At 70.6% G+C, this 56,234-nt stretch carries 51 protein-coding genes (2 of these 51 running past the window's edge); 20 read left to right on the forward strand and 31 right to left on the reverse strand.

Going from position 1 to position 56,234, the window contains the following annotated elements; genetic code table 11:
• Window positions 1-661, forward strand: partial view of a cation diffusion facilitator family transporter gene (locus tag ACTWQF_RS19845; RefSeq protein ID WP_443280905.1) — the 3' portion only. It extends 389 nt beyond the left edge of the window; the window shows 661 of its 1,050 coding nt (coding positions 390-1,050); its start codon lies beyond the left edge, outside the window; its stop codon occupies window positions 659-661.
• Window positions 662-813: 152 nt separating this feature from the next.
• Here the strand turns inward: ACTWQF_RS19845 and ACTWQF_RS19850 are convergent, their stop codons facing one another.
• Entirely contained in the window at window positions 814-1,872 is a 1,059-nt protein-coding gene (locus tag ACTWQF_RS19850; protein ID WP_443280906.1) for an aldo/keto reductase, read from the reverse strand.
• Window positions 1,873-2,076: 204 nt separating this feature from the next.
• Here ACTWQF_RS19850 and ACTWQF_RS19855 point away from each other — a divergent pair, with 204 nt between their 5' ends.
• From ACTWQF_RS19855 to ACTWQF_RS19880, 6 genes are all read left to right on the forward strand, one after another.
• Window positions 2,077-3,111: a YncE family protein gene (locus ACTWQF_RS19855; RefSeq protein ID WP_443280907.1), complete on the forward strand. Its 1,035-nt coding sequence runs from the start codon at window positions 2,077-2,079 to the stop codon at window positions 3,109-3,111.
• Between the two features lie 123 nt (window positions 3,112-3,234).
• Complete coding sequence (gene rpmF / locus ACTWQF_RS19860; protein WP_443246947.1) at window positions 3,235-3,405, forward strand: 50S ribosomal protein L32; 171 nt, start codon at window positions 3,235-3,237, stop codon at window positions 3,403-3,405.
• A 6-nt stretch (window positions 3,406-3,411) separates the two neighbouring features.
• Window positions 3,412-4,593, forward strand: a complete 1,182-nt coding sequence (locus ACTWQF_RS19865) for a GTP-binding protein (RefSeq protein ID WP_443280908.1) — start codon at window positions 3,412-3,414, stop codon at window positions 4,591-4,593.
• A 227-nt stretch (window positions 4,594-4,820) separates the two neighbouring features.
• Window positions 4,821-7,076: a HelD family protein gene (locus ACTWQF_RS19870; RefSeq protein ID WP_443280909.1), complete on the forward strand. Its 2,256-nt coding sequence runs from the start codon at window positions 4,821-4,823 to the stop codon at window positions 7,074-7,076.
• A 109-nt stretch (window positions 7,077-7,185) separates the two neighbouring features.
• On the forward strand, window positions 7,186-9,339 hold the full coding sequence (locus tag ACTWQF_RS19875; RefSeq protein ID WP_443280910.1) for an alpha-galactosidase: 2,154 nt from the start codon (window positions 7,186-7,188) through the stop codon (window positions 9,337-9,339).
• Between the two features lie 74 nt (window positions 9,340-9,413).
• The gene (locus ACTWQF_RS19880; protein WP_443280977.1) at window positions 9,414-10,532 is read left to right on the forward strand and encodes a glycoside hydrolase family 43 protein; all 1,119 of its coding nucleotides are present in this window, start codon (window positions 9,414-9,416) and stop codon (window positions 10,530-10,532) included.
• 18 nt (window positions 10,533-10,550) lie between these two features.
• Here ACTWQF_RS19880 and ACTWQF_RS19885 read toward each other — a convergent pair whose 3' ends face one another.
• From ACTWQF_RS19885 to ACTWQF_RS19910, 6 genes are all read right to left on the reverse strand, one after another.
• On the reverse strand, window positions 10,551-11,360 hold the full coding sequence (locus ACTWQF_RS19885; RefSeq protein WP_443280911.1) for an alpha/beta fold hydrolase: 810 nt from the start codon (window positions 11,358-11,360) through the stop codon (window positions 10,551-10,553).
• A 3-nt stretch (window positions 11,361-11,363) separates the two neighbouring features.
• Window positions 11,364-12,341 (reverse strand): hydroxyacid dehydrogenase, encoded by a 978-nt coding sequence (locus tag ACTWQF_RS19890; protein ID WP_443280912.1) that lies wholly within the window; start codon window positions 12,339-12,341, stop codon window positions 11,364-11,366.
• A gap of 140 nt (window positions 12,342-12,481) precedes the next feature.
• A complete protein-coding gene (locus tag ACTWQF_RS19895; protein ID WP_443280913.1) occupies window positions 12,482-14,101 on the reverse strand; it encodes a glycoside hydrolase family 43 protein in 1,620 nt (539 codons plus the stop codon).
• 17 nt (window positions 14,102-14,118) lie between these two features.
• Window positions 14,119-15,126: a carbohydrate ABC transporter permease gene (locus ACTWQF_RS19900; protein WP_443280914.1), complete on the reverse strand. Its 1,008-nt coding sequence runs from the start codon at window positions 15,124-15,126 to the stop codon at window positions 14,119-14,121.
• A complete protein-coding gene (locus ACTWQF_RS19905; RefSeq protein ID WP_443280915.1) occupies window positions 15,123-16,004 on the reverse strand; it encodes a carbohydrate ABC transporter permease in 882 nt (293 codons plus the stop codon). The genes ACTWQF_RS19900 and ACTWQF_RS19905 overlap by 4 nt, the downstream gene beginning before the upstream one ends.
• The gene (locus tag ACTWQF_RS19910; RefSeq protein WP_443280916.1) at window positions 16,001-17,314 is read right to left on the reverse strand and encodes an ABC transporter substrate-binding protein; all 1,314 of its coding nucleotides are present in this window, start codon (window positions 17,312-17,314) and stop codon (window positions 16,001-16,003) included. The genes ACTWQF_RS19905 and ACTWQF_RS19910 overlap by 4 nt, the downstream gene beginning before the upstream one ends.
• Before the next feature lie 354 nt (window positions 17,315-17,668).
• On the opposite strand from ACTWQF_RS19910, the gene ACTWQF_RS19915 reads away from it, so the two are divergent.
• The 3 genes from ACTWQF_RS19915 (at window position 17,669) to ACTWQF_RS19925 (ending at window position 21,518) form a co-directional block, all read left to right on the forward strand.
• A complete protein-coding gene (locus tag ACTWQF_RS19915) occupies window positions 17,669-18,934 on the forward strand; it encodes an alginate lyase family protein (protein ID WP_443280917.1) in 1,266 nt (421 codons plus the stop codon).
• 306 nt (window positions 18,935-19,240) lie between these two features.
• A complete protein-coding gene (locus ACTWQF_RS19920; protein WP_443280918.1) occupies window positions 19,241-20,287 on the forward strand; it encodes a LacI family DNA-binding transcriptional regulator in 1,047 nt (348 codons plus the stop codon).
• 109 nt (window positions 20,288-20,396) lie between these two features.
• The gene (locus tag ACTWQF_RS19925) at window positions 20,397-21,518 is read left to right on the forward strand and encodes a LacI family DNA-binding transcriptional regulator (RefSeq protein ID WP_443280919.1); all 1,122 of its coding nucleotides are present in this window, start codon (window positions 20,397-20,399) and stop codon (window positions 21,516-21,518) included.
• Between the two features lie 476 nt (window positions 21,519-21,994).
• On the opposite strand, the gene ACTWQF_RS19930 is transcribed toward ACTWQF_RS19925, so the two are convergent.
• From ACTWQF_RS19930 to ACTWQF_RS19990, 13 genes are all read right to left on the reverse strand, one after another.
• Window positions 21,995-22,690, reverse strand: a complete 696-nt coding sequence (locus ACTWQF_RS19930; protein WP_443280920.1) for a rhamnogalacturonan acetylesterase — start codon at window positions 22,688-22,690, stop codon at window positions 21,995-21,997.
• Between the two features lie 5 nt (window positions 22,691-22,695).
• Window positions 22,696-24,069, reverse strand: a complete 1,374-nt coding sequence (locus ACTWQF_RS19935; RefSeq protein ID WP_443280921.1) for an ABC transporter substrate-binding protein — start codon at window positions 24,067-24,069, stop codon at window positions 22,696-22,698.
• Window positions 24,053-25,636: a family 43 glycosylhydrolase gene (locus ACTWQF_RS19940; protein WP_443280922.1), complete on the reverse strand. Its 1,584-nt coding sequence runs from the start codon at window positions 25,634-25,636 to the stop codon at window positions 24,053-24,055. Before ACTWQF_RS19940 ends, ACTWQF_RS19935 begins: the two co-directional genes overlap by 17 nt.
• Window positions 25,633-26,814 (reverse strand): Gfo/Idh/MocA family protein, encoded by a 1,182-nt coding sequence (locus ACTWQF_RS19945; RefSeq protein WP_443280923.1) that lies wholly within the window; start codon window positions 26,812-26,814, stop codon window positions 25,633-25,635. The genes ACTWQF_RS19940 and ACTWQF_RS19945 overlap by 4 nt, the downstream gene beginning before the upstream one ends.
• Window positions 26,811-27,686, reverse strand: a complete 876-nt coding sequence (locus ACTWQF_RS19950; protein ID WP_443280978.1) for a carbohydrate ABC transporter permease — start codon at window positions 27,684-27,686, stop codon at window positions 26,811-26,813. The genes ACTWQF_RS19945 and ACTWQF_RS19950 overlap by 4 nt, the downstream gene beginning before the upstream one ends.
• Window positions 27,635-28,582 (reverse strand): carbohydrate ABC transporter permease, encoded by a 948-nt coding sequence (locus ACTWQF_RS19955; protein WP_443280924.1) that lies wholly within the window; start codon window positions 28,580-28,582, stop codon window positions 27,635-27,637. The genes ACTWQF_RS19950 and ACTWQF_RS19955 overlap by 52 nt, the downstream gene beginning before the upstream one ends.
• Window positions 28,583-28,693: 111 nt before the next feature.
• Window positions 28,694-30,433: an L-arabinonate dehydratase gene (gene araD, locus ACTWQF_RS19960; protein WP_443280925.1), complete on the reverse strand. Its 1,740-nt coding sequence runs from the start codon at window positions 30,431-30,433 to the stop codon at window positions 28,694-28,696.
• Window positions 30,430-31,338 carry a dihydrodipicolinate synthase family protein gene (locus tag ACTWQF_RS19965; RefSeq protein WP_443280926.1) on the reverse strand — a complete coding sequence of 303 codons (909 nt, stop codon included), beginning with the start codon at window positions 31,336-31,338 and terminating at the stop codon, window positions 30,430-30,432. Before ACTWQF_RS19965 ends, araD begins: the two co-directional genes overlap by 4 nt.
• A complete protein-coding gene (locus ACTWQF_RS19970; RefSeq protein ID WP_443280927.1) occupies window positions 31,322-32,008 on the reverse strand; it encodes a GntR family transcriptional regulator in 687 nt (228 codons plus the stop codon). Before ACTWQF_RS19970 ends, ACTWQF_RS19965 begins: the two co-directional genes overlap by 17 nt.
• 224 nt (window positions 32,009-32,232) lie before the next feature.
• On the reverse strand, window positions 32,233-33,165 hold the full coding sequence (gene bla / locus ACTWQF_RS19975; RefSeq protein WP_443280928.1) for a class A beta-lactamase: 933 nt from the start codon (window positions 33,163-33,165) through the stop codon (window positions 32,233-32,235).
• Window positions 33,166-33,330: 165 nt separating this feature from the next.
• On the reverse strand, window positions 33,331-34,098 hold the full coding sequence (locus tag ACTWQF_RS19980) for a hypothetical protein (protein WP_443280929.1): 768 nt from the start codon (window positions 34,096-34,098) through the stop codon (window positions 33,331-33,333).
• Entirely contained in the window at window positions 34,098-34,655 is a 558-nt protein-coding gene (locus tag ACTWQF_RS19985) for a SigE family RNA polymerase sigma factor (RefSeq protein WP_443280930.1), read from the reverse strand. Before ACTWQF_RS19985 ends, ACTWQF_RS19980 begins: the two co-directional genes overlap by 1 nt.
• A 128-nt stretch (window positions 34,656-34,783) precedes the next feature.
• A complete protein-coding gene (locus ACTWQF_RS19990) occupies window positions 34,784-35,068 on the reverse strand; it encodes an antibiotic biosynthesis monooxygenase (RefSeq protein ID WP_443280931.1) in 285 nt (94 codons plus the stop codon).
• Window positions 35,069-35,167: 99 nt separating this feature from the next.
• Between ACTWQF_RS19990 and ACTWQF_RS19995 the strand changes: the two genes are divergently transcribed.
• The 5 genes from ACTWQF_RS19995 (at window position 35,168) to ACTWQF_RS20015 (ending at window position 38,431) form a co-directional block, all read left to right on the forward strand.
• Window positions 35,168-35,755, forward strand: a complete 588-nt coding sequence (locus ACTWQF_RS19995) for a TetR/AcrR family transcriptional regulator (RefSeq protein ID WP_443280932.1) — start codon at window positions 35,168-35,170, stop codon at window positions 35,753-35,755.
• 168 nt (window positions 35,756-35,923) lie between these two features.
• Window positions 35,924-36,544: an L-threonylcarbamoyladenylate synthase gene (locus tag ACTWQF_RS20000; RefSeq protein WP_443246971.1), complete on the forward strand. Its 621-nt coding sequence runs from the start codon at window positions 35,924-35,926 to the stop codon at window positions 36,542-36,544.
• Window positions 36,545-36,576: 32 nt separating this feature from the next.
• Entirely contained in the window at window positions 36,577-37,008 is a 432-nt protein-coding gene (locus ACTWQF_RS20005; RefSeq protein WP_443280933.1) for a contact-dependent growth inhibition system immunity protein, read from the forward strand.
• 150 nt (window positions 37,009-37,158) lie between these two features.
• Window positions 37,159-37,983 (forward strand): LLM class F420-dependent oxidoreductase, encoded by an 825-nt coding sequence (locus ACTWQF_RS20010; protein ID WP_443280934.1) that lies wholly within the window; start codon window positions 37,159-37,161, stop codon window positions 37,981-37,983.
• A 16-nt stretch (window positions 37,984-37,999) separates the two neighbouring features.
• On the forward strand, window positions 38,000-38,431 hold the full coding sequence (locus ACTWQF_RS20015) for a TIGR03668 family PPOX class F420-dependent oxidoreductase (RefSeq protein ID WP_443280935.1): 432 nt from the start codon (window positions 38,000-38,002) through the stop codon (window positions 38,429-38,431).
• A gap of 31 nt (window positions 38,432-38,462) precedes the next feature.
• Here the strand turns inward: ACTWQF_RS20015 and ACTWQF_RS20020 are convergent, their stop codons facing one another.
• Together ACTWQF_RS20020 and ACTWQF_RS20025 are read right to left on the reverse strand one after the other, a co-directional pair.
• A complete protein-coding gene (locus tag ACTWQF_RS20020; RefSeq protein ID WP_443280936.1) occupies window positions 38,463-38,984 on the reverse strand; it encodes an RDD family protein in 522 nt (173 codons plus the stop codon).
• Between the two features lie 43 nt (window positions 38,985-39,027).
• Window positions 39,028-39,567 (reverse strand): CbrC family protein, encoded by a 540-nt coding sequence (locus ACTWQF_RS20025; RefSeq protein WP_443280937.1) that lies wholly within the window; start codon window positions 39,565-39,567, stop codon window positions 39,028-39,030.
• Between the two features lie 103 nt (window positions 39,568-39,670).
• On the opposite strand from ACTWQF_RS20025, the gene ACTWQF_RS20030 reads away from it, so the two are divergent.
• A complete protein-coding gene (locus ACTWQF_RS20030; protein ID WP_443280938.1) occupies window positions 39,671-41,254 on the forward strand; it encodes an amidase in 1,584 nt (527 codons plus the stop codon).
• A 373-nt stretch (window positions 41,255-41,627) separates the two neighbouring features.
• Here ACTWQF_RS20030 and ACTWQF_RS20035 read toward each other — a convergent pair whose 3' ends face one another.
• Both ACTWQF_RS20035 and ACTWQF_RS20040 read right to left on the reverse strand, forming a co-directional pair.
• The gene (locus ACTWQF_RS20035; protein WP_443280939.1) at window positions 41,628-42,404 is read right to left on the reverse strand and encodes an SDR family NAD(P)-dependent oxidoreductase; all 777 of its coding nucleotides are present in this window, start codon (window positions 42,402-42,404) and stop codon (window positions 41,628-41,630) included.
• Window positions 42,405-42,567: 163 nt separating this feature from the next.
• Window positions 42,568-43,263: a 2-oxoglutarate/malate transporter gene (locus tag ACTWQF_RS20040; RefSeq protein ID WP_443280940.1), complete on the reverse strand. Its 696-nt coding sequence runs from the start codon at window positions 43,261-43,263 to the stop codon at window positions 42,568-42,570.
• A 41-nt stretch (window positions 43,264-43,304) separates the two neighbouring features.
• On the opposite strand from ACTWQF_RS20040, the gene ACTWQF_RS20045 reads away from it, so the two are divergent.
• Window positions 43,305-43,931, forward strand: a complete 627-nt coding sequence (locus tag ACTWQF_RS20045) for a TetR/AcrR family transcriptional regulator (RefSeq protein WP_443280941.1) — start codon at window positions 43,305-43,307, stop codon at window positions 43,929-43,931.
• An 18-nt stretch (window positions 43,932-43,949) separates the two neighbouring features.
• Here the strand turns inward: ACTWQF_RS20045 and ACTWQF_RS20050 are convergent, their stop codons facing one another.
• Window positions 43,950-44,564 (reverse strand): mycothiol-dependent nitroreductase Rv2466c family protein, encoded by a 615-nt coding sequence (locus tag ACTWQF_RS20050; protein WP_443280942.1) that lies wholly within the window; start codon window positions 44,562-44,564, stop codon window positions 43,950-43,952.
• Between the two features lie 104 nt (window positions 44,565-44,668).
• Between ACTWQF_RS20050 and ACTWQF_RS20055 the strand changes: the two genes are divergently transcribed.
• The gene (locus ACTWQF_RS20055) at window positions 44,669-45,112 is read left to right on the forward strand and encodes a hypothetical protein (RefSeq protein WP_443280943.1); all 444 of its coding nucleotides are present in this window, start codon (window positions 44,669-44,671) and stop codon (window positions 45,110-45,112) included.
• Window positions 45,113-45,153: 41 nt separating this feature from the next.
• On the opposite strand, the gene ACTWQF_RS20060 is transcribed toward ACTWQF_RS20055, so the two are convergent.
• Window positions 45,154-46,143 (reverse strand): GlxA family transcriptional regulator, encoded by a 990-nt coding sequence (locus ACTWQF_RS20060; RefSeq protein WP_443280944.1) that lies wholly within the window; start codon window positions 46,141-46,143, stop codon window positions 45,154-45,156.
• 105 nt (window positions 46,144-46,248) lie between these two features.
• Between ACTWQF_RS20060 and ACTWQF_RS20065 the strand changes: the two genes are divergently transcribed.
• Window positions 46,249-47,025 (forward strand): DJ-1/PfpI family protein, encoded by a 777-nt coding sequence (locus ACTWQF_RS20065; protein ID WP_443280945.1) that lies wholly within the window; start codon window positions 46,249-46,251, stop codon window positions 47,023-47,025.
• Between the two features lie 72 nt (window positions 47,026-47,097).
• Here the strand turns inward: ACTWQF_RS20065 and ACTWQF_RS20070 are convergent, their stop codons facing one another.
• Together ACTWQF_RS20070 and ACTWQF_RS20075 are read right to left on the reverse strand one after the other, a co-directional pair.
• Window positions 47,098-47,796, reverse strand: coding sequence for a LysE family translocator (locus ACTWQF_RS20070; protein WP_443280946.1), 699 nt, complete (start codon window positions 47,794-47,796; stop codon window positions 47,098-47,100).
• 96 nt (window positions 47,797-47,892) lie between these two features.
• Window positions 47,893-48,843, reverse strand: coding sequence for a LysR family transcriptional regulator (locus ACTWQF_RS20075; RefSeq protein WP_443280947.1), 951 nt, complete (start codon window positions 48,841-48,843; stop codon window positions 47,893-47,895).
• A 153-nt stretch (window positions 48,844-48,996) separates the two neighbouring features.
• On the opposite strand from ACTWQF_RS20075, the gene dnaE reads away from it, so the two are divergent.
• Window positions 48,997-52,599 carry a DNA polymerase III subunit alpha gene (gene dnaE / locus ACTWQF_RS20080; RefSeq protein ID WP_443280948.1) on the forward strand — a complete coding sequence of 1,201 codons (3,603 nt, stop codon included), beginning with the start codon at window positions 48,997-48,999 and terminating at the stop codon, window positions 52,597-52,599.
• Window positions 52,600-52,781: 182 nt separating this feature from the next.
• Here the strand turns inward: dnaE and ACTWQF_RS20085 are convergent, their stop codons facing one another.
• The 3 genes in view from ACTWQF_RS20085 to ACTWQF_RS20095 are tightly spaced (each overlapping or abutting the next) and all read right to left on the reverse strand, a layout consistent with a single transcriptional unit that may run on beyond the window.
• The gene (locus ACTWQF_RS20085) at window positions 52,782-54,887 is read right to left on the reverse strand and encodes a xanthine dehydrogenase family protein molybdopterin-binding subunit (RefSeq protein WP_443280949.1); all 2,106 of its coding nucleotides are present in this window, start codon (window positions 54,885-54,887) and stop codon (window positions 52,782-52,784) included.
• Entirely contained in the window at window positions 54,884-55,876 is a 993-nt protein-coding gene (locus ACTWQF_RS20090) for an FAD binding domain-containing protein (RefSeq protein ID WP_443280950.1), read from the reverse strand. The genes ACTWQF_RS20085 and ACTWQF_RS20090 overlap by 4 nt, the downstream gene beginning before the upstream one ends.
• Window positions 55,873-56,234 carry the 3' portion of a (2Fe-2S)-binding protein gene (locus ACTWQF_RS20095; protein WP_443280951.1) on the reverse strand. Its footprint extends 211 nt past the window's final position, so only the last 362 of its 573 coding nucleotides appear in the window; the start codon falls outside the window, past its right edge; the stop codon is at window positions 55,873-55,875. Before ACTWQF_RS20095 ends, ACTWQF_RS20090 begins: the two co-directional genes overlap by 4 nt.

The raw sequence follows: 56,234 nt of genomic DNA on the forward strand, positions 1-56,234 counted from the left end.
CGCGTCGGCAGCGCTGGCCGCGTGGGCGGCGGTGGACCGGCTGCTCGACCCGCGGGAGATCACGCACCTGTGGGCGGTCGCCGGCGCGGCGCTGGTCGGATTCGTGGGCAACGAGTGGGTCGCCCGCTACCGTATCCGCACCGGCCGGCGGATCGGATCGGCCGCCCTGGTCGCCGACGGGCTGCACGCTCGCACCGACGGTTTCACCTCGCTGGCCGTCCTGTTGGGCGCGGGCGGCGCCGCGCTCGGCTGGCGGTTCGCGGACCCGGTCATCGGTCTGCTGATCACGGTCGCCATCCTGTTCGTCCTGCGGGACGCCGCCCGGGAGGTCTACCGGCGGCTGATGGACTCCGTCGACCCCGCACTGGTCGCCACCGCGGAGACGGCGCTGCGCGCGGTGCCCGGGGTCCGCGGCGTGGGACAGGTGCGGATGCGGTGGATCGGCCACACGCTGCGTGCGGAGGCCGACATCGTCGTCGACGCCCATCTGACGGTCGTCACAGCCCACGGCCTGGCCGTGGAGGCGGAGCACGCCCTGATCCACGCGGTGCCCCGGTTGACCGCCGCGACGGTGCACACCGACCACACCCCCCTCGGCAGCGACCCGCACGCTCCCCTCGCCCACCACACCGCCCGCGCCCACAGCCCTACGGCTCCGTAAAGTGAGCAGGCCGGGCGATCTGATGTCGTGGTAGGCACGGCCGTACGCTGACCTCGACCCCGGCGGCGCTGGAGAAGATGCTGCACGTCTTCGCCCAGCGCCCCTGATCAGGCTCCTGGGACGGGGCCGAACTCCCGGCGGATTCCAGGGCGTCAGGCTTCTCCGTCCCGGCTGTGGCGGTGCAGCGCGCGGTCCGGGGTTCCGAACCTGTCGGCGGCGAGCCGGGCCTGGTGCCAGTGCGGGTAGATCAGCTCGGGAGCGCTCACCTTGTCGAGCCGTTCGAGGTCCGCCGCGTCGAGGCGGACGTCCACGGCACCGAGGTTGTCCCGCAGCTGCTCGTCGTTGCGGGCGCCCATGACCAGGGTGGTCACCCCGGGCTGCGCGAGCAGATACGCGAGGGAGACCTGGGCGGGTGAGACGCCGTGCGCGGCGGCGATGTCGACGACGGTCCCGATGGTGTCGTACAGCTTCTCCTCGTCCCGTACCGGCGGTTCGTCCCAGTCGGTCAGATGCCTGCCGCCGTCGGCCTGTTGGCCGCGCCGGTACTTGCCGGACAGCAGCCCGCCGGCCAGCGGGCTCCACACCATGATCCCGAGTCCCTGGTCGAGCGAGAGCGGCACCAGTTCGTACTCGGCGTCGCGGGACTCCAGCGAGTAGTAGATCTGGTTGCTGACGAAGCGCTGGTAGCCGTGCGCGTCCGCGACGCCGAGCGCCTTCATCAGCTGCCACCCCGAGTAGTTCGACACCCCGAGATAGCGGACCTTCCCCGTCCGGACCAGGGAGTCCAGCGCCTCCATGGTCTCCTCCAGCGGGGTGAGACCGTCCCATTGATGGACGTGGTAGATGTCCAGGTGGTCCGTGCCCAGCCTGCGGAGGCTGCCCTCGACCTGGTCGATGATGTGATGCCGGGACAGCCCCTGGTCGTTGGGGCCGTCTCCCATGGGCATGCGCACCTTGGAGGACAGCAGGAGACGTTCCCGGCGGCCCTTGACCGCCTCGCCGAGGATCTCCTCGCTGAGCCCGGAGGAGTAGATGTTGGCCGTGTCGAAGACGTTGACGCCCGCGTCCAGGCACATGTCGACCTGACGCCGCGCCCCGGCGACGTCCGTGGAGCCGACGTTCCCGAACACGTCCCGGCCACCGAACGTCATCGTCCCCATCGTCAGGACCGAAACCCGCAGGCCGGAACGGCCCAACTGTCTGTACTCCATCCAAGCTCCCCTGCTCTGTGTGATGGGCCTCCGCCGAGCGGCGGCCGGCACTCGGCGTCTACCACGTGCGCGACCGGCCCATTCGAAGTTCAACCTTCAAGTTTTGCTTTGGTGAGCAGCGGCGCATGCAATTGCGCTTGACGCAATGACACCTTGCAGAGATTGCACTGGATTCAGCTGTCCAGGTGTCGCAGAGTGCTGGTCATGTCCAACAACGACTTCCTGGCCGTTGTGAGCCAGAGCGGGCCCAGCGTCACGTTCTTCTCCGTCGGCCCGTACCGCGAACTCAACAGGGTCGAGCTGCCCAGCGAACCGCACGAGCTCTGCTTCGACCCGGCGCGCCGGCTGCTGTACTGCTCGATCACCTACCGTTCCGGCTACTACCACAGCAACGCGGGACGAGCCCACGAGATCGCCGTGATCGACCCGGACGAACAGCGGATGGTCGATGTCATCGATCTCACCCCGGAGCACGCGCCGCACGGTCTCGTCCTGGACCGCGACCGCGATGTCCTCTACACCAGCGTCGAAGCGACGGACTCCGCTCCCGGCGCGCTGCTCGCCCTGGACCCCGGCTCCCGGAAGGTGCTGCGCCGCGTCCCGGTCGCGGCGCCGGGCCCGCACTGGTTCACGGTGACGCCGGACGGACGGCACGCGTACACGGCCAACAAGGAAGCGCCGTACGTCTCCGTCGTGGAACTGGAGACGGGGCAGCTGCTGGACCGCATCCCGGTGCCGGGCAGCGAAGGCATCGACATCTCGCCGGACGGCCGGTACGTGTTCGTGGCAACCCCGAAAGGCGACTTCTCCGCCACAGAGCCGACCGACGCCGGAATCGTGGTGATCGACACAGCTCAGCAGCGAATCGTCCGCACGCTCCCGACGCAGGGCGTCAACTTCCCCGTCCACACGACGAGTCAGGGCCTGGTGCTCACCGGCGAGCTGCGGATGGCTCCGCCGGGCGCCGGTGGGGGAGGGCTCGGCACCCAGATCAACGGCGTGCTCAACGTCTACTCCCGGCCGGACTCCGGCGCGGAGTTGCTGGGCCAGGTCGAGGTGGGCCGGTTCCCGTTGACCGTCACCTCGTCTCCAGACGGCTCGCTGGCCTACGTCGCCAACGTGCTGTCCTCCACGGTCACAGTGGTGGACCTGCTGGCCCTGCGCCCTCTCGCCACGCTGCCGGTATCCAGCGGCGGAGAGCCGGGCGCACACGGGCTGGCGTACATCCCGGCGGCCTGAGCGCCTCCTTTCGGCCGTCCGCCCCTCAGCCCTTCGGGGCGGGCGCACCCGAATTGCTGATGAAAGTCATTTCCATTAACCTGCCGAGGTCGTCATCGTCGTCACCACACCAGGAGGTTTCTCATGGCCGTGCCCAAGCGGAAGATGTCCCGCAGCAACACCCGGCACCGCCGGTCGCAGTGGAAGGCCGAGACGCCGCAGCTCGTGCCCGTCACGGTCGACGGGAAGGTTCACCGGGTGCCGCAGCGGCTGGTCAAGGCGTACGAGCGCGGTCTGCTGCGGCCGGAGGACTGAGTAACTGTGAGGCGCGACCGGCTGCCCGTCACCGTGCTTTCCGGCTTTCTCGGCGCGGGAAAGACCACCTTGCTCAACCACGTCCTGGGCAACCGGCAGGGCCTCCGGGTGGCGGTGATCGTCAACGACATGAGTGAGGTCAATATCGATGCCGCACTCGTCCGCGGCGGTGAGGCCGCCCTGTCCCGGACCGAGGAACGCCTGGTCGAGATGACCAACGGCTGCATCTGCTGCACCCTGCGCGACGACCTCCTGGAGGAGGTCGACCGGCTCGCGCGCGAGGGCCGTTTCGACTACCTGCTCATCGAGTCCAGCGGCATCTCGGAGCCCATGCCGGTGGCCGCCACCTTCGCCTTTCCGCGCGACGACGGGGCCACTCTCGGCGAGCTGGCCCGGCTCGACACCATGGTCACCGTCGTCGACGCGGCGAACTTCCTCCCCGAACTCGCCGGAGGCGACGGGCTGGTGGAGCGAGGGCTCGACCAGTACGACGGTGACGAGCGGACCGTCAGCGATCTCCTCACGGACCAGGTCGAGTTCGCCGACGTCATCGTGCTCAACAAGCTCGACCTCGTCGACGATGCAGCAGCCGAGCGCTTGCGGGCCGCACTCGCCCGGCTCAACCCCGCGGCCCGGATCGTCCCCTCCCGGCACGGGCAGGTGGACCTGCACGAAGTCCTCGGAACGGGCCTGTTCGACCTCGACCGTGCCTCGCAGGCACCAGGCTGGGTCCGCGAACTCAACGGCGACCATGTGCCGGAGACCGAGGAGTACGGAATCTCCAGCATGGTCTTCCGCTCCGCCCGGCCTTTCCATGCCGGGCGGTTGTGGGAGTTCGTCACCGAAGGACTCGACAGCGGCGCATTCGGCCAAGTGCTGCGGTCCAAGGGCTTCTTCTGGCTGGCCGACCGTCCGCACGTCAGCGGCCTGTGGTCGCAGGCGGGCTCGGTGGCCCGGTTCGAGCCGGCCGGCGTCCGGGACGAGGAGGACCGGGGACAGGAGCTGGTGTTCATCGGCTCCGGGCTGCGCCCCGAAGCGCTGCAAGCGGCGTTGAGCGCCTGCCTGCTCGCCGAGGGCGAGAGCGCTCCGGCCGATGACCCCTTCCCGGAATGGGACACGTACGGCATCGACGATGCCTGCGCCCATGAGGACCACGGTCACGACGACCGTGCGGAGGCGCTCGCCTGAGCCATGAGTCCTGCGGGCCGGGTTCTGGAGCCCGGTCTCGTACGGCCCGCGTCCTGTGAGCGCGGCCAAGGAAATCCCCGGTGCCGCGTTGCGGCCCGGGGATTTCCTTGGCTATGCTCGGAGTTTCTCTGTGTCGAAACACAGAAAAGGCCCTTCGGAAAGGGCCGTCGACTGAAAAGAAATGTACCGGGCAGGGAGCCGTTTTGTCAAACCGGGGAAGCGCTGAGTTGCAGCACGAGCAGGACTACATCGACCATCTCTATGCGCGGGTCGATGCGCTGCGTGCGCAGACCGCGTCGGCCGTCGAGGAGGCGCAGCAGCCGGACGGCAACACTCGGCAGGCACGAGTCGAGCGGGACGTACGCGTCGCGGAGCGCTCGGGGCTGCTGGCCGCGCTGAACGCGGTGGACGGCTCGCTGTGCTTCGGCCGTATCGACCTCACCGACGGCGCCTCGCACCACATCGGCCGTATCGGCATCCGCGAGGACGACGCCGAGCGCACGCCGATCCTCATCGACTGGCGGGCTCCGGTGGCCCGCCCCTTCTACCTCGCCACCGGGCACACTCCCATGGGCCTGCGCCGGCGGCGGCACATCACCACCCACGGCCGTACGGTCACCGAACTGCACGACGAGCTGCTCGACCTGGGTGACGCGGAACGCACCGGTCACGAGGACCCCAGTGGCGACACCGTCCTCCTCGCCTCTCTCGACGCGGCCCGCACCGGGCGGATGAGCGACATCGTGCGCACCATCCAGGCCGAGCAGGACCGCATCATCCGTGCCCCGCACTCCGGCGTCCTCGTCGTGGAGGGCGGCCCCGGAACCGGCAAGACCGCCGTAGCGCTGCACCGGGCCGCGTTCCTGCTCTACGAACACCGCGAGTTGCTCGCCAAGCGGGCGGTACTGATCGTCGGCCCGAACCCGGCGTTCCTCTCCTACATCGGTGAAGTGCTGCCCTCGCTCGGTGAGACCGGCGTGCTGCTGGCCACCCTCGGCGAGCTGTACCCGGGCCTCGAGGCACGCGGCACCGACAGTCCGCGCGCCGCCGTGGTCAAGGGCCGCGCCGAGATCGCGGAGGCCCTGCGGCTGGCCGTACGCGACCGGCAGCAGGTGCCCGAGCCGGGCGAGCCGATCGTCGTCCCGCACGACGACGGCGATCTCGTACTCGACTGGCATCTCGTCGACGAGGCGCGCGAGGCCGCCTGCGCCACCCGGCTCCAGCACAACCTCGCCCGCCCGCACTTCGCCTTCCGCATCATCGACGCGCTCACGGCGCAGCTCGTCGAACGTATCGGAACCGACCCCTACGGCGGCCCCAACCTGCTGGGCCCGGACGACGTCGCGCAGCTCGGCAAGGCCGTCGCCGCCAGCCCGGACGTGCACGCGGCGATCGCGCAGTTGTGGCCCGAGCTGACGCCCGAGGAGTTCGTCGCCGACTATCTGGCCGAACCCACCCATCTGCCCGAGGAGGACGCCGCCGCGATCCGCCGCCCGGTCACCTCACCCGCCGACTGGACCCCGGCGGACGTACCGCTGCTCGACGAGGCTGCCGAACTGCTCGGCGAGGACGACAGCGCACAGCAGGCGGCGGCCGAGGCCGAACGCCAGGAGCGGATCGCGTACGCGGAGGGAGTGCTGGAGGTCGGCCGCGGTTCGGAGTCGTTCGAGTTCGAGGACGGCGAGTCGGAGATCCTCGCCGCGCACGACATCATCGACGCAGAGCGCATGGCGGAGCGCCACGAGGAGGCCGACCACCGTACGGCGGCCGAACGGGCCGCCGCCGACCGCACCTGGGCCTTCGGGCACATCATCGTCGACGAGGCGCAGGAGCTGTCCCCCATGGCCTGGCGGCTGCTCATGCGGCGCTGCCCGACCCGGTCCATGACGCTGGTCGGCGATCCCGTGCAGACCGGCGAGGAGGCCGGGGTCGGCTCCTGGGAGGACATCCTCGCCCCTTACGTCGCTGACCGCTGGGAGCACACCCGGCTCGGCGTCAACTACCGCACCCCCGCCGAGATCATGGAGCTCGCCGCCACCGTCGTACGCGCCCGGCAGCCCGGCTTCGAGCCGCCTTCCTCGGTCCGCTCCACGGGCACCCACCCCTGGGCCGGGCAGGTGGCCGGCGAACTGCCGGACGCGGTCGCCGAGGCGGCGCGGGCGCAGACCCCCGACGAGGGCCGGTTGGCGGTCATCGCGCCCCGCCGCCTGCACGAGGCGCTGGCCGCCCGGCTGCCCGGCGTGGTCGCGGGCGCGGAGCCGGACCTCACCCAGCACCTCGTCCTGCTCGCCCCCCGCCAGGCCAAGGGCCTCGAGTTCGACCGTGTCCTGGTCGTCGAGCCCGCCGAGTTCGGTACGAGCGACCTCTACGTCGCCCTCACCCGCGCCACCCAGACCCTCGGCATCCTGCACGAGGCGCCGCTGCCGACCGCGCTGGCGCAAGCACTGGGTACGCACCGCGAGAGCGAGACACCGAGGCCGTGAGCGCGGTTCCGGCGGCGAAAGTTTCGCGTCGCCGGGCCGGGCTTCTCGGTGCGGTACGAACGGTGCGAGCGTGGGGCGGCGTATTCCGCGCACCTAGGAGGGCCGCCCCATGTCCGAAGCCGTCGTTCCGCCGGAGAGCTGGGGCGGGCCCGGAGGGATCACGCTGCACTTCGCCCGCGCCTCCGGCGGACAGGTGCTGCTCGGCGGGCTCGGCGCCCTCGGGGACGGGGCCGCCCGTGCTGCGCTTCCCCTCGTCGAGGTCGCGCTCGCGGGGGAGGGCAGTACCGGCACCTCCGGCAAGCGGCACGTCGACGGGGCGGCCGGCAGACGGCTGCGCTACGTCCGGCACGAGGTGGACCCGGGCGAACCGCACGACCCGGCGGAACCCCGCCATCTCGTCGTCCATCTGACCGACCCGGAGAGCCGGCTGCGGGTGGCCGCGCACTATCGCCTCGGCGGCCCCGGGGTGCCCACGCTCCGCACCTGGGCCGAACTGCGGGCGGGCGCACGCGCGGTGACCGTCGAGCGGGTGTCCTCGTTCGTGTGCGGCGGGGTGGCCGGACTGCTGGGCGCCGGGTCCGCATGGGAGCGGGAGCTGCGGGTGTGGACGGCGCGGAATCCGTGGAGCGGCGAGTACCGGTTCGCCGGGGCGCCGCTCGGCGACCTCGGGGTGCCGGACGTGGGGATGACGCGGTTCGGACAGACGGGCACGAAGAGCCGTGCCGCGTGGACCAGTTGCGGTGCCTGGCCGTCGTCGGAGTGGCTCCCGACGGGGTGGGTGGCCGGGCCCACGGGGGTGCTGGCCTGGCAGATCGAGCACAACGGCTCCTGGCACGCCGAGCTGGGTGACCGGTACGACGACGTCTATCTGCTGCTGTCGGGCCCGGCCTCCCGCGAGCACCAGTGGTCCGTACGGCTGGAGCCCGGCGAGTCCTTCCGCACGGTCCCCACCACCGTCGCGCTCGCCCCCGACCGGGAGGCCGCGCTCGGCGCGCTGACGCGGCACCGCAGGGCCACCCGTCGGCGCCCGCACCCCGATCACCGGCAACTCCCCGTCGTCTTCAACGACTTCATGAACTGCCTGATGGGCGACCCGACGACGGAGCGGTTGCTGCCGCTGATCGAAGCGGCGGCCGAGGCGGGCGCCGAGGTCTTCTGCGTCGACGCCGGGTGGTACGACGACGAGCGGCGCGGCGAAGGGCCCGGCGGGGTGCCCGGATGGTGGGACGGCGTGGGGGCCTGGAGCCCTGCCCGCTCCCGGTTCCCCGGTGGCCTCGCCGAGGTGACCGACGCGATCAAGGCCGCAGGGATGGTGCCGGGGCTGTGGCTGGAGCCGGAGGTCGTCGGGGTGCGCAGCCCGGTCGCCGACGCGCTTCCCGAGGCGGCGTTCTTCCGGCGCGGCGGGCGGCGTGCCGTCGAGTGGGGGCGCCACCAGCTCGACCTGCGGCACCCCGCCGCCGTCGCACACCTCGACTCCGTAGTCGACCGGCTGGTGGAGGAGTTCGGCTGCGGCTACCTCAAACTGGACCACAACATCGACATCGGCGCGGGCACCGACAGCGCCCCGCACGGCCCGGGGCACGGGCTCCTGGAGCACAACCGCGCCTACCTCGGCTGGCTCGACGGCCTGCTGGAGCGGCATCCGCAACTGACGATCGAGGGCTGTGCGGCGGGCGGGATGCGCACCGACCATGCCACCCTCGCGCACGTCCAGCTCCAGTCCCTCACCGACCAGCAGGACGAGCTCCTGCTGCCCCCCATCGCCGCGGCGGCGCCCGCCGCCGTACCGCCGGAACAGGGCGCGATGTGGGCGTATCCCCGCCCCGGACACGGTCCGGAGGAGCTTGCGTTCTGCATGGTGACGGCCATGCTCGGGCGCATCCATCTGAGCGGGCGTGCCGATCTGCTGGACCCGGGGCAGCGGGCACTGGTCGCCGCCGCGGTCGCCGCCTACCGCTCCTATCGCACACTGCTGCCGCAGGCAGTGCCCCGCTGGCCGCTCGGGCTGCCGGGCTGGCGCGACAACTGGCTGGCCCTCGCGCTGGAGACGCCGGGCACCACGCTGCTCGCCGTCTGGCGCCGTGCGGGCGCACCGAGCGCGTGCGTGGTGCCGCTGCCGCCGGGTGCGGAAGAGGTGACCACCGTCTATCCACGGTTCCCGGAGGGGGAGGTCCGGCTGACGCCGGGCGGTGAGGGGCTGCACGTGACGCTGCCGAGCGCGCCCGCGGCGCGGCTGGTGCGGGTGCGTACGGCCGCCGGGTGAGCCGGGCTCGCGAGACGGCGCCGAAAGTTTTCGGGTTCGTCCCGCGCCGCTGACCTCGCCTCATGCGGACCGTAATGTCCCGACCGACCCGCCGTCCCCTCCGAGGAGTGACTTACGTGACCAGCCGCAGGACCGTACTGAAGGGAGCGGCCGGTGCGGCCGCAGGGATCGGGCTCGCCGCGCTCGGTACGACCGGAGCGGCCCGCGCGGCAGGCGCCCCGCCCACCGCCGCCGCGCCCACCTACGCCAACCCCCTCGTACGGCAGCGCGCCGACCCCCTCATCATGCGGCACACCGACGGCTTCTACTACTTCACCGCGACCGTCCCCGAGTACGACCGGATCGTGCTGCGCCGTGCGAAGACCGTCAACGGGCTCGCGAATGCGCCGGAGAAGGTGCTCTGGCGGGCGCACGCCAGCGGCGAGATGGCGAACCACATCTGGGCGCCGGAGCTCCACTTCGTCGACGGCGCGTGGTACATCTACTTCGCCGCCGGAAGCTCCCAGGACCAGTGGGCGATCCGCCCGTACGTCCTGGAGAACACCTCCGCCGACCCCTTCCGGGGCACCTGGACCGAAAAGGGCCGGATCCGGACGCAGTGGGAGAGCTTCTCCCTGGACGCCACCACCTTCGTGCAGCGCGGCACCCGCTATCTCGCGTGGGCGCAGCACGACCCCTCGGAGAACAACAACACCGACATCTACCTCTCCGCGATGGGAAACCCCTGGACCCTCACCGGGCCCCAAGTACGGCTCTCACGCCCTGAGCTGAGCTGGGAGACCATCGGCTTCTCCGTCAACGAGGGGCCGTTCGTGCTGCAGCGCAACGGACGGGTCTTCATGACCTACTCCGCCAGCGCCACCGACGCCAACTACTGCATGGGCCTGCTCACCGCGCCGGACGACGCCGACCTGCTCGATCCCGCGTCCTGGACGAAGAGCAAGGAACCGGTGTTCACCAGCAACGACAGTACGAGCCAGTACGGGCCGGGGCACAACTGCTTCACCGTCGCCGAGGACGGAAAGACCGACCTGCTCGTCTATCACGCGCGGCAGTACAAGGAGATCGAGGGCGACCCGCTGAACGACCCGAACCGGCACACCCGCGTCCAGGCCCTGGGCTGGAAGTCCGACGGCACCCCCGACTTCGGGATCCCGGTCGCCGACTCCTCCCGGCGCGGGGAGCGTGCGTGAGCGGGCCTGTCACCGCCGTCACCGGCTGAGCAGGTGACCCCGCCACGTCCCCGTCCCGGGGGGCGTGAGCTCGGCCATCCACTCCGCCACCAGCGCGACCAGCGTCTCCGGTCGCTCCTCGTGCAGATAGTGCCCGCACTGCGGCCACGCCACGACGTGCGAGCCGGGGTACGACGGCAGCTCCCGCTCCCATGCCGCCGCTCGCTCGGACGCGTACACCGCGAGCACCGGGCAGCGGCGGCGCGCGAGGTAGCGGCGCGCGGCCGGACGGGACCCGAAGGAGTCTGGCGCCAGGTACAGCTGCTCGCGGCAGGCCGCCAGGATCTGCGGGTCCATGGCGGCCATCAGCTGCAGATGCCGTTCACGCGCGGACGCGGGGGTGTGCGGGGAGAGGGCGCCGCGGACGAACTCCACCGCCCATGAGGCACCCTCGGTGCGCAGCGCCCGCTGTTCGTCCGGCAGCCTTCGCAGCTCGTCCGCGTCGGCGCCGTACGCCGGGTCGAGCACCACCAGCGCCGTCACCAGCTCCGGGTGCTCGACCGCGAGCGCGGTGACGACCTGGCCGCCCATCGAGTGCCCGACGGCGGTGACGGCCCCGGTGCGGGCCCGGCGCAGGAGCGTGGCGAGATCGGCGGCGAACTCCCGTGGAGACCAACCCCCTTTTCCCGGGGGCGTACGGCCGTGGCCGCGCAGCTCCGGCACCAGGACCAGCCGGCCCTGACCGGCCCAGGCCCGTGCGAGGTGCCGCCACTCGTGCCCGTCGCCGCCCCAGCCGTGGACGAGCAGCAGCGCGGGTCCCTTACCCGGCCCGAACGTGTCGACGTGCACCGCTCACGCCACCCGGTCCAGATCGGGCGCGTGCACCCGGTGCACAAGCGGCAGCCCGGCAGCCAGCCGCTCCAGTTCCTCCACCACGCCCAAGCCCAGCCGGCGCAGCTCGTTGCCGTGCGAGCCGGCGATGTGCGGGGTGAGGACGGCATTCGGGAGCTCGTACAGCGGCGAGTCGGGCGGCAGCGGCTCCGGCTCCGTCACATCCAGTACGCCGGTCAGCCTGCCCGCCACCAGTTCCCGGGTCAGCGCCGCAGTGTCAACCAGGCTGCCACGCGCGGTGTTGATGAGCACCGCGCCGTCCGGCATCAGCGCGAGCCGCTCCGCGTCCAGCAGACCGCGCGTCTGAGGGGTCTCCGGCGCGTGCACGCTGACGGTGTCGCACGTACGCAGCAGCTCCTCCAGCCCTGTACGGCGGGCGCCGAGCTGCGCGGCCGTGGCGTCGTCCGTGTACGGATCGAACAGCAGCGTCTCCACGTCGAACCCGCGCAGCAGCGCGAGCACCCGACGGCCGATGCGGGAGGCGCCGATGACGCCGACGCGCCGACCCCGGTTGCCGATGCCGGAGTGGATGAGGCCCAGGGTGAAGTGCCGCTCCGCACGGTAGCGCTCGCGCAGCCCCAAGGCGTCCTTGCCGGTCAGCAGAATCATCGCGAGCGTGTACTCGGCAACCGGCACCGCATTGGCGTCGGCAGCCGTGGAGACAGCCAGCCCCCGCTCCCAGCAGGCGGGCGTGACCAGTCCCTTCACCGACCCGCCCGTATGCAGCACAGCCCGCAGTCGAGGCGCGGCCGCCAGCACCGCGGCGTCCACCGGTGGGCAGCCCCAGCCGGTGACGAGCACGGTGGCAGCGGACAACGCCGCCCGCATCCCGGGCGCCTCGAAACTGTCGGCGACAGCCGCCAAGTCGGCCTCCGCACAAGCGGCCAACCGCGCGTGCAGATCAGGAGGAAAGAGCCGGGGCAGATGCTCCGGACTCATAGCGAACACCACAACAGGGCGAGATTGTTCAAGCACAGAGGGCCTTTCCAAAAATGACGGACGCGCCCCGAAGGGGCGCGGGGAACTGAGCGACCAGCCACAAAGCACCCGCAGCCGACACATCGCACTCCGCGAAACGGTCAATAGTCGAGCAGGCGAAACCAGCCGAAGTCCGCAGGAAAACGACCACCGTCCAGGTCCTGAGCGCAGAGCCCTACATGGGCGCCGGTGAAGCGAAGCCGCGATCCGTAGTCGTCGGACAATGTGGTGGAATCCAGCGACGGCCCCACCTCCCGCCAGTCACACCCATCCGCGGAAGCGGAAAACTGCAACACCGCCCCGTCGAAGACGGCCCGCAAATACACCAACGGCCAGTCGTCCACGGAGAGCTCACTGTCCCGCAGCTCGCGGTAGTCCCCCTCATCAGCGAGTACGACGCCGACCACGAGACCACCCTCACTTCTGGTGACCCGCAAGTAATAGTGCGTACCGGTGTCGTACCAGCAGATCAACCCGGCCAGCTGCGAGAAGCGTGAGGGGCGGAAGTCCAGCACCGTGGCAGCTTCGCAGAACACTGAGCGCAACGGCCGCGCCACCAGGCTCTGCTCGAACAACGAGAACGTGCTCCGCCGCCCGCGCAGCCGCAGCCAGCCGGGCCGCTCGGAAAGCGACAACCACTCCGGACCTGCCGGAGTCCGCAACGTACTCCACTCCGGCCCGAGTGCGGCCGAGTCGAAGTCGTCCCGCACCGGCGTGCGGGAAGGCGACACCCCCTCGCGCGGGGCGCCCACACCCACCGGCGCGGGGATCTCCGCGAGCGGCGCAACCGTGCCGTGCGCGAGGCGGGGCCACCCCTCCTCGGTCCAGGTCACCCGCTGAATGCAGGTCTCCCGGCCCAGTACGCAGCGTGGCCCTTGCGGGGTGTGCAGCGGACGGGAAGCCAGATGTGCCAGGAACCACTCACCCTCAGGCGTACGCACCAGTTCGCCGTGACCCGCCTTCTGGAACGGCTCCTCGGGCGCGTCGCGGGTGGTGAGCAGCGCTCCCGCCGGGTCGAGGGAGTACGGGCCCGTCAGGTTGCGGGACCGGGCGGCGCGGATGCCGTGGTTCCAGCCGGTGCCGCCCTCGGCGAGCAGCAGGACGTACCAGCCGTCGAGCCGGTAGAGGTTGGGACCCTCGATCAGCTCGTCCTTGTGGCGGAGGATGTTGACGGACTCCCCGATGAGGGACTGCTTTTCGGTGTCGTACTCCTGGAGCAGGATCCCGTCGAACGATGGCCGGTCGGGGCGGTGGTCCCAGCGGGTGTTCAGCAGCCAGGTACGCCCGTCCTCGTCGTGGAAGAGGGACGGGTCGATGCCGGAGGAGTTCAGATAGACCGGCTCCGACCAGGGGCCCAGCACGTCGGGTGCGGTGATCAGGAAGTTGTCGATGTCCTTGTAGGGCCCGTCCGTGGTCCGCACCACGCTGTACGCGAGCCAGAACAGCCCGTCGTGCCAGGACAGCGAGGGCGCCCACACCCCGCCGGAGTCGGGTACGCCGCGCAGGTCGAGCAGGCCGGGGTGGTCGAGGATGTGACCGAGCAGCTCCCAGTGCACCAGGTCGGCCGAGCGGTGGACGGGAACGCCCGGGTACCACTCGAAGGTGGAGGTCGCCAGGTAGTACCAGCCGTCCACGTACACGAGGCTGGGGTCGGGATGGAAGCCGGGCAGCACGGGGTTCCGGATCACGGGGGGCGGCGAGGCCGTCGGCAGGGTGTTCAAGACGGTTCTCCTGCAGGTCACTTGAGGCTGCCGAGCGTGACGCCCGACTTCCAGTACCGCTGCATGGCGAGCATGATCACGGCGAGCGGGATGATCGAGAGGAAGGCGCCGGTCAGCACCAGCGTGGTCAGATCGATCTCGGAGTCGGTGCGCTGCGCGTTCCAGAAGTACAGGCCGATGCTCAGCGGCCACTTGTCCTCGCCGCGCAGCATGGTCAGTGGCAGGAAGAAGTTGTTCCAGTTGCCGACGAAGGAGAGCAGGAAGACCGTCGCCGAGCCGGTCGTCATCAACCGCAGCACGATCTGGAAGAAGATCCGGACCTCGCCCGCACCGTCCACCCGCGCCGCCTCCAGCAGCTCGGCGGGGACAGCGCCGTCGACGTAGACCTTGGAGAGGTAGACCATGAACGGGTTGATGGTGAAGGGGATCAGCACGCCCCACGCCGTGTCCGCCAGCCCGATCTTGGAGAACAGCAGATAGAGCGGCATGGTCAGCAGCGCCTGCGGCAGCAGGAACGAGCCGACCACGACGCCGAGCCCCAGCTTTCGCCCGGGGAAGGAGAACCGGGAGAGCGCGTATCCGGCGGCGACCGACACCAGCATGCACAGCAGGGCACCGGCTCCGGCGTAGAGCACAGAGTTGAGCGCCCAGCGCAGAAAGATGCCGTCGTTGTAGTCGAGGACGGTTCTGACGTTGTCAAAGAAGTGGAACTCGTCGAACCACAGCCCGTTGGAGTAGAGCAGGCCCTGCTGGTCCTTGGTGGCGGAGACGATCAGCCACCACACGGGCGCCACCGAGTAGAGCGCGAACAGCACCAGACCGACGAGGACCAGGAGCCGGGAGCGCCTGGACCGGGAGACGCCGACCGGCAGGTCCTCGTCGTGCCGTCGGCCCGCACGGTGGGGCCTGGCCCGTACCCGCCGGCCGATACGCCCCGCGCCGCCCGCATGCCCGGCGCCGCTGCCGTTGCCGGGACCGGCGCGCCCGGCGGTCTCCGGCGAGCTTCCACTCGCTGTGATGGTCATGACTGCGCCCTGTTCGTGAGCTTGTAGAAGAGGAACGAGGCTCCGCCGGCGACCAGGGCGAGGATCACCGAGAGCGCGGCGGCGTAGTGGTAGTTGTTGCTGTCGAACGCCTGGTTGTAGACGGCCAGGATCGGGGTGTAGCTCTTGGTGACGGTCTCCGGCGCCGTGGTGCGGAACAGCAGCGGCTCGTTGAAGAGCTGGAGCGTGGCGATGATGGAGAGCATCCCCGTCAGCACCAGGGCGCCGCGCACGAACGGCACCTTCACCGACAGCGCGATCCGCAGCTCGGAGGCTCCGTCCACCCGTGCGGCGTCGAAGAGTTCACGCGGGACGGCCTGGAGCGCGCCGTAGATGATGAGCATGTTGAAGCCCATATGGATCCAGGTGAGCAGATTGCCCATGGAGATCCAGATCAGCCCGGACGCGTAGAAGTCGGCGTGGATGCCGACGGCCTCGAGCGCGTCGGTGAGCGGGCCCAGCCGCGGGCTGTAGATGTACAGCCACATCAGTGCCGCGACGATGCCGGGGATCATGTACGGCACCAGGAACGCGAAGCGGTAGCGGTGCGCGGTCCTGCGGGTGATGCCGTCCAGCAGCAGCGCCATGACCAGCGCCAGTCCCAGCATGATCGGGATCTGTACGCAGGCGAAGACCAGCACCCGGACGACTCCGGCCCAGAAGGCGCCGTCCTGGAGGCCCCGGGTGAAGTTTTCCAGGCCGACGAAGACCTCTTGCTGGGTGCCGATGCCCAGGCCGCCGCTCTCGATGCTGAAGAGGCTCTGGTAGAGCGCGTAGCCCAGCGGCGCGACGAACGTGAACAGGAATCCGAGGTAGAACGGGACGGCGAAACCGGCGCCCCGGAACGCGTGGCGCCTCATTCGACCACGTTCACCTTGCGCTGCTCGAGGTCCTTCACGACCCACTTCTGCATGTGCGGGAGGATGTCGGCGACCTTGATGTCACCGGCCATGGCCTTGCCCCACTGGTCGGCCAGCTCCTCGTACATGGCCTTGGAGTTGGGTCCGTACTGCCAGCCGTCGGCGAACTTCGCCGACTTGTTGATGATCGGCACCGCCTTCTTGGCGTGCGTGCCCATCAGCTTCCTGGGCACGACCTGGTCCAGGTGCGGCTCGGGGTCCTGGACCGCCGGATACCAGCCCGCGGTCTTCGGGCTGCCCATGGTCTCCACGGGCTTGTCGCTGGTGGCGAGCCAGACGGCGGCCCGCACCGCCTCCTCGGAGTGTTCACACAGCTCGGGGACCATCAGCCCGTAGGTGTCGCCCGGTGAGACGGGCGTGCTCTCGCCCGGCGTGGTGAAGTTGGGCGCCGGTTCCCAGTTGCCGAGGGTCTTCTTGATCTGCTGCTCGAAGGACGAGAGCTGCCAGGTGGACAGCTGCCGGGAGGCGATCTTGCCCGCGTCGTACTCGCGGATCATGGCGGCGTAGTCGGCGTAGCTGATCTTGGAGACCAGCTTCTCGTCGAGCATCTTCTGCATGATGCCCGCGGCCCACTCGGAGTTCTCGTCCGTGAAGTCGATCTTCCAGGCGTCGCCCTCGACCTGGTACCAGCGGGCCCCGGCCTGCCAGGCCATGTTCATCCACGTCGAGGGGTCCTCACCCGCGAGGTTGAAGACCTTCACGCCGTCCTTGCGGAGCTTCTTGCCCGCCTCGATCAGCTCTTCCCAGGTCCTGGGGTAGTTCAGGCCCGCCTTGTCGAAGACCTCCTTGTTGAAGAGGGTGAACATCGGCTGGCGTGCGTCCGGGACGCCGTAGGTCTTGCCGCCGATGCTCAGCGCTTCGATGGCGCCGTCCGAGAACTTGCCCTTGCTGGACTTGAGATCCCCCGCGATGTCCTTCAGCACGCCCTGCGCCATCAGCATGCTGCCCTCGCGGTTGTCCGTCTGGACCAGGCACGGGGCCTTGGACTTGTCGCCTGCCTTATGGGCGTTGTTGAGCTGGTTGGACATCTTGTCCTGGGGCACCTTGACGAACTTGACGGTGATGTCGTCGTGCGCTGCGTTGAACGCCTTCGCGGCCTGCTCGGCGCCCTCGGCACCGCTCCACATCTCCAGCGTGACCGGGCCGGAGGAACCGCCGGAGTCGGAGCCGCAGGCGGCGAGCGTGAGGGAGAGGGCGCAGGCGGTGGCTGCGGCCAGGAGGCGCTTTCTTCCGATGCCGCGGTGCGTCATGAGTGGCTCCTACGGAGGGTGAGAGGGCGGAGGGGAGGCGAGGGTGCTGCCGTCGGCGGTCCCTTCCGGGAGGGAGTAGAAAACGGTTACCGAGGAAGGCGCCGTCAGGTTCACAGGGCCGCAACCGGCGCGGAACCTCTGCGGCGAGACACGAAAATTTCGGAACTCCGGTGCGCGGCGGCGGGGCGGCGACGGCCGACACGCGGGCAGGCGGGCCGGGCGTGCACGCGAGCGGACGGGCGGCGGGCGGCGCGCGAAAGTTTCGGATGGCGGCAGCCCCGCTCGTACACCGGCGGGAACACGGTTACCGTCGGCCCTCAACCCCCCACCCCTCGCGGAAAGAGGGCACCCCCCATGAGCCGTAAAGACAACGCACACCGCAACGACCTCAGCCGACGCCGTCTCCTCAAGGGCACCGCACTCGGCGCGGGCGCACTTGCCCTCCCCGGCATCGCCTACGCCACTGCCGCGGACAGCGGCCCGGAGCAGAACAAGGCCCGTACCAAGGCCGAGGCCGCCGCTCTCACCCATCCCGGAATGCTGCACAGCGCCGACGACTTCGCGCGCATGGCCGAAAAGGTCAAGGCGGGCGCCGACCCCTGGAACAGCGGCTGGAAGCGGCTGACCGCCAACTCGCACTCCGCGGCCGGGTGGACGCCCAGACCGGCGGAGACCGTCGTCCGCGGCGGCGCAGGCCAGAACTATCACCAGCTCTACCACGACATCCACGCCGCCTACCAGAACGCGCTGCGCTGGAAGGTCAGCGGCGACACCGCACACGCCGACACCGCGCGGGACATCCTCAACGCCTGGTCGGGAACGCTGAAGACGGTCACAGGCAACGCCGACCGCTTCCTCGCCTCCGGTATCTACGGCTACCAGTTCGCCAACGCCGCCGAGATCATGCGCGGCTACGAAGGCTTCGACCTGGCCCGCTTCCAGGACATGATGGCCGGCGTCTTCTACCCGGTGAGCGACGACTTCCTCAAGAACCACAACGGGGCCTGCGTCACCAACTACTGGGCGAACTGGGATCTGTGCAACATGGCCGCCATCATGGCCATCGGGATCCTCAACGACGACCAGGCCAAGTTCGACCAGGCGGTCGACTACTTCCACAAGGGCGAGGGCAACGGCTCCCTCGCCCACGCGGTGCCCTTCCTGCACGACGGAGGACTCGCCCAGTGGCAGGAGAGCGGCCGGGACCAGGGCCACACCGTCATGGGCATCGGCCTGATGGGCACCGTCTGCGAAATGGCGCTCAAGCAGGGCACCGATCTGTACGGCGCCGACGACAACCGCTTCATGAAGGCGTGCGAATACGTCGCCAAGTACAACAACGGTGGGAGCGTGCCCTTCACCAAGTACACCTGGGGCCACGGCCAGAACTGCGACTACCGCGAGCAGACCGTCATCTCCGAGGGCGGACGCGGCCAGGTCCGACCCGTCTGGGAGCGGGTCTACCACCACTACCACTACCGCAAGGGCCTCGAGACGCCGTACATGTCGGCGATCGCCCGCAAGCAGAGCCCCGAGGGCGGCGGTGGCGACTACGGCTCGACCAGCGGCGGCTTCGACGAACTCGGCTTCGGGACCCTCACCCACGTGCTGGAGGCTTAGCCCCGACGGTGAGCACCGGGCCCGCACGATGTGCACCGGGCCCGTTCGGTCCGCGACGCGGGTGCGGATTTCTCCGGGCCGGCTGCTGGGCAATTCGGCCGCGTTGCCCCTTAATGTCGACCGAAATTTCGACCGGTTCGATATACCGGTCAAGGAGAATTTCTCGCAGGTTTCGAGGACTTCAAGAGAATGCGCCGCCGCCGTAATGTGAAGTCGTTCGCCCAGCTGTCCGCTTTCCGCTCGCACGCGCAGTGCGTTGTGCGTCACCGATTCCCGGTAGCGGAAAGGGAGGAGAGGAGAGCGAGAATGACGCGTACCGAACCCGGTTCGGCGGGGCCCACTCTCGCCGTGGTGGCCCGTGCGGCGGCCGTCTCGATCCCGACGGCCTCAAAGGTGGTCAACGGCCGCCAGGACGTCGCCCCTGAAACCCGCCGCCGGGTCACCGAAGCACTGGAGGCGCTGGGTTACGTACGCCGCCCGCGCCTCACTCCCCGGCAGCCGCCGCCGGTCGTCGACCTGGTGGTGCACTCCTTGGACAACACCTGGTCGGGGGCCGTGCTGCGGGGCGTGGAGGAGGCGGCGCACCAGGCGGGACTGGAGGTGATGGTCTCGGCGGGACTGACCCGCACCCGGGGCGGCAGACCCGAGCGCGGCTGGCTCGACAGGCTGGCCTTGCGCGGCACTTCGGGCGTGCTGTTCAACCTCGCCGAGCTGACCCCCACCCACCACGCCTGGCTGGAGCAGCACCGGATCCCGTACGCCATGATCGACCCGGTGGCCGATCCGCCGCCCGGTGTCCTCACTGTCCGCGCGGCGAACGAACCGGGTGCGCACAGCGCGGTCGCGCATCTGCTGGCGCTCGGCCACGTCAGGATCGCCGTGATCGGTGGCTACCGCCGAAAACAGTGCAGCGGGGCACGGGTTGCGGGCTATCGCGCCGCGCTGGCGGCGGCCGGACTGCGCCCGCGCCCCGAATACATCCGTTACGCCAACTTCGACACCGACCTTGCGCGCGAGCGCACCCGGGAACTGTTCGCGCTGGACGAGCCGCCCACGGCGGTCTTCGCCTGCTCGGACCCGATGGCGCTGGGCGTCTACCAGGCGCTGGCCGAGCTGGGGTTGCGGGTACCGCGGGATGTGAGCGTCGTCGGCTTCGACGACCTGCCGGAGGCGGAGTGGGTGACACCCGCGCTGACCACCGTACGGCAGCCGCTGGGGGAGATGGCGGCCACCGCGCTGCGGCAGCTGCTGCGGATACGCGAGGGGCGGGTGCCGCCGGACACCAGGACCGAGCTGCCCACCCGGCTCGTGGAACGGCGCAGCACCGCGCCACCCCAGGGCGCCTTCGCATGACCAGGGTTTCGAACAACGACCGTCTTGCCGAACGCCGCCCGCGCAGTAACCGGTTACCGTTACCAGGAAGGGCAGGAGGACTCCGTATGCCGAACCAGGGTGCAGCCGGGTGAGCGTCGACAACGGTGCCGGCGCCGCCACCCGCGCGGGCAAACGGGACGGGCGCCGGGCGACCATCCGCGATGTCGCCGCGCGTGCCAACGTCTCCGTGGCCACCGTCTCGCGCGTCCTGGCCGGCAACTACCCCGTCACCTACCGCACCCGGACCCGCGTACTGCGGGCTGTCCGCTCCCTCGACTACGTCGCCAACGCCCATGCGCGGGCGCTGGCCGGCGGCGGCCCCGAGTCCGTCGCGTTCGTACTGGAGGACATCACCGGCCCGTCCTTCGCGCATATCGCCGCCGGTGTCGAGCAGGAGACCGCGCGGCGCGGCCGGCTCTGTCTGGTGTGCACGACCCACGGCGACAAGCGCCGCGAGGAGGACGTCGTCACGCTCATGCGCGAACAGCGGGCCGCCGCGGTCATCCTCGCGGGCGGCGCCGAGCGCACCGCCGAGTACCGCGAGCGCATCACCGCGTTCGCGCACCAGCTGGACGCCGCGGGCTCGCGACTCGTGCTCTGCGGACGCCCGGCGCCCGAGGTGCCGCCGGGCGGTGAACTGCCCGTCACGCTCGTCGAGTACGACAACGAAGGCGGTGCCTTCGGCGCCACAGCGCACCTGCTCTCGGCCGGGCACCGGCGCGTGCTGTTCCTGGGCGGGCTGAGCGCCAACACCACCGTCCAGGAGCGCCGCGCCGGATACCACCGCGCCCTGGAGTCCTACGGTCTGACGCCCGACCCCGCACTGGTCGTCGACACTCCCTTCACCCGTGAGGGCGGACTGCACGGCATGCGCGGCGTGCTCGCGGGACGCCGTGCCGAGCCCGGCTTCACCGCCGTCTTCGCGGCGACCGACATGGTCGCGCTCGGCGCCCTGGAGGCGCTGCGGGAGGCGGGCCTGCGGGTTCCCGAGGACGTCTCGGTGGTGGGCTTCGACGACATCCCCGTCTCCCGCGAACTCTCCCCCGGACTGACCACGGTGCACGTCCCCTACGAGGAACTGGGCCGCAGCGCGGTACGGATGGTGTTGGAACGCCGCGACAGCACGGACGGCGGTGGAGCGGAGGAGCAGCGTGTGCGGCTCGGTACGCATGTGGTCGTCCGTGGCTCCACCGCCCCACCGCCGCGCTGATGGAACTCTCCCTGCTCTGGGTAGGGGGTGCCCCTGCCTGGCGTCCGCAGGCTGCGGCTTTGTCGTCGCTGATCGCGCAGTTCCCCGCGCCCCTTACGGGGCGCGTCTCCTCGGTGCCGAAACCGACGGTGACGCCCCGCGCCGCCGTGCCTGGGGCAGTCTGAGCCGCGCGCAGATCGTGGCGGCGGGCCAGGAGATCGCGCGCTGGGAAGGGATGCAGGCGCTGACGATCCGGCGGCTCGCCGCTGACCTCGGCGCCTCCCGGATGGCGCTGTACCGGCACGTCCCGGACAAGGACCGTGCTGGTCGGTCTCGTTCTGGACACCATCGCCCTGCACGATGTCGTCCCACCGGACATCGACGAGGGAGCGTGGCAGGACCGGCCGCCCCGCCCGGCTCTGCTGAGCCCGGCGGGGCACCGGATGGCTGCGGCCAGCAGTCGAGGATGCCGGCGTCCGCGGGTGCGGAGGCGGTGGCTATGCCACGGGCCAGGTGATCCAGGACGTGGGGATCTCGTCGTCCAGGCGGCGCACCTCCTTCGGTGACAGCACCCCGTGGGCCACGAGCTGCCGGGCCACCAGGCGGGCGACCTCGATCGCGCCCGGCGGGGCGAAGTGGGTGTTGTCGTGTCCGGCCGCGGTCCAGTTGAAGTACTTCTTCGTCTCCTCGGCGCCGAGCCGCTGCCACAGGGCGAGCGAGAGCGCCTGGATGTCGAGCAGCGCGACGCCCTCCTCCTCGGCCAGGGCCCGCATCGCCGCCGGATACGTGCCGTGGGTGGGCCGGGCCTCGCCCGCGCTGTCGAAGTTCCTGCGCTCCGCGGGCGTGGCCAGCACCGGACGTGCCCCGCGGGCCCGGGCGCCGGTCACGTACTGCCGCAGGCTCGCCTGGTACGTCGTCCACGGCTCCGTCCAGCGGCTGGGGTCCTCCCTCTTCTCGTCGTTGTGGCCGAACTGGACGAGGAGAACGTCCCCGGGGCCGATCTCCTTCAGGACGACGGCCAGCCGCCCCTCGTCCAGGAAGCTCTTGGAACTGCGCCCGTCCACCGCGTGGTTGGACACTGCCGACGCACTGTGCAGGAAGAAGGGGAGCGCCATGCCCCAGCCGGTCTCGGGCGCCGCGTCGGCGTACTTCTGCGCTGCGGTGGAGTCACCGGCGACGTGGAGGGTGCGCACCGGCGTCACCCCTGCTGCTTCTTCCACTCGGCCTGTGCCTTGTTCAGCTGGTCCGCGAGGCTGTCCAGGAACTGCTTGGCCGGCAACTTGCCCAGCAGCACCTTCTGCAGGTCGGGCTCGTTGTCGGCCTTGCTGATGGTGTTCCAGTCGGGCAGGTGGTAGGGCAGCTGCACGATCTTGACGGAGTCGTCGTCGAGCGTCTGCGCCGCCAGCTTGGTGGGCTCGGTCCGCCGGACCCACTCGTCCTTGGCGGCTTCCTTGTTCGACGGGATGGCTCCAGCCGACTCGTTCCACTGGCTGTTGGCCTTGTGCGAGACGGCGAACTCGATGAACTTCCAGGCCGCCGCCTTGTTCTTACTGCTCTTGAACAGGCCGAGGCCGTCCACCGGGTTGGACACCTGCACCCGGGTGCCGTCGGCGAGCGTCGGGTTCGGTATGCCGCGGAACTTGCCCTTGCCGAGCGCCTTCACATGGTCCTGGTAGGAGCCCAGATTGTGGCTCAGCATGCCGATCCTGCCGCTGTCCCACTGGGCCACCATCTTCTTGAAGTCGTTGTTGACGTCGGCGGACGGAGTGGACTTCTTGTACAGGCCGACGTACTTCTCCAGCGCCTTGACGTTCTTCGGGTCGTTGACGGTCGTCTTGTCGCCCTTCCAGAACGAGGTGATGCCGGACTGGCCGTACATCGCGTCCAGCGCCTGTGCGATGGAGCCCTCGCCGCCGCGGATCGTGTAGCCGAAGGTGTTCTTGGACTTGTCGGTCAGCTCCTTCGCCGCCTTGTAGAACTTCGGCCAATTGGTGGGCGCGTCCAGGCCGGCGGCCTTGAACATGTCGGTCCGGTACCAGAGCGTGCCGTTGTTGGCCGAGGTCGGCACCGTGTACATCCGCTTGCCGTCGCCCGAGGCGCGGACGCTCTCGACCATGCCGGCGTTCAGCTTGCCCTGGAGCGCGCTGCCCTTGATGCGCTTGTCGAGCGGTTCCAGCGCCCCCTGCGCGGAGATCCCGGAGAGCATCGCCATGCCCACCCCGCCGACGTCCGGCAGGCCGCCGCCCTGGATGGCGGTGTCGTACTTCGACTGGACGCTCTCGGCGGGAATCCCGACGTACTTCACCTCGATGTCGGGGTTCTCCCGCTCGAAATCCTTGATGATCTTCTTCCAGACGTCGGTGCGCACACCACCGTTGTTGTCCCAGAAGGTGATCTCGCCCTTGCCCGAGCCCTCCTTGCCCTGGTCATCCGCGGTCCCGCTGCCGTCGTCACCGCAGGCGGTGGCGGTCAGCGCGAGAACGGTGCTCAGGGCGAACGCGGCGCCCGTGGTGCGGCGACCTCTGCGGCCACGGATGCTGCGGCCACAAATGCTGTTACGGATTCTGGCCATTGGCGGCTCTCCTCTGCTGAAGGTCCGTAGGTTCGGTGGTCCGGAATTGCGTGAACAGGGCCGCACCTGCGTCCCCCGCACCGGACGGCGCGGCGGCGAACAGGCCCAGCAGGGCGCCGACCCAGCGCCACGGGGTCGCCGCGAAGACCAGCCCCGAGGGGCGGAATCCGTCACCCGTATCGGCCAGGAAGCGGTAGCGGGCCCCCTCGAAGACCTCGACCCGCAGCCGTGCCGTGCCCTGCGGTGCGGGCCGCGGGTGCGCGGCATCCCGCTCCGTGTCCGCCGTCTGCTCGGCGAACCGGTGCACCAGCAGGACCGTGCCGTCGGCACCGCGCTCCAGCCCGATCCAGGAGTACGCGTCACCCAGCACCGCCAGCCCGGCCCGCGCGCCCGGCTCCGCGGTGTGCAGCGCCAGCTCCACCTCGGCGGAGAAGACCGCCGCGGGAAAGCGCTGCGTCAGCACATGGGGCAGCCGCCGCAGATCCCGTACGTCGTCGCCGCGTACGCAGCTGAGCCGCAACCCGTCGCCGCCGACCGGCGCCGTCCAGCCGGCGCGCGGATTGGCGGTCCACTGCCACTGGGGCCCGAACCGGCCCCGCGGAAAAGGGTCGTCGGTCGCGGGGGCCGACAGCGGCTGCTCGGGCAGCTGCGGCTTGCGGTGCACGAGAACGGGCTCGCCGCCCTCGCCCAGCTCCGGCCAGCCGTCGTCCTGCCAGCGCATCGGCTGGAGGTGGACGACCCGGCCGTAGGCGCCGCGCTGCTGGAAGTGCAGGAACCAGTCCTCGCCGGTGCGGGTGCGCACCCAGCCGCCCTGGTGGGGGCCGTTGACGCGGGTACGCCCCTGGGAGAGGACGACGCGTTCCTCGTACGGGCCGAAGAAGTCCCGTGCGCGCAGGGCGCCCTGCCAGCCGGTCGCCACACCACCGGCCGGGGCGAGGATGATGTACCAGCCCTCGTGCCGGTACAGCTTGGGGCCTTCCAGGGTGAACCAGCCGGGAATGCGGTCCCCGTCGACGATCACCGTGCCCTCGTCGAGCAGCCCACTGCCGTCCGGACGCATCCGGTGCCCGGTGAGCCGGTTCTTGACCCCGGAACGGGACTTGGCCCAGCCGTGCACCAGGTAGGCGCCCCCGCTCGCCTCGTCCCACAGCGGACAGGCGTCGATGAGACCCTTGCCCGCCTTGATCAGCTGCGGTCGCGTCCAGGGCCCGGTCGCGCGGGAGGCGTTGACCTGGAAAATGCCGTGGTCGGGGTCGCCCCAGAAGATCCAGAACCGGCCGTCGTGATGGCGGATCGACGGCGCCCACACGCCGCGGTCGTGGCGCGGCACGGTGAACTCCGCCTCGGGTTCCAGCCGCTCCAGGGCGTGGCCCAGCAGCGTCCAGTTGACGAGGTCGCGGGAGTGCAGCAGAGGCAGCCCGGGAGCGCGGCCGAAGCTGGAGGCGGTGAGATAGAAGTCGTCACCGACCGCGACCACATCGGGATCGGACCAGTCCGAGCAGAGCACTGGATTGCGGTAGGTGCCGTCACCGAGGTCGGCCGCCCAGGGCAGCGGGCCGCCGCTCATGCGTGCACCGAGGAGTGGAGCGCCCATGAGACGCCCAGCTCGGAGTAGAGGGAGAGGGTGTCGGCCGAGGCCGCGACCAGCCCGTCGACGCCTGGTACGGCCCGGCGCGGTGCGGACTCACCGGGCAGGCTCCGCCAGGCGTCGGCCGGCAGCGCGACCGGGTCCGGCGCCTGCCGGACAGCCTCGGCCACCCGCATGAAGGCGCCCGTCGCCGCGGGCGGAACCAGCAGCGGGGCCTGCCCCGACAGATGCGCGAGAAGGTTCTCCAGCAGGTCCGTCCGGCCGTACGAGAGCTCGGCGGGCTCGTGTCCTGCGCGGTGCAGCCGGATGCGGTCCTGCTTGTACCAGTAGGTGATCCGTCCGCTGCTGCCGTGTACGACGACGTACGGCTCGCCGGGCTGCTCCGCGCACAGCGTCGCGGCCACGGTGACGATGCTGCCGCGCGTCGTGCTGATCCGTACGCAGGAGGTGTCGTCGGCCTCGATGGCGTTGGCGTGGAAGAGTTCCGTCTCCACCGACGCCACGTCCTCGCCCCGGGTGGAGCCGTCGATCGCGAGCGCGGTGGCGACGGCGTGCGCGAGAGGGTTGGTGAGAGCACCGTCGAGCACGTCCGTGCCGTTCAGCCGGCGGCGGCCCGCCCAGGGGGCGCGGCGATAGTAGGACTCGTCCCGCGACCAGGCCCCGGCGGCGCCGATGCCGGAGGGCTTGCCGATCGCACCGTCGGCGAGGAGTTCGCGTACGGCGGGGACGGCATGGGAGCCGAGCGACTGGAACCCGATCTGGCAGGCCACCCCGGCCGCGGCCACACCGGCGGCGATCCGCCGGAACTGGGCCCAGGACGGTGCGGGCGGCTTCTCCAGCAGCAGGTGCACTCCGCGTTCGGCGGCGGTCAGCGCCAGGCGGGCGTGGGTGGGGATGGGGGTGCAGACGACGGCGAGGTCGGGCCGGACGGAGTCCAGCAGGGCCGCGAAGTCCGTGGACTGCTCCGGCCGGCCGAGGCCGTCGAGCTCCTGCCCGGCGAGCGGCTGCAACTCGCAGATTCCCACGAGCCGGACGATCCCCTGCTCCTGGAGGCGCCGGATGTTGCCCAGATGCCGACGGCCGTGGCCGCGCGCACCCGCGAGGACGACGCGGTACGGGGTGCGGCCCGTGTCCGGCGCGGTGATGGACCCGCTCATCCCTTCACCGCCCCGGCGCTGAATCCGGTGATCAGCCACTTCTGGATGAAGGCGAAGACGATCACGACCGGCACTGCGGCGACGACCCCGCCGGCGGCGAGCGCCCCCAGATCCACGCTGTCGGCGCTCATCAGCGTGTTCAGGCCGACCGGGATGGTCTGCTTCTCCTGGTTGCTGAGGAACATCAGCGCGAACAGGAAGTGGTTCCAGCTGTGTACGAAGGCGAACGAGCCGACGGCGATCAGACCGGGACGCAACAGCGGCAGCACGACGGCGCAGAACCCCCGGAAGCGCCCGCAGCCGTCGACCCAGGCCGACTCCTCCAGAGAGTAGGGGACGTTCCTGATGAACCCGCTGATCAGGATCATCGACAGCGGCAGCTGGAAGACCGTCTCCGCGATGATGACGCTGCCCAGCGAGTTGATCATCCGTAGCTCGGCGAAGATCTGGAAGAGCGGCACCAGCATCAGCGCGCCGGGTACGAACTGCGAGCACAGCAGCGCCAGCAGAAAAGCATGTTGGAAGCGGAACCGGAACCGGGCGAGCGCGTACCCGCCCGCCAGCACGACCACGGTGGTCATCAGCAGCGAACTGACCCCGACCAGCACGCTGTTCTGGAAGTAGACCGCGAAGCTGCGTTCGGTCCACACCTTCTCGAAGTGCTCGAAGGTGACCGGCCACGGGACGAGCGAGGTGGAGCCCGAGGGCCGGAAGGCGAACAGCAGCATCCAGTAGAACGGGACGACGGTGAAGAGCAGATAGAGGCTGAGCGGCAGATAGATCTGCCAGCGGGGTGCCTCGTCCCAGGTACGGCGCCGGTTCACTTGTCCTCGCCTCCGAACTTGCTGAGCCGCAGATAGACGACCGAACAGAACAGGAGCAGCACGAACGCGACGGTGGTCAGCGCCGAGGCGTAGCCGAAGTCGTGCGAGTCGACGGCGATGGAGGCGATGCGCAGCGGCAAGGTGGTGGTCTCGCCCGCCGGACCGCCACCGGTGAGGGTGTAGAGCAGGTCGACGTTGTTGAACTCCCAGACAGCGCGCAGCAGCGTGGACAGGATGATGGCGTCCTTCAGATGCGGCAGCGTGATGTGCAGGAACTGCCGCAGCCGGCTCGCGCCGTCCACCTCGGCGGCCTCGTACAGGTCCTTCGGCACGGACTGGAGGTCGGCGAGGATGAGGATCGCGAAGAACGGCACGCCGCGCCACAGTTCGGCGACGACGACGGCGGGGAAGACGGTCCCGGTGTCGGAGAGCCAGGAGGTGCCGTACGAGCCGAGGCCGAGGTCGGCGAGGTAACGCGCGATCCCGGTCTGGGAGTTGTAGAGCAGGACCCAGATCACCGAGGTGAGCACCCCGGAGACCGCCCAGGGGGAGAAGACCAGCGCGCGGGCCATGGCGCGACCGATGAAGGTCTGGTTGACCAGCAGCGCCAGGGCGAGGCCGAAGAGCAGTTGCAGTACCACCTCGACGGCCACCCATTGGAAGCTGAAGCCGAGGGTGGACCAGAACTCCGGATCGTCGGTGAAGGCGGTGACGAAGTTGTCGAAGCCCGCAAAGCCGTTACGCCAGGGCTTGGTGGGGTTGTAGTTCTGCAAGCTGTAGTAGAAGACGCTGAGCACCGGATAGGCGATGAAGCCCAGCATCAGCAGTGCGGCCGGTGCGATCAGCAGATACGGGAGCCGACGCGGTGTCGCCCCCGTACCGCGCCGTCGGGGCGCCCGCGTCTGCCCGGGCGGTGGTTTCGCCACGGCTGCGCCTTGGGCCATGCCTGTGCTCCGTTCTCGGATGGTTGAGCGAGCGGAAAGCTCCTCGGACGCTGTTCGAGATATCGAATATGCGGCTCCGAGGTGGTGCGGGGCGTACGTACCGGGACGCCGTCAGCCGACGTAGGGGTCGGGCACCGTCCCGGGCCTGGCGAGAAAGGCGAAGTCGCAGCCGGTGTCGGCCTGGGTGATCTGCTCGCTGTAGAGGGCTCCGTAGCCGCGCTCGTAGCGTTCCGGCGGCGGAGTCCACTCCCTCCTGCGGCGCGCCAGCTCCTCGTCGCCCACCTCCAGCCGGAGGGTGCGTGCTGCGACGTCCAGCGTGATCGGATCCCCGCTGCGGACCAGGGCCAGCGGTCCGCCGATGTACGACTCGGGTGCCACATGCAGCACACAGGTGCCGTAGGAAGTGCCGCTCATCCGCGCGTCGGAGATCCGCACCATGTCCCGTACGCCCTGCTTCAGCAGGTGGTCGGGGAGGGGCAGCATCCCGTACTCCGGCATGCCGGGACCGCCCTTGGGGCCCGCATTGCGCAGCACCAGTACATGGTCGGGGGTGATACCGAGCGCTGGGTCGTTGATGGTGCGCTGCATCGTGCGGTAGTCGTCGAAGACGACCGCGGGCCCGGTGTGTTCGAGCAGCTGCGGCTCGGCGGCGATGTGCTTGATGACGGCGCCGTCCGGGCACAGATTGCCGCGCAGCACGGCCAGTCCGCCCTCGGCCGCGACCGGGTTGTCCCGGGTACGGATCACCTCGTCGTTGTGCGCCCCGGCACCGGCGAGCTGCTCACGCATGCTGTCGTGGGCCACCGTGGGCCGGTCCAGATGGAGCAGGTCCGTGATCCGGGAGAGGAACCCGGGCAGCCCGCCGGCGAAGTGGAAGTCCTCCATCAGATAAGGGCCGCCGCCGGGACGGACGTTGGCCAGCACCGGCACCCGGCGGGCGATGCGGTCGAAGTCGTCGAGGGTGAGCCGGACGCCTGCCCGCCCGGCCATCGCGATCAGATGGATGACGGCGTTGCTGGAGCCGCCCAGCCCCAGCACGGTCGTCACGGCGTCCTCGAACGCCTCCCGGGTCAGCAACTGGGCCAGCCCGCGGCCTTGGTGGACGAGCTCAACGCTGCGCAGCCCGGCGCCGGCAGCCATCCGCTCGTGCCCGGAGTCGACGGCGGGGACGGACGAGGCGCCGGGCAGCGTCACGCCCAGGGCTTCGGCCGCCGCGGTCAGCGTCGCGGCCGTGCCCATGGTCATACAGTGCCCGGGGGAGCGGGCCAGCCCGCTCTCCAGCTCGCTCAGCTCGCAGTCCCCGATCAGCCCGGCCCGCTTGTCGTCCCAGTACTTCCACATGTCGGTGCCCGATCCCAGCACCTCACCCCGCCAGTGCCCCGGCAGCATCGGCCCGGCGGGCACGAACACCGTCGGCAGCCCGACGCTCGCAGCGCCCATCAGCAGCGCGGGCGTGGACTTGTCACAGCCGCCCATCAGCACCGCGCCGTCCACCGGATACGACCGCAGCAGTTCCTCGGTCTCCATCGCCAGCAGATTGCGGTAGAGCATCGGCGTGGGCTTCTGGAAGGTCTCCGAGAGCGTGGCGACCGGGAACTCCAGCGGGAAGCCGCCCGCCTGCCACACCCCTCGCTTGACGGCCTGCGCCCGCTCCCGCAGGTGTGCATGGCAGGGATTGATGTCCGACCAGGTGTTGAGGACGGCGATGACCGGCTTGCCCAGGTGCTCCTGAGGCAGATAGCCGAGCTGCCTGGTGCGGGCCCGATGGCTGAACGAGCGCAGCCCGTCGGTGCCGTACCACTGGTGGCTGCGCAGCTCCTCGGGGCTGCGCGGGGTGCTGCGTGCTGTCATACAGCCCACCCCGCAACGATGGCCGCGACTTCGGCACGCTCCGCCTGGGGCAGCGTCTTGCTGGGTGGTCGTACGTCTCGGCGGCACAGCCCGAGTGAGGCCAGCGCCTCTTTGACGACGGTGACGTTGTTGGCCGCACCGTGGGCCGCGCGCAGTTCCTCGAAGCGGCGAATCTGCTCCCAGCCCTTCATCGCGGCCGGGAAGTCGCCGCACCGCAGCGCATCGAGAAGCGTCAGTGAGACGGTCGGCGCCACATTCACCAGCCCCGAGGTGAAACCGGTGGCGCCCATGGCGAAGTACGGGGGAGCGTAGGGCTCGGCCAGTCCGGCCACCCAGACGAAGCGGTCCAGGCCCGCATCGCGCGCGAAGCCGGCGAAGCGCACCGCGTCCGGCACCGCGTATTTGACGCCGATGACATTGGGGCAGCTCTCGCCCAGCTCCGCGAGACACGCTCCGGTCAGTCGGGCATCGCGAACATACGGCACCACACCTAACTCGGGCACCGCCTCGGCAATGGCCCTGTGGTAGTCCACCCAGCCGCTCTCGGACACATACGGATGCGCCGACTGATGCACCATCACCATCCCCGCACCCACCTCGCGGGCGTGCTGCGCCGCGGCGATGGCAGTCGGCACATCGTGCCCCACCCCCGCCAGCACCGTGGCGCGGTCCGCCGCCTCCTCGACCGTCAACTCGGTGACGGCGCGCTGTTCGGCCGGGGTCAGCGCGTAGAACTCTCCGGTGTTGCCGTTCGGGGTCAGGCTCCGTACGCCGCTGTCCAGCATCCGGCGCAGCAGGGCACGGTGGGCGGGCTCGTCCACGGAGCCGTCCGCGGTGAACGGGGTCACGGGAATGGCGACAACATCGGCGAGCGCCGCCCGCTGCGCCTCATAATCCCTGGTCATGTCCGCCCCCTTCAGCTTCAGCCGGTGCGGGATCATCGGTCGCCGGGAAAGCGCGCCGCACGAACGACGCGATATGTGCGTGAACGGCCTGCGCCGCGCCCTCCGCGTCACCGTCGGCGGCGAGCCGCAGAATCTGCCGGTGCTCGTCGGCCTCCCGCTGCCAGGAGGGGTCGGCAGCCCAGGCGACCGCGGAGACCAGGGCCGCCTGGTCGCGGACCTCGTCGAGCATCCGGCCGAGCAGCGGGTTGCCGCAGGGCAGATACAGCGCGCGGTGGAACTCCCGGTTGGCGAGGGAGCGTTCGGCGGCGTCGGTGGCAGCGTCCGCGCGGCCGAGCGCTTCGCGGGCGGCGTCGAGTGCCGCTTTCCGCCGTACCGTGCGGCGCACCGCCTCCGGCTCCAGCAACAGCCGTACGTCGTAGACCTCGCGCGCCATCTGCGCGTCCACCCTGCGCACCGTGACGCCCTTGTACTGGCTCATCACCACGAGCCCGGTCCCGGCCAGCGTCTTGAGCGCCTCACGTACGGGCGTCTTGGAGACTCCGAACTGTGCGGCGAGTTCGGTCTCGACCAGTGTCCGACCCGGCGACAACTGGCCGGTGAGGATGCGGTGTTTGATCGCCTCCAGCACCACCTGCGTGCGAGAGGGGATGGGGGTCGGGACGGTCGTCATGGGCCCTCGGATCTCACATATCGCGTCTCATATATGACGTACGAAGTACGGCCGTTCGAAAGTAGGAGGGCGGTCGGCCGGCGTCAACGCCTCGGACACGACGAGTTCTTCGGTTGCTGCGCAGCCGCAGGTGCACGTGTTGCGTTCGTGGGCCCGCCGTCCTCGGCGGGCCCACGCCGTTGCTTCCGGTGTCTTGCAAGGGCCCCGCAAGACACCCCGGGCACCTACCCCAGCTCGTCGGCGACGACGGAGGCGGCCTCGGACACCAGCTTGTCGTCGTACTCGGCGTCCTGCTCCTTGCGCTTTGACAGGACCGTCACCACGAGCGGTGCCTTGCCGGGCGGGCGGACGACGGCGATGTCGCCGCGGCTGGCGTAGCGCCCGGCGCCGCTCTTGTCGCCGACGCTCCAGCCCTTCGGGAACCCGGCCTTGATCAGCGTCTTACCGGTCGGACTGTCCTTCATCCAGGCGTTGAGCTGCTTCTGCTCCGGCTTGCCGAGGCCGTCACCGAGCGAGACGGCGCGCAGGTCCTCGGCGAAGGCACGGGGAGTGGTGGTGTCCCGCTTGTCGCCCGGTGTCGCCTCGTTGAGCTCCTGTTCGTAGCGGCTCGCCTGGGTGACATCGTCGCCGAGCTTTTCGAGGAAGGCATCGAGCGCCTTCGGCCCGCCCAGATCGCGGAGCAGCAGATTGTCCGCGGCGTTGTCGCTGTGACGGACAGTGGCCGCGCACAGTGCGCGCAGCGTCATCCCGTCGTCGAGGTGTTCGCCGGTGACGGGGGAGTGGGGGAGCAGGTCGTCCTTCTTGTACTTGATGACCTTGTCGAGGCCGCCGGTCTTGTGCTTCTCGAGAATCGCGGCGGCCGTGAACGCCTTGTGGGTGGAGGCATAGGCGAACCGTTCGTCCGCGTGGTAGGAGACCTCCTGCCCGCTGCCGGTGTCGACGGCCTGGACACCGAGCCGCGCGTCGTACTTCCGCTCCAGCTTCTTGAACGCCGCTGCCGCCTTCCCCGGCGCGACGGCGGACGCCGAGGACGCCGAGTCGGAGGGCTTGGCGGGGGTGTCGGCCGGCTCGTCGCTGCCGCAGGCCGTCAACGGCAGGGCGAGCGCGAGCGTGCCGAGTGCGCCCAGTGTGGCGCGCCGGATCCTGGTCGTACGCATGGTGGTCGATACCTCCGACTGTGCAGGTGCTGGTGTCCTCGGTCCCCCGGTTCGGCCAGCAGCCTGCCGTGCCGGGAGTCATGCCGTCCAAGACCGGATCGCGCCGGTCGATGCACGATGCGCATGATTGGGCCGCACCGGCGGCCGGGCACACGCGGGGTTCGACTACCCGATCCCGCCGCCTACCGCGTACGCGCGGCCGGCGGCAGTGGCCGAGGCCGTGTAACTGTCGTCGTCCGTGCTCCGTTTGCCGGAGCCGTGGTCGAACTGCCCGGCGAAGACATGCCTGCCGGGCGGCACGGTGTGGCCCTTCTTGAGCGTCCAGCGGTAGACGAGCGTGCCCCCGGAGTGCCGTACGTCGACGTCGAAGTCCCGGGAGGGGCGGGTGCGCCAGGAGCCGGTTGAGCTCAGTGGTGAGCTCTCCGAGATCCGCAGCTCCACGGTCAGCGCGGTGAGCCGTTTCTCGGACCGGACGGTGACCTCGGTCTGCGACCAGTAGTCGTTGCCCCCCTCGGCGACCGAACCGCTCGACCGCAGCGGCCCGTCGGCCGCCGGCAGCCTGTCGGTCCTGCCGGTCCCGCCGGACCCCCCGTTCCCCTCGGTCCCGGCGGGACCGGCCGATGTGCGCACCGTCGGAGACGGTTCGTCCCCGGCGAGGTGCCTGTCTTCATGCTGTGCCCACAGCGCGGTCGCGCCGCCGATACCGAGCACCATGACGACGGCGCCGACCGCCGCTGCCGCCTGTGGCCAGGCCCACCGGTGCGGTGCCGGGCCGCGGCGTTGCCGCTGCCGGGTCCCGGAGTCCTGGGTGCCGCGCGCGATCCGGTCGAGCATCCGTGCGCGGTCCGGCTGATGGGCGTCGGCAGCGGCGCGCAGCCGGGCGCCGAGTCGCTGCTCCGCCTCGGACTCCGCCGACTCTTCGCGCACGTTCATCAGGTGTACCGTCCCGTCCTTCTTCCGCGCAGCGCCAGTACGGCATCCACGCTACGGTCCGTACCCTGCTCCGCGGGCTCCAGCAGCCGGGCTAACTCGGCCATTCCGCGCGACGCCTGGCTCTTCACCGTGCCGGTCGAGATCCCCAGGATGCGCGCCGTATCCCGTTCCGAGACGTCGAAGGCGTGCCGCAGCACCACGCATGCGCGTCTGCGGAACGGCAGCAGGGCCAGCGCCTCCCGCACATCCACCACGGCGGGCACGTCGGGGCCCTCGGCGGGCTCCTGGTGCCGGGACCAGAACAGCGCGACCCTGCGCCGTTCACGGGAGCGGGTACGCATATGGCTGCGCGCGAGGTTGGTGACCACTCCGCGGGCGTACGCGGCCGGGTGGTCGGCGGTGCGCACCCGGTCCCACCGGTGCCAGAGCGCGACGAAGGCGTCCGCGGTGAGATCGTCCGCCTCTTCCGCGTCGCCGAGCAAGAGGTAGGCCAGGCGGGCGAATTCGGTGTGGTGCCGCTCGAAGAAGACGTGGAACTCACCCGTCGGGGAAGGCACGGAGCCCCTCCTGTTCGATATCCCGGTCGCCTATCGCTATTCCGCACATCCCCCGTGCGGCGGCGAGGCTACCAGGACTCCCGGGGCTCCGGACCCCGTTGTGACGGCGGTGGTTGCACCGCCGGTCGTCATCTCGCGCGGACGGTGAAGATCTCGCGGGGCTTGTACTCGCGCTCGTCGAAGCCGGCGATCGAGCCCAGTTCGCGAGCCGCGGCGAGTGCGGCGCCCAGGGCTTCCTCGGACTCGAACCGGGCGGAGGTGATGACGGCGTCGCCGTCGGTGGTGGCCCAGATGTCGGCGGACAAGAAGCCCGCCTTCGACTGGAGGAACTCCTTCACTTGGTGCGTCCGGCCGACGAACTCCTCGAAGTGCTCGGGGCGCGGGTAGTGGAAGGCGATGAATCCAGCGGTCATCTCTCTGCCTCCGAATCAGTTATACGATGGCGTATAAATGAAGGCTAGCGCCGTATATACGGAGGCGTATACGGGGCGAGAGGTGAGGTGGGACACATCGTGGGCGCTGTACGCACGCCGCGGGACAGGTGGATCGAGGAAGGGCTGCGGGCGCTGGCCGCCGGCGGCGGTCCGGATGCCGTCCGCGTCGAGGCGCTGGCCAAGTCGCTCGGCGTCACCAAGGGCGGGTTCTACGGGTACTTCGCCGACCGTGACGCACTGCTGGAGGCGATGCTGGACACCTGGGAGCGGGAAAGCACCGACGAGGTCATCGACCGTGTCGAGCGCGAGGGCGGCGACCCGAAGACGAAGATCCAGCGCGCCGGCATGCTCACCTTCTCCGACGACCGCCTGCTGCCCATCGACCTCGCGATCCGCGACTGGGCCCGGCGCGACGAAGCGGTCGCCGAACGCCTGCGCCGGGTGGACAACCGGCGCATGGCGCTGCTGCGCGAGATGATCGGTACCTTCTGCTCCGACCCCGACGAGGTCGAGGCCCGCAGCATGCTCGCCTTCTGCGTGGCGATCGGCGAGCACTTCATCGCCGCCGATTACCCGGGGCGGACGCGGGCCGAGGTTCGCGCCCGCGCGGCGGATTTTTTGCTCGACCGTGCGCCGAGGGCGCTTCGCGAGGGCGACGGCCGGTAGCCGCATGCCGTCGCGGCCCCCTCCGTTGGCCCGGTAAGGGGGTGCCCCTTCCCGTCGCTGGCGGTCTGCGGGTGCGTTGTGGTTTGTCGCGCAGTTCCCCGCGCCCCTTCGGGGCGCGTCTCCCATGCCGGGTACGCAAGCTCGGCGGGCAAGCCATAGGCTCGGCGGATGGCGAAGTACTTCGACGTGCACCCTGAGAACCCGCAGCGGCGCACCATCAGCACCGTGGTCGACAGCATCCGGGCAGACGCACTCATCGCGTATCCGACAGACTCCTGTTTCGCTCTGGGGTGCCGGCTGGGCAGCCGGGACGGTATGTCCCGTATCCGGTCCATCCGGAACCTCGACGAGCGGCACCACTTCACGCTCGTATGCCAGAACTTCGCGCAGCTCGGCCAGTTCGTGCACGTCGACAACGACGTGTTCCGCGCGATCAAGGCGGCCACGCCCGGCCGCTACACCTTCATCCTCCCCGCGACGAAGGAGGTGCCCCGCAAGCTGCTGCACCCGAAGAAGAAGACGGTCGGAGTCCGCATCCCCGCACACGTGGTCGCTCAGGCGCTGCTGGCCGAACTCGGTGAGCCGCTGCTGTCCAGCACCCTTCTCCTGCCGGACGAGGAGGAACCGATGACCCAGGGCTGGGAGATCAAGGAGCGGCTCGACCACGTGGTGGACGCGGTGGTCGACTCGGGCGACTGCGGCACCGAGCCGACCACCGTCGTGGACTTCTCCGGCGGTGGCGCCGAGATCGTACGAACGGGCGCGGGCGACCCCGCGCGCTTCGCGTAGCCGGTACGTCGCGGAAGAGGATCAGCACCGAGATGAGCCGCCTGCTCCATCTGGACCGCACCCTCGACGAACTGGAGGGGACACCGTGGCCGGACCCGCCGCCCGACACCACGGCCCTCGTCAAGAACGTGCACGCCCTGCGGAAGAAGAGACTGGCCGCGCTCACCGTCGAGGATCTGCGCACCTTGACGCTGCAGAACGTCGGCCTGCCCTTCGTCCTGCCGCTGGCACTCCAGGTACTGCGCCAGGATCCGTTGGCCGAGGCCAGGTACTACGACGGCGACCTGCTCAGTGCCGTTCTGCGGCGGCCGACGGAGGCGTGGAAGCTCTTCCCGGATCTGGCTGAGGAGCTCGCAGTCATCGTCTCCTCCCTCTCCGGCACAGCTTCCGGCACAGCTTCCGGGACGGCGGACCATCTCGACCGCGACATCCGGGACTTCCTCGCCCGGCGTCCCGCGAGCTGAGACGGGCCACCGCGCGGCGGCGTCGGCGGTCCGTACGCCGTTCGGACGCAGGGAATGTTCTCCCGCACCGGAGCGGGGTACCTCGGCAGGGGCCGTGAAACCGTTCCGGAAGCGCCCCGGAACGACCGATCCCGAACCGGAGGAGCCGCTGTGAAGTTCGGTGTCTCGACCTTCATCACCGACCAGGGCATCGCGCCGGCCGCGTTGGGGCGTGCTGTCGAGGAGCGGGGACTGGACTCCTTGCTCATCGCCGAGCACACGCACGTCCCGGTGGCCCGTCGCACGCCGTACCCGGGCGGCGGCGATCTGCCGGACATCTACTATCGCACGCTCGACCCGTTCGTGGCGCTCAGTGCGGCGGCAGCGGTGACCGAGCGGCTGCTGCTGGGCACCGGTGTCGCGCTGGTGGCTCAGCGGGACCCGATCACCACGGCCAAGGCGGTGGCGTCCCTGGACCTGGTCTCCGGCGGGCGGGCCGTCTTCGGGGTTGGCGTCGGCTGGAACAGGGAGGAGATGGAGAACCACGGCACGGACCCGCGCACCAGAGGGCGTCTCGTGGACGAGAGGCTCCGGGCCATGCGTGAGCTGTGGACCGCGGACAAGGCCGAGTTCCACGGGGAGTTCGTCGACTTCGACCCCGTCTACTCCTGGCCCAAGCCGGTCCAGCGTCCCCACCCGCCCCTCTACGTGGGCGGCGGTGAGGGCGCCTTCCCCCGGGTGGCGGCCCTCGGCGACGCCTGGCTGGCCAACAGTGTGCCGCCCGGAGAACTGGGGCCGCAGATCGACCGGATGCGGAGCATCGCGGGCCGCGACGTCCCGGTGACCGTCTACGCGGTGTCGAAGAAGCCGGAGGTCATCGAGCAGTACACGCAGCTCGATGTGGAGCGGCTGTTGTTCTACCTGCCGACCATGCCGGAATCCGACACGCTGTCCTACCTCGACAAGCTTGCCGACGTCGCCGGACGCTACCGATGAGCCGCCGGGGGCAGCAGTGCCGAACATGACGGGAGGCCAGGCGCGGGAGCGCTTCGCCGGGGCCCGGATCGCCCACCTCGCGACCACCGACGGCGCCGGCCGCCCGCACCTGGTCCCCGTGGTCTTCGCCGTGACCGGTGACACCGTGGTGTTCGCCGTCGATCACAAGCCCAAGCGGGCGGGACGGCTGAAGCGGCTCGCCAACATCGAAGCCGACCCCCGGGTATGCCTCCTGGCCGACAACTACGACGAGGACTGGGACCTCCTGTGGTGGATCCGCGCCGACGGAACGGCCGCAGTGCTGCCGGCTGCCGACGAATCGCCGACCTCCGCACGGCACGTGCGCCTGCTGACGGAGAAGTACCAACAGCAGTACGGCACCCGCCCGCCCGCAGGGCCGGTCGTGGAGATCGCGGTCGCCCGCTGGTCCGGCTGGCGCGCAAGCTGACGGTACGGTCCCCGACAGGGCGCGGCGGCGCTCAGCGGCGCAGGTCGCGCTTCCGTACGTACCGCAGCCCGCAGGCGTCCTCGTAAGGGTCACCCTCCGCGCCGATCAGCGAGCGCAGCGGCTGCATCGGCAGCCAGGTCAGGCCGAGCAGCCAGCGGCGAACGGCCTGCCAGAAGCGCGGGCGTCCCGCGTCCGCCTCGCGCACCACGCGTGTCAGGAGCAGAAACTTGCCCACCGTTGCCCGGAAAACCACGGCACCCAGCACCTGGTGGACGAAGGACACCGCCAAGGCACACACGACGGCATAGCGCCAGAAGGTACCGACGCTCTCGTCGCCCGCGAGGCGGGAAGCGAGGCCGAGACCGGCGACGAAGGCGATCGTGGCGTCGATCAAGGCGGCGAGCCCGCGGCGCTCGTCACCCACCTCGTTCGGGACGAGGGGCGGCTGTGGGTACGGCTGTGGGTACGGATGCGGCGGCGGGTGCGCGGACGGAGGGGCGTACGGAGGGGCGTACGGCTGGTTGGCGGCCTGAGGGCGCTGGTCATCGGTCACGGCCCACCATCTTGCCGTACGCCTTGCGGCGCATTCGGGGCGACTATGTGAAGTCGGAGTACGCGAGGCGGGTCGCGCAGTGCCGGCACCGGAAGAGATACGCCGTGGGCGGGTTCTCCTTGTCCAGCGAGTCAACGTAGTGCTGGACCTGGTCCGAGGGGCGGCCCCAACCGCTTGCCTCCTGTCGTAGTGCCTCCAACGCCTCGGGGTGATCCGCGAGTTCGGCGGCCCCGACCCGGCCGAGGAACGCGGTGCCGTCGCCGCAGTGGAAGAACCACTGGGGCTCCTGCCACGCTGAGAAGCCGGGAGTGCGTCTGTCGACCGCGGAGAAGATCTCAAGGGGCACGTCCTCGCCCAGGCAGGCCCCGGCCGTGAAGTGCGCGTCGAACCGTTCCGCGACCTCACCGCCGGCGATGCACCATGGGCACAGCCGGCCCTTGAGGTCCTCGACCGCGTAGACCGGACCCGTGTAGCTGTACCCGCGAGCCCGCCCGCAGCAGACGCAGACGACCTCGGACGGAACAACTGCGCCCGTGGCGACGGGGTCGGGATGGTACGGGAACTCAGGCAGCCGCTCAGTCATAAGCGGTGACCGTAACAGTGGTCTGGAACGGTCGGCCGCGGCTTCCTCGGTGGCCGTTACGGCCTTCTTGTGCTGCGCTCCGGCATGTAGTCGGCTGACTCCCATGGGGAAGAGAAGCGTTGCCACGCTGATTGCCGTCCTTGTCGCGGGCTCCCTGGTGACGGGAGTGCCCGATCCGTACGCGGAAGCCGCATCCCCCGGCGAGGGCGGCGCGTCGTCACCGGCCGGTTCGGTGACGCTGCCGGGGATCGATCTCGACACGGTGACGATCCCGGAGCTGCAGGCCCGCATGGCGGACGGTGCCTTGACCTCGTCCCGACTGACCAGCGCCTACCTGGGGCGGATCAAGGCCGTCGATCCCAAGATCAACGCCGTGCTGCGCACCGACCCGACGGCCCTGCGCCAGGCGGCTGCCAGCGACGCCAGGCACCGGCACGGCGAGACCCGTGGCCCGCTCGACGGCATTCCGGTGCTGCTCAAGGACAACGTGAGCACCCGCGACTTGCCGACGACGGCCGGGTCGCTGGCGCTGGCCGGGAGTCCACCGGACAGTGACGCAGCACTGGTGACCCGGCTGCGGAAGGCGGGCGCTGTGATCCTGGGGAAGACCAATCTGTCGGAGTGGGCGAACTTCCGTGCGGCGAAGCCGACTTCAGGATGGTCGGCGGTGGGCGGGCAGACCCGCAACCCGTACGAGCTGGACCGGAATCCGTGCGGGTCGTCCTCCGGTTCGGCTGCCGCGCTCGCCGCCTCGTTGTCGCAGGTGGCGATCGGCACCGAGACGGACGGCTCGATCGTGTGCCCGGCCGGGATGAACGGGGTGGTCGGTCACAAGCCCAGCCTCGGCGTGGTCAGCCGGTCCGGCGTGGTGCCGATCTCCGCGGAGCAGGACACCGCGGGCCCCATGGCGCGCAACGTGACCGACGCCGCGCTCACTCTGTCGGTGCTCAGCGAGGGCAAGACTGCACGCCTCGCCGAAGCGCACGGCCCACGAGGCGAACCGACACGCCGCCCTGGCCTGCGCGGCAAACGCATCGGCCTGTGGCGGCTGCCCTCGCTCGGGCCGGAGGTGGACGCCGTGATGACCCGTACGGCGAAGAAGCTGCGCCGCGCGGGAGCCGAGGTCGTCGAGGTGACGCCGCCGTACCAGAAGCGGCTCGCCGAGCTGGAGTTCCCGGCGCTGCTGAGCGAGTTCCACCGGGACATCGACGCCTACCTCGCCACCCGCAACGGTCCTCGGAACCTCGCCGAGCTGATCGAATTCAACCGCAGCCACCCGGCGGAGCAGACCTGCTTCGCCGGTCAGGAACTCTTCGAACAGGCCCTCGCAGCGCCCGACACCACCGACCCGCAGTACAAGGCCATGCGTGCCGAGTTGCGGGATCTTTCACGGCGTTCCATCGACGAGACGATGGCCGGCCACGACCTGGACGCCATTGCCGCGCCGACGAACCCGCCCGCCTGGACGACCGACTGTGCGCGGGGCGACAACGATGTGATCCCGTCCTCGACCCCGGCGGCCGTGGCCGGGTACCCGTCGCTTTCGGTGCCCGCCGGGTCCGTGCACAGGCTGCCCGTCGGCCTGCTGCTGACGGCCGGTGACCACCAGGACGCCGAACTCCTGTCGCTGGGAGCCGCGGTGGAGCACCGGCTGGACGCCTGGCGGCCCCCGCGCTATCTGCCGTAGACCCTCCGCGCGCGGCACCGCAAGGCTGCCGGCTCCCGCCCATGCCCTCGCCGTCGCGGCCGATCCGGCGGCCGGGTGCGGGAAGGTGATGCTGCGGCTGGGGCTCCGCCCCTGAGGCCGGACTCAGGGGCGTCCGGCGCCTCTCGCGTACCCGGCGTGGGGGCCGGCAAGCGAAGAGGCTGCGCCCCGAAGGGGCGCGGGGAACTGCTCCCCTGGGGGCACCTCCCGGCCGGAGGCTGGGGGACTCCGGCCGGGAGGTGCCCCCACCAGCCATGGGGGGTACCTCCCTGCTCGAAGAGCTTGGGGGAGAACCCGCAGCCTGCGACGGTCAGACAGGGGGCACCCCCTACCCAGAACCCGCGAGGACGGAGCCTCACCCCTCCCGATACACCTTCGTGTTGGACGCCTGCGCGCGGGGGCGGACCACCAGCAGGTCGATGTTGACGTGGCTGGGGCGGGTGACGGTCCAGGCGATGGTGTCCGCGACATCGTCGGCGGTCAGCGGCTCGGCCACGCCCGCGTACACCTTCGCCGCCTTCTCCTCGTCCCCCCGGAAGCGGGTCAGTGCGAACTCGTCCGTCTTCACCATCCCGGGCGCGATCTCGATCACGCGGACCGGGCTGCCGACGATCTCCAGCCGCAGGGTCTCCGCCAGCACGTGCTGTGCGTGCTTCGCCGCGACATAGCCGGCCCCGCCCTCGTACGTCGCATGCCCCGCGGTGGAGGAGAGCACCACGACGGTGCCGTCGCCGCTCGCGGTGAGCGCGGGCAGCAGGGCCTGGGTGACATGCAGGGTGCCGATGACGTTGGTCTCGTACATCTGCCGCCAGTCCTCCGGGTCGCCGGAGGCCACCGGGTCGGCCCCCAGCGCACCGCCCGCGTTGTTCACCAGGACCTCCAGCGTGTCGAACCGCCCGGCGAACTCGTCGACCGCCGCCCGGTCCGTCACGTCCAGGGCGTACGCCTCGGCCTGGTGCCCCGCCTCGGTGAGCTCCGCTGCCAGGGCCGCGATGCGCTCCTCGCGGCGCGCTGTGAGGACGACCCGACAACCGGACGCCGCGAGTCGGCGCGCGGTGGCGGCGCCGATGCCGCTGCTCGCGCCGGTGACGACAGCGGTACGGGACGAAGTGGCCTGCGCGGTGGCGCTCATGAACGCTCCTGGACGTTCCGGACGTGCGATGGTCCGGGCCAGGGTATGCGTGCATGCCGACGCCGTACGCAGGCGCCCCTCGGTCCGGCTGCACGTACCGGCGCCGAGGGGCTGCTGCGCCGCTTTCCCTCGCGCCGCGAGGGCCGCGGGGTGCGTCGGCCGGTCAGGCGATCTGCGGCGAGTGCGGGGTCGGCTTCAGACGGATCAGAGTGGTGCCGTACGCGCCGAGCCACACCACCCACAGGAGCCAGCCGCCCAGACCGAGGAGGCCGAGGGGGCCGGTGCGGTCGATGACCAGGGGAGCGAGGGTGGCGGAGGTGAACAGCAGCGTGGCCGACAGCAGTCCCAGGGTGCCGAGCCACGGCCGGATCAGTCCGGCCCGCCGCCCGCCCACGGACAGGCCGACGAGAGCGAGCGCCAGGAACGTGCCGTTGAGGGTGAACAGCGCGTCGTGCAGCGCCCAGAGGCCCGAGGTCGCACCGGCGTCGTCCGAGGTCCTCGACGCGATGGCGAGGCGGATCGCGATGACTGCGGCGAAGGCGGCGTTCTGGAGGAGGATGCCGGCGAACCCCAGCAGCGACCACGCCTCGCCCCGTTCCCGCTCGGAGCGTCGCAGCGCGGCGACCGCGCCCGCTCCGAACAGGGTGGCAAGTGCCCAGGCGGCGGGAGTGAGGGCCGAGCCGAGGCCCACCAGGTCGCCCTCCGCGCTGAAGAACGCGGTGACTTCGCCGATGTCGGCGCCGGTGCGCGGCAGACCGGCGGGGGCCACGATCACGTTGCTCATGACGATAAGGAAGGCGAAACCGAAGGCAGCGATGCCGCTGAGGCGGGAGAAGCTCATCACGGTCGGGCGTATCATGTATTCACTATAAGCACCGTAAAGCGAATAGGGGACAGCCCATGGGTACGGAGCCGGGCCGACGCCGCTACGACTCGCTGCGCCGGACGGCGCAGGCGCAGGAGACCCGCGCGGACATCGCCCGCGCCGCCCGCCGGCTGTTCGTCTCCCAGGGCTGGGCGGCGACGACCGTGCGGGACTTGGCACGCGAGGCGGGGGTCTCCGTGCCGACCGTCTACGCGGCATACGGCAACAAGGCAGGGCTGACCCGTGCGCTGGCCGACGCGGCGGACCTGTCGGCCGATGTGTCGCAACTGCTCGCGGAGTTGGAGGTGCCGGAGGCGGACCCCGCTGCCCAGTTGACCGCGATGGCCGCCTACGACCGGCGGCTGTTCGAGCGTGCCGGCGACATCATCTCGCTGATCCGGGAAGCGGGGCGCACCGAACCGGAGCTGGCGGCGCTCTACCGCGACGGACGCGCACGCGCCGACGACACCCGCGTCCAGGTGTTCTCGTCATGGCCGGCCGGTGTTCTCCGGGAGGGCCTGGATGTGCGGGCCGCCGTGGACATCTACGCGGCTCTGTGCAACATCGACGTCTACACCGTGCTCATCGCCGAACGCGGCTGGTCACCCGGGCATGTCGAGCAGTGGTGGAGCGAAGCGCTGGCCCGGGAACTGCTGAACTGAGGCTGTGACCGCCCGGGTTCACCGGTTGCCGAAGCGGGGCTCTTCCGTGCGGCTGCGTTTGACCTCGTAGAAGCCCGGCACACCGGCCAGCAGCAGGAATCCGTCCCACAGCCGTCCGGCCGTCTCCCCGGTAGGGGCGGGGGAGACGACCGGACCGAAGAAGCCGACCCGTTCACCGTCCTCCCCGGCGACCGAGAGCACCGGGGTGCCGACCTCGGTGCCGACCAGGGCGACGGCCTGGGCGTGGGACGAGCGGATCGCCCCGTCGTAGGCGGTGGACCCGGCCACCTCGGCGATCTCCTGCGGCAGCCCGGCGTCGGCGAGGGCTCCGTCGAGCCCCCAGTCGCCGTGGAGATGGAAGCGCGTGCCCAGCGCGGTGAAGAGGTCACCCAGCGCCCGGTGGCCGAACCGCTCTTCCACCGCGGCGCACACCCGCACCGGTGCCCACATGTAGTCCTCCCACTCGCCTTCCGGGTTGTCGTCCCGGTGCTCGTTGAGTACGGAGAGACTCATCACCCGCCAGCGGACGGTCACCGGCCGCACCCTGGTCACCTCCACCAGCCACCGTGAGGTGAGCCACGTGTACGGACAGACGGGGTCGAACCAGAAGTCCACAGCCCGCAGTTCGGCCATCCGATCGACTCCTTTCCAGGCCTCGTCACGTTACGGGAAGTCTCCCGGCCGGCGCCCGAGCCCCCCACCCCCTGACGCCGTCGCGGAGGATGGAGAATCCAGAAATGGAACTGGATGACCAACTGGTAGGCCACTGGAGCAGCGTCCCGTTCGCCTACGGGGTGATGGAAGCCTCCGAACTCGGGCTTCTCGGCGATGGGCAGGGCTGGAGCGCATGGTTCAACGTCGGCGCGCTGTCCGTCACGCGGCTGCGCTGGCGGTGCCCGGAACCAGGAGTCCTGGAACTGCACGCGCGGTGGAGCGTACAAGGCACGCCCGATGACAGCGCCGGCTCTCTGACGTTCGCCTCGGCGGAACCGGCCGAACCGCTGGACGAGGTCACGCGCCATCGCTACGTCCTCGCCCCCGTCGAACCCATGCCGGGCGCCGACCCCTTGCCGGCGATCAGCTTCGAGGAGCCGGTCGAGTTCTGCTTCCACTACGCCAGAGGCCCGAAGGAGATCCACCCCGAGGAAGACCCGACGTTCCCTGCACTGCCGTACCAGTAGGGGGTGACGAGCCGTACTCCGCAGCACCCACCGCACGACGCTCAGGCGCTCCGGACGGGAAGAGGCTGACGCGTGCCCTCCCGGAAGCTGCGGCGGTAGGCCGTGGGGGTGGTGCCGAGGCGCCGGCGGAAGTGGGCGCGCAGCGATACCGCGGAGCCGAAGCCGGTGATGTCGGCGAGGCGCTCGACCGGCAGATCGGTGGTCTCCAGCAGTTCGCGGGCGCGTTCCATACGGGCCCACAGCAGCCAGCGCAGCGGCGTCGTCCCGGTCGAGGCACGGAACCTGCGGTGCAGATGACGCACGCTCATCCCTGCCTGACGGGCGATGTCGGTAAGGGTGAGAGGGCGGTGCAGATTGCGGTGGAGCCAGTCCAGGGTCGCGGGCAGCGGATCGTCGTCGCAACGGTCCGTACGGGGGCCGGGTCGAGGCACGAGCTGGGCCATGGTGCCCTTGCGCCGCTGCGGTACGACCAGGGAGCGTGCCGCCTCCGCTGCGACCGCCGCGCCGTGATCGCGGCTGATGAGGTGCAGGCACAGATCGAGACCCGCCGCGACGCCCGCCGAGCTGAGGATCTGGCCGTTGTCCACGAACAGCACGCCCGGGTCCACGCGGACCGCCGGATGTTCCCGGGCGAGCCGGTCGACGGCCAGCCAGTGCGTCGTCGCCGCCGCACCGTCCAGCAGTCCCGCCTCGGCCAGCAGGAAGGCGCCCGTGCAGATCGACGCCACCCGGATACGCCGGTGGGCGGCCGACCGCAGCAGCTCCAGCACCTCGCCCTCCGGACGCACATCGTCCGCCACACCCGGAACCACGATCGTGTCCGCGGCAAGGGCGGCCTTCAGCGGGTGCGCGGGGCGTAGTTCGAAGCAGCGCTCCCCGGCAGCCGTGCTGATGACGGGGGAGTTGCCGCACACCAGCAACTGGTACGGCCGACTGCCGTCCGGCAGCCGCGCGAGGGCGAACGCCTGGCAGGCGGCGGTCAGATCGAAACCGACAACGCCACCCGGTGCCAGGACAGCCACAGCGTGCATGGCAGGAACCTATCGGGACCGGTCACGATCGCTGCTGCCGCATCCGTCCCCCACTTGCCAGGGTGAAGCCGTCCTGATCGCGAACTGCCAGGGAGGTACAGGGTGATGGAACGGCGAGACATGCTGCGCCGGACGACGGCTGTGGGAGCCGGAGCGCTGGCTCACGGAGTGTTGAGCACCACGTCCGCCGGCGCGCAGGAGAGCGTCGGCGAGCGGGGTGGCGGGCCCGGCGGCAGAAGCACGCGGCCGTTCCGCGTCCACATCGTGATGTTCGACGGCGTGGAGGAGCAGGACTTCGCCGGTCCGTACGAGGTGTTCTCGGCCGCCGGGATGCTCAGCGGCACGCGGAAGATGGACGTCGGTCTCGTCACGGCCGGTGAGACCGGCACCGTGCGCTGTGCGTACGGCACCGAGGTACAGGTCACCCGGCGCTGGGCACCGCGCGAGGCGGAGCTGATCGTGGTGCCGGGCGGGGGCTACACGCGTAAGGACGGTCCCGGCATCTGGGCCGAAATCAAACGCGGCACGCTGCCGCGCGCCCTTGCAGCGGCTCCGCGCAAGGGGCTGACGCTCAGTTCGCTGTGTACGGGGGCGCTGCTGCTGTCGGCGGCCGGGCTGGTGGAGGGCCGCCGTTGCACCACGCACCGGGGTGCCCTCAAGGACCTGGAGAAGGACGGGGGCATCCTCACCCCGGCCCGGGTCGTCGACGACGGTGATCTCGTGACGGCCCAGGGCGTCACCTCCGGCCTGGAGCTCGGGCTCTGGCTGGTCAAGCGCGAGCTGGGCTCCGAGGCCGCGAACGGGCTGGAGATGATGCTGGAGTACGAGGCGCGCGGCACCGTCTGGGAAACGGAGCGGAGGCACCGGAGCCTGTCCGGCTGATCAGGGGCGCGGAAACGGGTCCACGCCCCGATGCGCGGGCAACTGCGCGGCCGGCCACGACGTGAGGGGCGCTCAGTCGCTGAGCGCGAGCCGGAGACCGAACGCGCCGATCACCGTCCCGGCGACCCGGTCGAGCATGCACCGGGCCGAATCGCGTCGTAGGTAGTCGCGCAGCATGCGCGCGCAGCCGATCAGCAGGAACGACCAGAGCACGCCGAGCACGACATGGATCAGCGAGAGCAGTACGCCCATGGCGAGTTGGGAGGCGCCCGCTGGGACGAACTGGGGGAGGACGGCGACGTAGAAGGCGCCCACCTTGGGATTGAGGAGATTGGTCAGCGCGCCCTGGCGCCAGCCGCCGCGAAGGGTGTACCCCCTGTTCGAGCGAAGCCGAGAACTTGTCGGAGCGACCGCGGCACCGGCCTGGGCCCGGTCCGCGTCGTCATCGCCCGGTCCCGGCGAACCCACCGCGGCCGGGCGGCGGCGCGCGGCCCAGAGCATGCGAGCGCCCATCCACACCAGATAGGCGGCGCCCGCCCAGCGCAGCAGCGTGTAAGCGAAATGGGAGGCGGTCAACAAGGCAGTGATGCCCAGGGAGGTCAACAGCCCCCAGGTCAGGGTCCCGGTCTGGATACCGAGGACAACTCCCCAGGCACACCGACGGTGGCCGAGCGCGGCGGTGCGCAGTATGAGAGCGGTGTCCAGGCCCGGTGTGAGGGTGAGCAGCCCCACGATCAGAGTGAAGCCCCACAGTTCGGAGAAATCGATCACAGCAGGGGACTGTAGAACCTCGGTTCTGCAAACCGCCAGATTCCTGCCCGTAATCGGGCACGAACTCGGCGCTCCGCGTGGTGGTCCTCGTCCTGCTCAGCGGTCGGTCGCTTCGGCGGGCCGGGCCCAGCTCGGTCGCCAGGTCTCGGCGGTGGGACGGCGGAGCTGCGCGGAGGTGAGGTGGTCGCGGAGCTCGGTGAGCGCGGGGTGCGGGTTGTCGGCGCGCCAGAGCAGCGAGTGCGGGTAGACCGGGGTGGGGTCGCGCAAGGGGATGCGCCGCAGGTCGTAGCCGGCGGGCCAGACGAGCGGGGTCCGCTCGCTGAGGAAGGTCGCCACCGTCGAGGAACCCTCGACCGATTCGAGTAGCGCGTCGACGCCGAAGTTGGGGCCGATGGTGTCGATGGTCAGCCCGAAAGTGGCGGCAAGGGCGTCGTAGTACGCGGCCCATTCGGTTCCGGGGTCGTTGCCGGGCATCCAGAGCCGGTGCCCGGCGAGCTGGGCGGGGGTCACCGCGACGGCGTTCGCGAGCGGGTGGTCGGGGCCGGTGCACAGGAACATGGGCTCGTCGAGGACATGTACGGCGTCGATGCCGTCGGGGATCCGCTGTCCCGGCGCGGTGACGGCGCGGAACGTGGCGTCGATGGTGCCGTCCCGGAGGGCGGCGAGGGCCTTCTCGGCCCCGTACAGCGTCACGATGTCGAGGGGGATCTCGGGGTGCGCGCGGTGGAAGTCCCGCACCAGTCCGGCCGTCGAGACCCTGCGTTGCAGGACGTCCACGCGCAGTGGGCGGCTGCCGGGCCGTACGGCGTCCCCGGCCCGCTTCTCGGCGTCCAGCAGGGCGCGGGCGTGGGGCAGGAACACCTGCCCGTCGATGGTGAGTTCCGCGCCGCGCGCCGTGCGGGTGAGCAGCCGTACCCCGGTGTCCCGCTCCAGCGCGGCGATGCGCTTGGAGACGGCCTGCTGGGTGAGCGAGAGGTCCACGGCGGCCTTCTGGAACTGCCCGGCGTCGGCGACCGCGACAAATGTGCGTACGGCATTGAGATCCACGGCAGCCAGCCTAACCGCACAACGCGAGGTTGTTACTCGACGGCGCGCCAGTTGTTTGATTCGGCACTCCACATGCCTCTTTGATGGTCGCGAACCGCAGCGGCCCCACTCCCGGACAACCCACGGTTGTACAACTCAGGAGGTGACTCCCCTGTGCCGGACTCCTTCGTCCATCTGCACAACCACACCGAGTACTCCATGCTGGACGGCGCGCAGAAGCTGAGGCCGATGTTCGGCGAGGTGGCCCGGCAGCGGATGCCCGCGATCGCCATGAGCGACCACGGGAACATGTTCGGAGCCTACGAATTCGCGCAGGTCGCGAAGGACTTCGAGGGCATCAGGCCGATCATCGGCATCGAGGCGTACGTGGCCCCTTCCTCCCGGTTCTCCCGGAAGCAGGAGTTCTGGGGACCAGGTGGCCGCCGCGCTGTCAGCGCGGACGGGGAGGGCTCGAAGGACGTCTCCGGCGGCGGCCGCTTCACGCACATGACCATGTGGGCGCGGAACGCCCAGGGCTTGCGCAACCTGTTCCGGCTCAGCACCGAGGCCAGCTACGAGGGCCAGTTCCCGGCCGGCAAGCCGCGCATGGACCGCGAGCTGATCGCCCAGCGGCCGGAGGGCGTCATCGCCACCACCGGCTGCCCCTCCGGGGAGATCCAGACCCGGCTGCGGCTGGACCAGTACGCCGAGGCGAAGGCCGCCGCTGCGGCCTACCAGGAGATCTTCGGCCGGGAGAACTACTTCCTGGAGCTGATGGACCACGGTCTGGACATCGAACGCGACGTCCGCGACGGCCTGCTGCGCCTCGCCCGGGAGCTGAACATCCCGCTGCTGGCCACGAACGACGCGCACTACGTCACCGAGGACCAGGCCGAAGCCCACGACAACCTGCTGTGCATCGGGGTGGGCAAGAACAAGGACGACCCACGCCGCTTCCGCTTCAACGGCTCCGGCTACTACCTGAAGTCGGCCGCCGAGATGCGCAGCCTCTTCGCGGAGCTCCCGGCAGCCTGCGACAACACGCTGCTGATCGCCGAGCGTGTCGAGTCCTACGACGAGGTCTTCGACCACGTCGACGAGATGCCGCGGTTCCCGGACGTGCCGGAGGGGGAGACCCAGGAGTCGTGGCTGCGCAAGGAAGTCCTCAAGGGCCTGGCGATGCGCTACGGGGACCCGGTTCCGCCGCACGTCCTGGAGCGGTTCGAGACGGAGATGGCAGTCATCGGCCCGATGGGCTTCAGCTCATACTTCCTCGTCGTGGCGGACATCTGCCGCTTCGCCCGCGAGAGCGAGGAGAAGATCCCGCTCGGTCCGGGCCGCGGCTCGGCCACCGGCTCCCTCGTGGCCTACGCCACCCGCATCACCGAGCTGTGCCCCCTTGAGCACGGGCTGCTCTTCGAACGGTTCCTGAACCCCGAGCGGATCAACCCCCCGGACATCGACCTCGACTTCGACGACCGCCAGCGGGACCGCATGGTCCGTTACGTCATCGACAAGTACGGGGACGAGTACACAGCGCTGGTCAACACCTTCGGCAAGATCAAGGCCAAGAACGCGATCAAGGACTCCGCACGCATCCTTGGCTATCCGTTCTCCCACGGCGAGCGGATCACCAAGGCGCTGCCGCCCGACCAGAACGGCAAGTCGGCGCCGTTGGACGTCCTCTTCACCCCCTCCCATCCCCGGTACGCCGAGGCCGCTGAGATCCGCCGGCTGTACGAGAGCGAACCGGACGTGCGGCGGGTGATCGACACCGCCCGGGGTGTGGAGGGGCTGACCCGCGGCACCGGTGTGCACGCCGCCGCGGTGATCCTGTCCAAGACGCGGCTGACCGACCGGATCCCGCTGCACATGCGCGCCGCGGACGGCGCGCGGATCACCGGCTTCGACTATCCGTCGTGCGAGGCCATGGGCCTGGTCAAGATGGACTTCCTGGGGCTGCGGAACCTGGGCGTCATCGACCAGGCCATCGAGAACATCCGGGAGAACCGGGGCCTGAAGCTGGCCACCGTCGACCCCATGGACGGCGATCCGGCCACCGTCGTCATCCCGCTGGACGACGCCAGGACCTACCGGCTGCTGGCCGAGGCCAACACGCTCGGCGTCTTCCAGCTCGACAGCGGCGGTATGCGGGCGCTGCTGAAACTGATGGAACCCACCCGATTCGAGGACATCGCCGCGGCCAACGCCCTCTACCGGCCCGGCCCGATGGCCGCCAACGCACACACCAACTACGCACTGCGGCAGAACGGCAAGCAGGCACCGACCCCGGTCCATCCCGAGCTCGAAGAAGCGCTGGAGCCGATCCTGGGCTCCACCCACCATCTGCTGGTCTACCAGGAACAGATCATGGCCATCGCCCGGCAGCTGGCCGGCTACACGCTGGGCGGCGCGGACATGCTGCGCCGCGCCATGGGCAAGAAGAAGCCGGAGGTACTGGCTGCCGAGTGGGAGAAGTTCCACGGCGGCATGAAGGAGGGCGGCTACTCCGACGAGGCGATCAAAGCCCTCTGGGATGTGATGCTGCCGTTCTCCGGCTACGCCTTCAACAAGTCCCACACCGCCGGCTACGGACTCGTCTCGTACTGGACCGCCTATCTGAAGGCGAACTACCCGGCCGAGTACATGGCGGCGCTGCTCACCTCGGTGGGCGACGACAAGGACAAGGCCGCGGTCTATCTCGCCGACGCCCGCCGGAACGGCGTCCGCGTCCTCCAGCCCGACGTGAACGAGTCCGTCGCCGAGTTCACCGCTGTCGGCGACAACGTACGCTTCGGGCTGCGCTCCGTGCGCAACGTCGGCGACAGCGTCATCGAGGCCGTCGTCGACGCGCGCCGCCGGAAGGGGAAGTTCACCTCCTTCGCCGACTTCCTGCACAAGGTCGATCTGCCCGCGCTGAACAAGCGGGCCGTGGAGTCACTGATCAAGGCGGGCGCCTTCGACTCGCTGGGGCACTCCCGTAAGGGGCTGACCGCCGTCCACGAGGAAGCCGTCGACGCGGTCATCCCGGTGAAGAAGGCGGCCGGTTTCGGGCAGGACGACCTCTTTGCGGAACTGCGCGAGGCGGAGCACGACGGACCGTCCTTCGGCCTGGACTTCCCCGTCGATGCCGCGGAGTGGCCGCGCCGGCAACTGCTGGCGACCGAACGGGAGATGCTGGGTCTGTATGTGTCGGCCCACCCCCTGGACGGCGCCGAGCACATCCTGGCCGGCGCGCGGGACTGCTCCATCACCGATCTCCTCGCCTCCGGCCGCACCGCCGGGGACGTACGGCTCTGCGGGCTGATCACCGGTGTCCAGCGCAAGGTGACCAAACAGGGCAACGCCTGGGCTCTTGTGAACCTCGCGGACCGGGACGCCGGTATCGAGGTTCTGTTCTTTCCGGCCGCCTACCGGCTCGTGGAGCATGCGCTGGCCGAGGACGACGTCGTCTCCGTCAGGGGCAGGATCGAAGAGCGTGACGGCACCCTCAACATCTTCGGCGCAGAGCTGACCGTGCTGGACGTCTCCGCAGCCGAACACGGCGGCAGACCACCGGTCCGGCTCGCCCTCCCCGCCCACCGGATCACCGAGCAGACCGTGCACGAACTCAAGCGGATCCTCATCGAGCACCCGGGCGACAGCCCGGTCCACCTCACCGTCCGCGGCGCCCGGAAGACCACCGTCTACGCCCTGCACACCACGGTGAACGCCACCAGCATCGCCTCCGACGTGAAGGGCGCCTTCGGCGCCGAAGCCTGGCAGGGCACCGCGTGACGCGCCCCGTAAGGGGCGCGGGGCTGTGTTCATGTGCGGCTCCGCCGCGTGGGCGCGACCAGCCATGGGGGTACCTCCCTGCTCGAAGAGCTTGGGGGATCACCCGCAGCCTGCGAGCCTCGGGCAGGGGCACCCCCTGACCAGAGCCAGGGAGGGCCCGCGCAAGATCCGCCGGTCACGACCTACGCGCCGTCCTCGATCACGCGGTCCGGCCGCAGTGGCAGATCCCGGTGGCGTACGCCGGTCGCATGCCAGACCGCGTTGGAGATCGCCGCGGCGACGCCCACGATCCCGATCTCCCCGATGCCCTTGAGTCCCACCGGGTCGTCGGGGATCGGGTCCTCCAGCCAGTCCGCCTCTATCAGGGGGACATCCGCGTTGGCGGCGACGTGATAGCCCGCGAAGTCCGCGCCGAGCTGGCTGCCCGATGCCGTGTCCCGCACCGCTTCCTCGTGCAGGGCCATGGAGATGCCCCAGGTCATCCCGCCGACGAGCTGGCTGCGCGCCGTGAGCGGGTTGACGATGCGGCCCGCGGCGAAGATGCCCAGCATGCGCCGAACCCGCACCTCGCCGGTGGTGACGTCGACGGCGACCTCGGCGAACTGTGCCCCGAAGGAGTGCCGTTCCTTCTTGGCGAGCTCGGCGAGCAGCCCGGCGGTGTCCGTACGGGCCGTGATGCCCTCGGGCGGGATCTCGCCGTCGGTCAGGGCCAGCCGGCCGCGCAGCTCACCGACGGCGGAGGTGACGGCCAGCGCCCAGGAGCGGGTGCCCATCGAGCCCCCGGCGACCCAGGCGGGTCCGAAGTCGCTGTCGCCGATCCGCACGGCCACGCGCTCGGGTGCCACATCGAGCGCTTCCGCGGCGATCAGGGTGAGCGCGGTGCGGGCCCCGGTGCCCACGTCCGCAGCGGAGATCCGTACGGTGAAGGTGCCGTCCGCCTCGGCCGTCACGGAAGCCGTGGAGGGCGCGGCCCCGGACGGATAGGTGGCGGCAGCCGTGCCGGTGCCGAGCAGCCAGCGGCCCTCGCGGCGCATCCGGGGCCGCGGATCGCGCCCGGCCCAGCCGAACCGGCGGGCTCCCTCCTCGAAGCAGCCGAGCAGATTGCGGCTGCTGAAGGGCAGCCCGGACAGCGGCCCGACGGTCGGTTCGTTGCGGGCGCGCAGGGCGATCGGGTCCATGCCGAGCCGCTCGGCCAGCTCGTCGAGGGCCGACTCCACCGCGAAGGAGCCCGGTGCCTCGCCGGGCGCCCGCATCCAGGTCGGCGTGGGCATGTCCACATCGACAAGCCGGTGCGCGGTGTGGTGCGCCCGCGCGTCGTACAGGACCCGTCCCAGGGCGGCGCTCGTCTCGACGAACGGCCGCAGGGTGGAGGTGAGGTTGAGCGCCTCGTGCCCGAACGCGCGCAGCCGCCCGTCCGGTTCCGCGCCGAGCCGGACGCGCTGCGCGGTGGGGCTGCGGTAGCCGGTGACGGCGAACGTCTGGCGCCGGGTCAGCGCGAGCCGCACGGGCCGTTGCAGCACCGTCGCCGCCATCGCCGCGGCCACCTGGTGCGGCCGTACGCCCTTGGAGCCGAACGCGCCGCCTATGTGCTCGGAGCGCACCCTCACCGAGGACGGGTCCAGCGAGAACAGCTTGGCGAGCTCGTCCGCCACCCACATGGAGCCCTGGTTGGAGTCGAAGACCTCCAGCCGTCCCCCCTCCCAGCGGGCGGTGGCGGCGTGCGGCTCCATGGCACTGTGGTGCTGCTCCGGAGTGGTGTAGGAGGCGTCCACCACCACGGCGGAGGCGGCCAGTTCGGCCTCCAGGTCTCCCTTGGTCAGCACCGCGTTGCCGTCGTCGGGGACGTAGCTGCCGGGCCGGTCGGCGTCGAAAGCGACATCGTGCGGCTCCTCGTCGTACTCGACCACGAGCGATTCGGCCGCCTCCCGCGCCTGCTCGGGCGTCTCGGCGACCACCAGCGCCACGGGCCAGCCCGCATGCGGGATCCGGTCGTGCTGGAAGACCGCGACGGTGGGGTCGGGCCCGCCGAGCATGGAGACGTAGTCGGTCGCCACGCGGGGCGCGTTGCCGTGGTGCAGCACGGCCAGCACGCCGGGCATGGCACGTACGGCCTCCTCGCCCACCTTGCGGACGCGCCCACGCGCGACGGTCGAGAGGACCAGCCAGCCGTGCACGAGCTGATCGAAGGGCTGCTCGCTCGCGTAGCGGGCTGCGCCGGTCACCTTCTCCCGGCCCTCGACGCGGGTGTGCGCTGCCCCGACGGTCGGGGGCTGTGCCGTGGTGGTCATCGGGCGGTCTCCTCGGCCAGTTCGGTGAGCAGGGTGACGACGAGGTTGCGGATCAGGGGCACCTTGTAGGCGTTCTGCTCGAGTACCTGCGCTGCGGCCAGCTCGGCGTCGGCGGCCTCGGCGAAGGCCGCGCCGACGGCGGGCTGCCCGCGCAGCACCCGCTCGGCGGTCGTGGCTCGCCACGGACGGGACGCGACGGCACCGAAGGCCAGCCGGATATCGCGGACCACGCCGTCGGCGACGTCGAGCGCGGCGGCCACCGAGCCGATGGCGAAGGCGTAGGAGGCCCGTTCACGGACCTTGCGGTAGCGCGAGTGCGCGGCGACCGGAGCGGGTGGCAGCGTGACGGCGGTGATCAGCGCGCCGGGCGGCAGCGCGGTCTCCCGGTGCGGGGTGTCGCCCACCGGCAGATAGAAGTCGGCGAGGGGTATCTCCCCGCCGCCCGCGGCGCTCTCGTACGAGACGACGGCGTCGAACGCGGCCAGCGCGACGCCCATGTCGGACGGGTGGACGGCCACGCAGTGCGCGGAGGCGCCGAGGATCGCGTGGTTGCGGTGCTCGCCGGTGATGGCCGGGCAGCCGGAGCCGGGCGCACGCTTGTTGCAGGGGAGCGAGGTGTCGGTGAAATAGGCGCAGCGGGTGCGCTGGAGGAGATTGCCGCCGACCGTCGCCATGTTGCGCAGCTGCCCGGAGGCTCCAGCCAGTACGGCCTGCGCCAGCGCCGGGTAGCGGCGCCGTACCTCCGGGTGGGCGGCCAGCTCGCTGTTGGTGACCGTGGCGCCGATGCGCAGTCCGCCGTCGTTGGTCGACTCGATGCGGCCCAGCGGCAGTTCGCGTACGTCGACGAGGCGCCCCGGGCGCTCCACGCCGGCCTTCATCAGATCGACGAGATTGGTGCCGCCGCCCAGGTAGCGTGCGTCAGGGTCCGCGTCGAGCAGGGCGACGGCGCCGCTGACCTCGGTGGCGCGCTCGTAGCTGAACTCCCTCACGCGGCGGGCTCCTTCGGGTTCTCGGCGGACTGTCCGGCGGTCGTGTGCTGTGCGGCCTGTGCGACAGCCTGGACGATCGAGACGTAGGCACCGCACCGGCACAGGTTGCCGCTCATGCGCTCCCGGATCTCCTCCGGCGTCAGAGCGGGCGGTCCCGCCTCGGGCCGTACGTCGTCGGTGGCGGCGCTCGGCCAGCCCGCCGCGTGCTCGTCGAGTACGGCGAGCGCCGAACAGATCTGCCCGGGGGTGCAGTAGCCGCACTGGAATCCGTCGAGGTCGAGGAACGCCTGCTGCACCGGGTGCAGCTGCTCGCCGTCCGCGACGCCTTCGATGGTGGTGACGGCGCAGCCTTCGGCGG

The organism is Streptomyces sp. 8N114 (assembly GCF_052245835.1).
Lineage (GTDB): Bacteria > Actinomycetota > Actinomycetes > Streptomycetales > Streptomycetaceae > Streptomyces.

What these genes read in the sequence shown, in the direction of transcription:
- ACTWQF_RS19850 (WP_443280906.1), bottom strand. Translation starts at nt 1,872, where the DNA reads ATGGAGTACAGACAGTTGGGCCGTTCCGGCCTGCGGGTTTCGGTCCTG.
- ACTWQF_RS19855 (WP_443280907.1), top strand. Translation starts at nt 2,077, where the DNA reads ATGTCCAACAACGACTTCCTGGCCGTTGTGAGCCAGAGCGGGCCCAGC.
- rpmF (WP_443246947.1), top strand. Translation starts at nt 3,235, where the DNA reads ATGGCCGTGCCCAAGCGGAAGATGTCCCGCAGCAACACCCGGCACCGC.
- ACTWQF_RS19875 (WP_443280910.1), top strand. Translation starts at nt 7,186, where the DNA reads ATGTCCGAAGCCGTCGTTCCGCCGGAGAGCTGGGGCGGGCCCGGAGGG.
- ACTWQF_RS19880 (WP_443280977.1), top strand. Translation starts at nt 9,414, where the DNA reads ATGTCCCGACCGACCCGCCGTCCCCTCCGAGGAGTGACTTACGTGACC.
- ACTWQF_RS19890 (WP_443280912.1), bottom strand. Translation starts at nt 12,341, where the DNA reads ATGAGTCCGGAGCATCTGCCCCGGCTCTTTCCTCCTGATCTGCACGCG.
- ACTWQF_RS19900 (WP_443280914.1), bottom strand. Translation starts at nt 15,126, where the DNA reads ATGACCATCACAGCGAGTGGAAGCTCGCCGGAGACCGCCGGGCGCGCC.
- ACTWQF_RS19905 (WP_443280915.1), bottom strand. Translation starts at nt 16,004, where the DNA reads ATGAGGCGCCACGCGTTCCGGGGCGCCGGTTTCGCCGTCCCGTTCTAC.
- ACTWQF_RS19910 (WP_443280916.1), bottom strand. Translation starts at nt 17,314, where the DNA reads ATGACGCACCGCGGCATCGGAAGAAAGCGCCTCCTGGCCGCAGCCACC.
- ACTWQF_RS19915 (WP_443280917.1), top strand. Translation starts at nt 17,669, where the DNA reads ATGAGCCGTAAAGACAACGCACACCGCAACGACCTCAGCCGACGCCGT.
- ACTWQF_RS19920 (WP_443280918.1), top strand. Translation starts at nt 19,241, where the DNA reads ATGACGCGTACCGAACCCGGTTCGGCGGGGCCCACTCTCGCCGTGGTG.
- ACTWQF_RS19935 (WP_443280921.1), bottom strand. Translation starts at nt 24,069, where the DNA reads ATGGCCAGAATCCGTAACAGCATTTGTGGCCGCAGCATCCGTGGCCGC.
- ACTWQF_RS19940 (WP_443280922.1), bottom strand. Translation starts at nt 25,636, where the DNA reads ATGAGCGGCGGCCCGCTGCCCTGGGCGGCCGACCTCGGTGACGGCACC.
- ACTWQF_RS19945 (WP_443280923.1), bottom strand. Translation starts at nt 26,814, where the DNA reads ATGAGCGGGTCCATCACCGCGCCGGACACGGGCCGCACCCCGTACCGC.
- ACTWQF_RS19955 (WP_443280924.1), bottom strand. Translation starts at nt 28,582, where the DNA reads ATGGCCCAAGGCGCAGCCGTGGCGAAACCACCGCCCGGGCAGACGCGG.
- araD (WP_443280925.1), bottom strand. Translation starts at nt 30,433, where the DNA reads ATGACAGCACGCAGCACCCCGCGCAGCCCCGAGGAGCTGCGCAGCCAC.
- ACTWQF_RS19965 (WP_443280926.1), bottom strand. Translation starts at nt 31,338, where the DNA reads ATGACCAGGGATTATGAGGCGCAGCGGGCGGCGCTCGCCGATGTTGTC.
- ACTWQF_RS19970 (WP_443280927.1), bottom strand. Translation starts at nt 32,008, where the DNA reads ATGACGACCGTCCCGACCCCCATCCCCTCTCGCACGCAGGTGGTGCTG.
- bla (WP_443280928.1), bottom strand. Translation starts at nt 33,165, where the DNA reads ATGCGTACGACCAGGATCCGGCGCGCCACACTGGGCGCACTCGGCACG.
- ACTWQF_RS19980 (WP_443280929.1), bottom strand. Translation starts at nt 34,098, where the DNA reads ATGAACGTGCGCGAAGAGTCGGCGGAGTCCGAGGCGGAGCAGCGACTC.
- ACTWQF_RS19990 (WP_443280931.1), bottom strand. Translation starts at nt 35,068, where the DNA reads ATGACCGCTGGATTCATCGCCTTCCACTACCCGCGCCCCGAGCACTTC.
- ACTWQF_RS20000 (WP_443246971.1), top strand. Translation starts at nt 35,924, where the DNA reads ATGGCGAAGTACTTCGACGTGCACCCTGAGAACCCGCAGCGGCGCACC.
- ACTWQF_RS20005 (WP_443280933.1), top strand. Translation starts at nt 36,577, where the DNA reads ATGAGCCGCCTGCTCCATCTGGACCGCACCCTCGACGAACTGGAGGGG.
- ACTWQF_RS20025 (WP_443280937.1), bottom strand. Translation starts at nt 39,567, where the DNA reads ATGACTGAGCGGCTGCCTGAGTTCCCGTACCATCCCGACCCCGTCGCC.
- ACTWQF_RS20030 (WP_443280938.1), top strand. Translation starts at nt 39,671, where the DNA reads ATGGGGAAGAGAAGCGTTGCCACGCTGATTGCCGTCCTTGTCGCGGGC.
- ACTWQF_RS20035 (WP_443280939.1), bottom strand. Translation starts at nt 42,404, where the DNA reads ATGAGCGCCACCGCGCAGGCCACTTCGTCCCGTACCGCTGTCGTCACC.
- ACTWQF_RS20040 (WP_443280940.1), bottom strand. Translation starts at nt 43,263, where the DNA reads ATGATACGCCCGACCGTGATGAGCTTCTCCCGCCTCAGCGGCATCGCT.
- ACTWQF_RS20045 (WP_443280941.1), top strand. Translation starts at nt 43,305, where the DNA reads ATGGGTACGGAGCCGGGCCGACGCCGCTACGACTCGCTGCGCCGGACG.
- ACTWQF_RS20050 (WP_443280942.1), bottom strand. Translation starts at nt 44,564, where the DNA reads ATGGCCGAACTGCGGGCTGTGGACTTCTGGTTCGACCCCGTCTGTCCG.
- ACTWQF_RS20055 (WP_443280943.1), top strand. Translation starts at nt 44,669, where the DNA reads ATGGAACTGGATGACCAACTGGTAGGCCACTGGAGCAGCGTCCCGTTC.
- ACTWQF_RS20060 (WP_443280944.1), bottom strand. Translation starts at nt 46,143, where the DNA reads ATGCACGCTGTGGCTGTCCTGGCACCGGGTGGCGTTGTCGGTTTCGAT.
- ACTWQF_RS20065 (WP_443280945.1), top strand. Translation starts at nt 46,249, where the DNA reads ATGGAACGGCGAGACATGCTGCGCCGGACGACGGCTGTGGGAGCCGGA.
- ACTWQF_RS20085 (WP_443280949.1), bottom strand. Translation starts at nt 54,887, where the DNA reads ATGACCACCACGGCACAGCCCCCGACCGTCGGGGCAGCGCACACCCGC.